Annotated in this window: 51 protein-coding genes (2 of these 51 only partly in view); 17 read left to right on the top strand and 34 right to left on the bottom strand. The window is 73.0% G+C overall.

Translation table 11 applies throughout. The annotated features are described in order from the left end of the window. On the bottom strand, window positions 1–562 hold the 5' portion of the coding sequence (locus LP52_RS07545) for a LacI family DNA-binding transcriptional regulator (protein WP_040271886.1). It extends 470 nt beyond the left edge of the window; the window shows 562 of its 1032 coding nt (coding positions 1–562); it begins with the start codon at window positions 560–562; its stop codon lies beyond the left edge, outside the window. 213 nt (window positions 563–775) lie between these two features. Between LP52_RS07545 and LP52_RS07540 the strand changes: the two genes are divergently transcribed. After that, window positions 776–1948: an endo-1,4-beta-xylanase gene (locus LP52_RS07540; RefSeq protein ID WP_052809568.1), complete on the top strand. Its 1173-nt coding sequence runs from the start codon at window positions 776–778 to the stop codon at window positions 1946–1948. A 262-nt stretch (window positions 1949–2210) separates the two neighbouring features. Here the strand turns inward: LP52_RS07540 and LP52_RS07535 are convergent, their stop codons facing one another. Both LP52_RS07535 and LP52_RS27190 read right to left on the bottom strand, forming a co-directional pair. Then, window positions 2211–2402 carry a DUF397 domain-containing protein gene (locus tag LP52_RS07535; RefSeq protein ID WP_338011624.1) on the bottom strand — a complete coding sequence of 64 codons (192 nt, stop codon included), beginning with the start codon at window positions 2400–2402 and terminating at the stop codon, window positions 2211–2213. Next, window positions 2399–3202 carry a DUF5753 domain-containing protein gene (locus tag LP52_RS27190; RefSeq protein ID WP_157036254.1) on the bottom strand — a complete coding sequence of 268 codons (804 nt, stop codon included), beginning with the start codon at window positions 3200–3202 and terminating at the stop codon, window positions 2399–2401. Before LP52_RS27190 ends, LP52_RS07535 begins: the two co-directional genes overlap by 4 nt. A gap of 332 nt (window positions 3203–3534) precedes the next feature. Between LP52_RS27190 and LP52_RS27185 the strand changes: the two genes are divergently transcribed. The 3 genes from LP52_RS27185 to LP52_RS07520 are packed head-to-tail and all read left to right on the top strand — an operon-like array spanning window position 3535 to window position 4435. Continuing rightward, window positions 3535–3684, top strand: coding sequence for a hypothetical protein (locus LP52_RS27185; protein WP_157036253.1), 150 nt, complete (start codon window positions 3535–3537; stop codon window positions 3682–3684). Next, a complete protein-coding gene (locus tag LP52_RS07525) occupies window positions 3681–4160 on the top strand; it encodes an ATP-binding protein (protein WP_084722993.1) in 480 nt (159 codons plus the stop codon). Before LP52_RS27185 ends, LP52_RS07525 begins: the two co-directional genes overlap by 4 nt. Next, the gene (locus LP52_RS07520; RefSeq protein WP_040271885.1) at window positions 4157–4435 is read left to right on the top strand and encodes a hypothetical protein; all 279 of its coding nucleotides are present in this window, start codon (window positions 4157–4159) and stop codon (window positions 4433–4435) included. The genes LP52_RS07525 and LP52_RS07520 overlap by 4 nt, the downstream gene beginning before the upstream one ends. A 54-nt stretch (window positions 4436–4489) precedes the next feature. Here the strand turns inward: LP52_RS07520 and LP52_RS07515 are convergent, their stop codons facing one another. Together LP52_RS07515 and LP52_RS07510 are read right to left on the bottom strand one after the other, a co-directional pair. Next, complete coding sequence (locus tag LP52_RS07515; protein WP_040271884.1) at window positions 4490–5326, bottom strand: SAM-dependent methyltransferase; 837 nt, start codon at window positions 5324–5326, stop codon at window positions 4490–4492. 270 nt (window positions 5327–5596) lie between these two features. Further along, a complete protein-coding gene (locus LP52_RS07510) occupies window positions 5597–6430 on the bottom strand; it encodes an SAM-dependent methyltransferase (protein WP_238580778.1) in 834 nt (277 codons plus the stop codon). Between the two features lie 201 nt (window positions 6431–6631). On the opposite strand from LP52_RS07510, the gene LP52_RS07505 reads away from it, so the two are divergent. After that, window positions 6632–7009: an Mth938-like domain-containing protein gene (locus LP52_RS07505; protein WP_040271881.1), complete on the top strand. Its 378-nt coding sequence runs from the start codon at window positions 6632–6634 to the stop codon at window positions 7007–7009. A 58-nt stretch (window positions 7010–7067) separates the two neighbouring features. Here LP52_RS07505 and LP52_RS07500 read toward each other — a convergent pair whose 3' ends face one another. The 4 genes from LP52_RS07500 to LP52_RS07485 all read right to left on the bottom strand — a co-directional run bounded on the left by LP52_RS07500 (window position 7068) and on the right by LP52_RS07485 (window position 10426). Next, window positions 7068–7823 (bottom strand): helical backbone metal receptor, encoded by a 756-nt coding sequence (locus tag LP52_RS07500; RefSeq protein WP_202966073.1) that lies wholly within the window; start codon window positions 7821–7823, stop codon window positions 7068–7070. A gap of 35 nt (window positions 7824–7858) precedes the next feature. Beyond that, window positions 7859–9130: an RNA polymerase sigma factor gene (locus LP52_RS07495; protein ID WP_052809565.1), complete on the bottom strand. Its 1272-nt coding sequence runs from the start codon at window positions 9128–9130 to the stop codon at window positions 7859–7861. Between the two features lie 47 nt (window positions 9131–9177). Further along, entirely contained in the window at window positions 9178–9537 is a 360-nt protein-coding gene (locus tag LP52_RS07490) for a YciI family protein (protein WP_040271878.1), read from the bottom strand. A gap of 379 nt (window positions 9538–9916) precedes the next feature. Beyond that, window positions 9917–10426, bottom strand: coding sequence for a hemerythrin domain-containing protein (locus LP52_RS07485; protein WP_052809564.1), 510 nt, complete (start codon window positions 10424–10426; stop codon window positions 9917–9919). Window positions 10427–10594: 168 nt separating this feature from the next. On the opposite strand from LP52_RS07485, the gene LP52_RS07480 reads away from it, so the two are divergent. After that, window positions 10595–11017: a winged helix-turn-helix transcriptional regulator gene (locus LP52_RS07480; protein ID WP_052809563.1), complete on the top strand. Its 423-nt coding sequence runs from the start codon at window positions 10595–10597 to the stop codon at window positions 11015–11017. A gap of 241 nt (window positions 11018–11258) precedes the next feature. Here LP52_RS07480 and LP52_RS07475 read toward each other — a convergent pair whose 3' ends face one another. Both LP52_RS07475 and LP52_RS07470 read right to left on the bottom strand, forming a co-directional pair. Continuing rightward, entirely contained in the window at window positions 11259–12404 is a 1146-nt protein-coding gene (locus LP52_RS07475) for an Ldh family oxidoreductase (protein WP_052809562.1), read from the bottom strand. Between the two features lie 174 nt (window positions 12405–12578). After that, the gene (locus LP52_RS07470) at window positions 12579–13277 is read right to left on the bottom strand and encodes a GntR family transcriptional regulator (RefSeq protein WP_084722992.1); all 699 of its coding nucleotides are present in this window, start codon (window positions 13275–13277) and stop codon (window positions 12579–12581) included. Window positions 13278–13407: 130 nt separating this feature from the next. Here LP52_RS07470 and LP52_RS07465 point away from each other — a divergent pair, with 130 nt between their 5' ends. The 3 genes from LP52_RS07465 (at window position 13408) to LP52_RS07455 (ending at window position 15909) form a co-directional block, all read left to right on the top strand. Continuing rightward, on the top strand, window positions 13408–14205 hold the full coding sequence (locus LP52_RS07465; RefSeq protein ID WP_040271874.1) for an SDR family oxidoreductase: 798 nt from the start codon (window positions 13408–13410) through the stop codon (window positions 14203–14205). 139 nt (window positions 14206–14344) lie between these two features. Next, window positions 14345–15193: a fumarylacetoacetate hydrolase family protein gene (locus LP52_RS07460; protein WP_040271873.1), complete on the top strand. Its 849-nt coding sequence runs from the start codon at window positions 14345–14347 to the stop codon at window positions 15191–15193. 245 nt (window positions 15194–15438) lie between these two features. Next, entirely contained in the window at window positions 15439–15909 is a 471-nt protein-coding gene (locus LP52_RS07455) for a hypothetical protein (protein ID WP_193789961.1), read from the top strand. A 142-nt stretch (window positions 15910–16051) separates the two neighbouring features. On the opposite strand, the gene LP52_RS07450 is transcribed toward LP52_RS07455, so the two are convergent. From LP52_RS07450 to LP52_RS07415, 8 genes are all read right to left on the bottom strand, one after another. After that, entirely contained in the window at window positions 16052–16555 is a 504-nt protein-coding gene (locus LP52_RS07450) for a DUF3592 domain-containing protein (protein ID WP_040271872.1), read from the bottom strand. Between the two features lie 101 nt (window positions 16556–16656). Next, window positions 16657–17172, bottom strand: coding sequence for a DUF3592 domain-containing protein (locus tag LP52_RS07445; RefSeq protein ID WP_052809561.1), 516 nt, complete (start codon window positions 17170–17172; stop codon window positions 16657–16659). A 398-nt stretch (window positions 17173–17570) separates the two neighbouring features. Continuing rightward, window positions 17571–18746: an amidase gene (locus LP52_RS07440; protein WP_040271931.1), complete on the bottom strand. Its 1176-nt coding sequence runs from the start codon at window positions 18744–18746 to the stop codon at window positions 17571–17573. A gap of 65 nt (window positions 18747–18811) precedes the next feature. Then, entirely contained in the window at window positions 18812–19672 is an 861-nt protein-coding gene (locus tag LP52_RS07435; protein WP_084722991.1) for an enoyl-CoA hydratase/isomerase family protein, read from the bottom strand. Window positions 19673–19855: 183 nt separating this feature from the next. Next, complete coding sequence (locus tag LP52_RS07430; protein ID WP_040271871.1) at window positions 19856–20263, bottom strand: hypothetical protein; 408 nt, start codon at window positions 20261–20263, stop codon at window positions 19856–19858. 331 nt (window positions 20264–20594) lie between these two features. After that, window positions 20595–21875: a cation:proton antiporter domain-containing protein gene (locus LP52_RS07425; protein WP_052809560.1), complete on the bottom strand. Its 1281-nt coding sequence runs from the start codon at window positions 21873–21875 to the stop codon at window positions 20595–20597. A 133-nt stretch (window positions 21876–22008) separates the two neighbouring features. Beyond that, window positions 22009–22488 carry a VOC family protein gene (locus tag LP52_RS07420; RefSeq protein WP_040271870.1) on the bottom strand — a complete coding sequence of 160 codons (480 nt, stop codon included), beginning with the start codon at window positions 22486–22488 and terminating at the stop codon, window positions 22009–22011. Window positions 22489–22737: 249 nt separating this feature from the next. Beyond that, window positions 22738–23238: a metallophosphoesterase family protein gene (locus LP52_RS07415; RefSeq protein WP_040271869.1), complete on the bottom strand. Its 501-nt coding sequence runs from the start codon at window positions 23236–23238 to the stop codon at window positions 22738–22740. Window positions 23239–23531: 293 nt separating this feature from the next. On the opposite strand from LP52_RS07415, the gene LP52_RS07410 reads away from it, so the two are divergent. Next, window positions 23532–25442: an ABC transporter ATP-binding protein gene (locus tag LP52_RS07410; protein WP_040271928.1), complete on the top strand. Its 1911-nt coding sequence runs from the start codon at window positions 23532–23534 to the stop codon at window positions 25440–25442. A 74-nt stretch (window positions 25443–25516) separates the two neighbouring features. Here the strand turns inward: LP52_RS07410 and LP52_RS07405 are convergent, their stop codons facing one another. Beyond that, window positions 25517–26164, bottom strand: coding sequence for an SRPBCC family protein (locus LP52_RS07405; RefSeq protein WP_040271868.1), 648 nt, complete (start codon window positions 26162–26164; stop codon window positions 25517–25519). 30 nt (window positions 26165–26194) lie between these two features. Further along, on the bottom strand, window positions 26195–26566 hold the full coding sequence (locus LP52_RS07400) for an ArsR/SmtB family transcription factor (protein WP_040271867.1): 372 nt from the start codon (window positions 26564–26566) through the stop codon (window positions 26195–26197). Window positions 26567–26702: 136 nt separating this feature from the next. Here LP52_RS07400 and LP52_RS07395 point away from each other — a divergent pair, with 136 nt between their 5' ends. Then, window positions 26703–27776, top strand: a complete 1074-nt coding sequence (locus LP52_RS07395) for a COX15/CtaA family protein (protein WP_040271865.1) — start codon at window positions 26703–26705, stop codon at window positions 27774–27776. On the opposite strand, the gene LP52_RS07390 is transcribed toward LP52_RS07395, so the two are convergent. Then, window positions 27715–29124, bottom strand: a complete 1410-nt coding sequence (locus tag LP52_RS07390; protein ID WP_040271864.1) for a PrsW family intramembrane metalloprotease — start codon at window positions 29122–29124, stop codon at window positions 27715–27717. The two genes, LP52_RS07395 and LP52_RS07390, sit on opposite strands and share 62 nt — an antisense overlap. A gap of 163 nt (window positions 29125–29287) precedes the next feature. Continuing rightward, window positions 29288–30274 carry a heme o synthase gene (locus LP52_RS07385; protein WP_040271862.1) on the bottom strand — a complete coding sequence of 329 codons (987 nt, stop codon included), beginning with the start codon at window positions 30272–30274 and terminating at the stop codon, window positions 29288–29290. A gap of 627 nt (window positions 30275–30901) precedes the next feature. Between LP52_RS07385 and tkt the strand changes: the two genes are divergently transcribed. The 5 genes from tkt (at window position 30902) to pgl (ending at window position 37896) form a co-directional block, all read left to right on the top strand. Continuing rightward, on the top strand, window positions 30902–33022 hold the full coding sequence (tkt, locus tag LP52_RS07380) for a transketolase (protein ID WP_040271860.1): 2121 nt from the start codon (window positions 30902–30904) through the stop codon (window positions 33020–33022). Window positions 33023–33212: 190 nt separating this feature from the next. Then, window positions 33213–34319: a transaldolase gene (tal, locus tag LP52_RS07375; RefSeq protein ID WP_040271859.1), complete on the top strand. Its 1107-nt coding sequence runs from the start codon at window positions 33213–33215 to the stop codon at window positions 34317–34319. 244 nt (window positions 34320–34563) lie between these two features. Beyond that, window positions 34564–36093: a glucose-6-phosphate dehydrogenase gene (zwf, locus tag LP52_RS07370; protein ID WP_040271858.1), complete on the top strand. Its 1530-nt coding sequence runs from the start codon at window positions 34564–34566 to the stop codon at window positions 36091–36093. A gap of 97 nt (window positions 36094–36190) precedes the next feature. Then, on the top strand, window positions 36191–37117 hold the full coding sequence (locus tag LP52_RS07365) for a glucose-6-phosphate dehydrogenase assembly protein OpcA (RefSeq protein WP_040271857.1): 927 nt from the start codon (window positions 36191–36193) through the stop codon (window positions 37115–37117). Continuing rightward, window positions 37114–37896, top strand: a complete 783-nt coding sequence (pgl, locus tag LP52_RS07360; RefSeq protein ID WP_040271856.1) for a 6-phosphogluconolactonase — start codon at window positions 37114–37116, stop codon at window positions 37894–37896. Before LP52_RS07365 ends, pgl begins: the two co-directional genes overlap by 4 nt. A gap of 114 nt (window positions 37897–38010) precedes the next feature. Here the strand turns inward: pgl and LP52_RS07355 are convergent, their stop codons facing one another. The 3 genes from LP52_RS07355 to LP52_RS07345 are packed head-to-tail and all read right to left on the bottom strand — an operon-like array spanning window position 38011 to window position 41147. Then, window positions 38011–39297 carry an ABC transporter substrate-binding protein gene (locus tag LP52_RS07355; RefSeq protein WP_040271855.1) on the bottom strand — a complete coding sequence of 429 codons (1287 nt, stop codon included), beginning with the start codon at window positions 39295–39297 and terminating at the stop codon, window positions 38011–38013. A 19-nt stretch (window positions 39298–39316) separates the two neighbouring features. Further along, a complete protein-coding gene (locus LP52_RS07350; protein WP_040271927.1) occupies window positions 39317–40192 on the bottom strand; it encodes a carbohydrate ABC transporter permease in 876 nt (291 codons plus the stop codon). Beyond that, the gene (locus LP52_RS07345; RefSeq protein ID WP_052809559.1) at window positions 40182–41147 is read right to left on the bottom strand and encodes a carbohydrate ABC transporter permease; all 966 of its coding nucleotides are present in this window, start codon (window positions 41145–41147) and stop codon (window positions 40182–40184) included. Before LP52_RS07345 ends, LP52_RS07350 begins: the two co-directional genes overlap by 11 nt. 561 nt (window positions 41148–41708) lie before the next feature. Here LP52_RS07345 and LP52_RS07340 point away from each other — a divergent pair. Then, window positions 41709–43049, top strand: coding sequence for a Gfo/Idh/MocA family oxidoreductase (locus tag LP52_RS07340; RefSeq protein ID WP_274518793.1), 1341 nt, complete (start codon window positions 41709–41711; stop codon window positions 43047–43049). Window positions 43050–43296: 247 nt separating this feature from the next. Here LP52_RS07340 and LP52_RS07335 read toward each other — a convergent pair whose 3' ends face one another. From LP52_RS07335 to LP52_RS07300, 8 genes are all read right to left on the bottom strand, one after another. Next, window positions 43297–45762: a TIGR03986 family type III CRISPR-associated RAMP protein gene (locus tag LP52_RS07335; protein ID WP_238580777.1), complete on the bottom strand. Its 2466-nt coding sequence runs from the start codon at window positions 45760–45762 to the stop codon at window positions 43297–43299. Window positions 45763–45771: 9 nt separating this feature from the next. Then, complete coding sequence (locus LP52_RS07330; protein ID WP_052809558.1) at window positions 45772–46530, bottom strand: hypothetical protein; 759 nt, start codon at window positions 46528–46530, stop codon at window positions 45772–45774. Between the two features lie 138 nt (window positions 46531–46668). After that, window positions 46669–48435 carry an RAMP superfamily CRISPR-associated protein gene (locus LP52_RS07325; protein ID WP_238580776.1) on the bottom strand — a complete coding sequence of 589 codons (1767 nt, stop codon included), beginning with the start codon at window positions 48433–48435 and terminating at the stop codon, window positions 46669–46671. Window positions 48436–48802: 367 nt separating this feature from the next. Next, window positions 48803–50671: a hypothetical protein gene (locus LP52_RS07320; RefSeq protein ID WP_052809557.1), complete on the bottom strand. Its 1869-nt coding sequence runs from the start codon at window positions 50669–50671 to the stop codon at window positions 48803–48805. Continuing rightward, window positions 50668–51453 (bottom strand): hypothetical protein, encoded by a 786-nt coding sequence (locus LP52_RS07315; protein WP_238580775.1) that lies wholly within the window; start codon window positions 51451–51453, stop codon window positions 50668–50670. Before LP52_RS07315 ends, LP52_RS07320 begins: the two co-directional genes overlap by 4 nt. Continuing rightward, window positions 51450–53228 carry a hypothetical protein gene (locus LP52_RS07310; protein ID WP_084722989.1) on the bottom strand — a complete coding sequence of 593 codons (1779 nt, stop codon included), beginning with the start codon at window positions 53226–53228 and terminating at the stop codon, window positions 51450–51452. Before LP52_RS07310 ends, LP52_RS07315 begins: the two co-directional genes overlap by 4 nt. Then, the gene (locus tag LP52_RS07305) at window positions 53225–55555 is read right to left on the bottom strand and encodes a hypothetical protein (RefSeq protein WP_052809556.1); all 2331 of its coding nucleotides are present in this window, start codon (window positions 55553–55555) and stop codon (window positions 53225–53227) included. The genes LP52_RS07310 and LP52_RS07305 overlap by 4 nt, the downstream gene beginning before the upstream one ends. A 1132-nt stretch (window positions 55556–56687) precedes the next feature. After that, window positions 56688–56701, bottom strand: partial view of a hypothetical protein gene (locus LP52_RS07300; protein ID WP_040271854.1) — the 3' end only. It continues 319 nt past the right edge of the window; the window shows 14 of its 333 coding nt (coding positions 320–333); its start codon lies beyond the right edge, outside the window — the gene reads right to left on this strand; its stop codon occupies window positions 56688–56690.

The raw sequence follows: 56701 nt of genomic DNA, 5'->3' as shown, positions 1-56701 counted from the left end.
CCACGAAGGCGATGCTGCGGTGGCCCAGGCTGATCAGGTAGTCGGTGGCGCTGAGCCCTCCGGCCCAGTTGGTGGCGCCGATCGTGGGCACCGCCAGGTCGGGCACACCGACCGGGTCGATCACCACGGAGGGCATGTGCAGCTCCTCCAGTTCGGCGCGCAGGGAGGAGTCCAGGTCGGTGGTGACGAGGATGGCGCCGTCGCTGGTGCGCGAGCGCACGTTCTGCAGCCACTGGCGGGTGGAGCTCTCCCGCCGGTGGATGGCAGAGACGACGATGCCGCTGCCCGCCGCGTGCGCGGCGTCCTCGACGCCGCGGATGATCTCCACGGCCCACGGGCTGTCCAGATCGTTGAAGACCAGGTCCAGCAGCCCCACCATCTCGCCGCCGCGGCTGCCGCGGCGGCGGTAGCCGCGTTCCCGCAGCAGGGATTCGATGCGCTCACGCGTGGCGGGAGCGACGTCGCCCCTGCCGTTGAGGACGCGCGAAACGGTCGGTGCGGAAACCCCCGCCTCCTCGGCGATGGCGGAGATGGTCACGGCTGGGGTCGGGATATCGGCCACTGCTCCTCCTTCGTACCTACCCAGAGTACGGACGCGGCGCGAGGAAACGACGCGCGGGAGCCGCAACCGCGGAGGGAGCGGGCGTGCGCCTGCGCGGGCTCCCGGTGAGGGGCGGGGGTATTGACGCCCTGGCCAGCAGCGTTTACTGTCCATCGACCGCCAATCGGAATTTTCCGGAAAGCACGAGCGGCAGACCGAATGGGAGTCCCCCCAATGAAACCCATCCGCTTCGCCACCACCGCCCTGGCCGCGGCCGCCCTGACCGCCCCGATGGCCGTATCCCCGGCCGCCGCAGAGGGCTTCGGCCACGGCCACTGGCCGCCCCACCACTCCAACGGCAAGGCCGAGCGGCTGCGCTGGGCGGCCCCTCACGATTTCCGTATCGGCACCGCGGTCGCCGGCGGCGGCCACCACGAGGACCAGGGCTACCCTCCCCCCTTCACCTCCGACCGGAAATACCGCAAGACACTGGCGCGCCAGTTCAACTCGGTCTCGGCCGAGAACCAGATGAAGTGGGAGTACATCCACCCCGAGCAGGACGAGTACAACTTCGAGGACGCCGACCGCATCGTCGCCTTCGCCGGACGCCACGGCCAGGCCGTGCGCGGTCACACCCTGCTCTGGCACAGCCAGAACCCCGACTGGTTGGAAGAGGGCGACTTCACCGACGACGAGCTGCGCGCGATCCTGCGCGACCACATCACCACCGTCGTCGGCCGCTACAAGGGCCGCATCCAGCAGTGGGACGTCGCCAATGAGATCTTCGACGACGACGGCGAACTGCGCACCGAGGAGAACATCTGGCTGCGCCGGCTGGGGCCCGGGATCATCGCCGACGCCTTCCACTGGGCCCACCAGGCCGACCCGTACGCCGAGCTGTACCTCAACGACTACAACGTCGAAGGCGTCAACGCCAAGAGCGACGCCTACTACGAGCTGTCCCAGGACCTTCTCGCCGAGGGAGCGCCGCTGCACGGCTTCTCCGCTCAGGGCCACCTCAGCCTGGACTACCCGTTCCCCGGCAGCATGGAGGAGAACCTGCGCCGCTTCGACGAGCTGGGGCTGGGCACGGCCGTCACCGAGGTCGACATCCGCATGACCCTGCCCGACAGCGGCGAACCGACCGAGGAGCAGCTGGACACGCAGGCCGACTACTACCGCCAGGCGCTGCAGGCGTGCCTGGACGTCGACAGCTGCGAATCGTTCACGATCTGGGGCTTCAACGACAAGTACTCCTGGGTGCCGGTGACCTTCGAAGGCGAGGGCTCGGCCACGGTCATGACCGAGGACTACACCCGCAAGCCGTCCTTCTTCGCGCTGCACGAGGCGCTGAAGGAGGAGAAGAAGTGGCCGGGCTGGCCCGGCCGCGGGCGCGGCGGCCGCTAGCGGTAGCGGACGCCGGCGGCCGCGCCCTCAGGGGCGGCCGCGGTCCGCCGCCTGCTTAGTCGGGCCGGGCGGCGGGCCGCGGCTCGCGCTCTCCGGAAGGGGATGCGCACCGACACACGACCGGCCCGGTGGAGACCACACCGGACACGCTCCGTGCGCCCGTACCGGCACCGCCCGGTGCGGGCGCGCCCGCGGGCCTCGGGCATGACAAGACCCCCTCAGTCGAAGCCGAAGGGGTCGCGGTTTCCAGAGGGGTGGGGGACTACAGTTCCGCCGATCTCACGGCCGCCACGAACGCCGTCCATTCGGCAGAGGGCATCTCAAGGTGTCCCGCGTCGCGGTGCTTGGTGTCCCGCACGGCCGCGCCGCGATCGGACGTAGCGGCGACCTCTACGCACTCTCCGCCCTTGGAGTTGCTGTAGCTGCTTGTACGCCAGGTCTCTTCCAGAATCACAGGTTCTCCCGCACCTTCCTTATGAGTTCCGCCGACGGTGTCGGGGCCAGCGCGAGCGCGCGCAAGTCATCGAAGTCTTGAACGTATTGACGCACGTCTTCCTCTTCGTGATCCGCGTCAGCCGAGACCCGCGTCTCCAGGATCAGGAGGGTTTCCCTGCTGGCAAGCCGCAGGAGCTGAAACGAGCCGTCAAGCCCCGGATGCGGAGCCACATCAAGAGGAAGTACCTGCACCGTGACATGGGGATTTTCCGCCATGGACAGTACATGATCCAGCTGTGCGCCCATGACGTCAGGTGTCCCAACAGTACGGAGCAAGACCGCCTCGTCTATGACGAACAGCCCGCGCGGAGGAACATCTCCCCAGACAGTCTCTTTTCGCCGCATTCGGGCACGAACCGATTCTTTGATCTGTGAATCGGTTGCCGTAGCGTCTCCGGCCCGCAGAGCGGCGTGCGCATAGGCTTCAGTCTGCAGAAGACCGGGAACCCAGCCGAGATGGAACTGGCGTATCTCTTCGGCCTGATACAAAAGCTGCTCGACGTGCACGAGCCATAGCGGGGTACCCGGACGATTGGCCTTGTCCACGAGACGCGCGATCTGGTCGCCCGAGTTCAGGACAGCATCCAACTCTCGCGCATACGTCGGTTTGCAATTGCGCACTCCCCGCTCAATCGCACTGAGCATCCCCGCAGACAGCGACACTTCGCGGGAAATCCGATCGAGCGACAGGTCAAGCGCCTCACGACGACGTCGGATCTCACGACCCACCCGCAGCCATTCCGGCTTCACCGTCTCCATACTTCAACATCTCACCACAGCGTCACTACTCCCGTCTACACGAAGGAAACGAATCCCGCCAAAGCAGTTTGACCTGTGGAAACCATGGCTTGGGGCGCGCAATTGTGGGTCGTGACAAGAACGGCCCTGCCGATGCTGACGGGCATCGACAGGGCCTTGATCCCCAACCTGAAAGCGCCAGGTGGAGACCCGTGATCAATCCTAGCGGTTCGAATCCGAACCACATGCCCTATTCGCCCCAATCCGCCACTCCCCCGTCATTCCCGCGCCGACGCGCTCGCCGACACCGCGTTCGGCCCTACGTGCTGCACCGGTCCGAGCCGGAAGCGCCCATGCCTGCTGCCGCCGGCGGCCGGTCGGAGCACCACTCCGCCACCCCGGCCGACGACATGGCCGAGCTGCGCGCAGTGACCCGGCGGCTCATCGCCGACCGCCCTCATCTCGCCCACCCGGTCCACGACGTTCCGGGGGTGCGCCGATGAGGCGGACTGCTCCCGGAATCCTCGTCGCCCGGTCCTTTCCCGGCGCGCCCGAGCAGGTGGGCGCCGCCCGCCGCTGGCTGCAGGACACGCTCACCCGCACTCCCGGACTGATCCCCGACGCGATCACCGCCGCGGCCGTGCTGCTGCTGTCCGAAGCCGCCACCGACGCGATCCGCCACACCGCCACCGGCGCCACCGGCGGGATCTTCACCGTGCACGTCCATGCCGACCGGGAACGGCTCGCCGTCGCCGTCCAGGACGGGGGCGGCGCCGTCTCCCGGCCCGAGCGCATGCCGAGCGGGATCGAGGACGGCGGCGGGCGCGGCCTGGCACTGGTGGCCGCCTTCGCCGAAACATGGGGACCGCTCCCCGCCGGAAGCGGACTGGCCTTCTCCCTCGCCCTCCGCGCCCCCGAGCCGGCCGATGCGGTCACCACCACCGCAGGCGCCCGCGGGACACGGGAGGACACCCGGTGACCCCGCCCTACCGGTACAAGGGCGGCGGCCACGGCGAGGTCCATCCGCCCGGCACGGTGGCCGAGGACTACGGCCAGGATTGGACGATCCGCTGCTACCGGTGGAGCGGACAGGAGTACTGGACCGCCGAGCGACACGAGAAGGCCCCCGACGACGCACCCGACGGAGTGCGCAACGAAGTGGCGCACTGGTCCAGTGAGGCCGCGATGCGGACGTGGCTGGAGGCCCAATCCCGGGCCTGGCGGCGATGGCGCAGCACCCGGGTCACCGGGTGAGGGACCGCCGGGACCGCCCCGAACCGTCTCGGGTGGCCCCGGCGGGCTGGAACCTCAGGGCTTGACGGCGACTCCGGCGTGCTCCCAGATGCGCTTGTCGGGGATGTCGACGGGCGGGGAGCCCGGCCTACGCCAGGTGTCGCAGTCGACCAGGCGGGCGGGCTCCGCGCTGTCCAGCGACGGCGAGACCAGCTCCATGCCGGCGACGGCGGCCTCGCACTCCTCGGAGTTGCGCACCCGGCCCCACGGCGTTCCCGAGCTGTGGACCCGCGCGGTGAAGGTACGGGCGTGCTCGGCGTCGTTCGAGCACAGGTGGGAGTAGACCACGGCCGAGCCGGACGGGAAGGGCTCCAGGTAGCGCCGCACCAGGTCGAAGGGGTTCTCCTCGTCGGGGATGCAGTGCAGCAGCGACACGAGCATCAGGCACACCGGCTCGTCGGTGTTCAGGAGCCGGCGCGTGTCCGGATCGTTCATGACCCGCTCGACGTCGCGCACATCGGCGGTGATCACCGTGGTCGTGTCGTTCTCGACCAGCAGGGCGCGGGCATGGGCCAGCACCATCGGATCGATGTCCACGTAGACGACGCGGTAGTCCGGGGAGTTTCGCTGGGCGACCTGGTGCGTGTTCTCTACCGTGGGCAGCCCGGAGCCGAGATCGAGGAACTGGCCGATGCCGAGGTCCTGGGCCGCGTACTCGACAGCGCGCGAAAGGAACTCGCGGTTCTCCTTCGCGAGGACGGTGATTCCGGGGTTGATCTCCTCTACCGCCGCGGCGAGCTCGCGGTCGGGTTCGAAGTTGTCCTTGCCGCCCAGCAGCGCGTCGTAGGCGCGGGCGACGGTCGGCTTCGACATGTCGAGCTCGGGCGGGGGAAACCTGAGGGAATCGCTCATCGGATCCAGCTCTCTCATTCCGGGGGGAGGGGGTAGCACAGCGGACCGCGGACCTTACGGTGTGCGCCTTTTCAGGGGCAACTGTACGGGGAGCCGAGCCGCCGTAGGACGGCTTCGGGCGATCGCTTCCCGGCAGGGCCGGCGTCGCCGGCGGCACGGGAAACCCCCTGGTCACACGGAACGCAGCCAGGCCCCAGGTGAGCATGGCGGGACAGCCCCGGCCTTCCGGGCGCCGACGGGTCGGGCCGCGGCGCCCGGCGGGTAAGGACCTCAGGGCTTGACGGCGATCCCGGAATGTTCCCAGGTAAGCTTGTCCGGGATTTCGACGGGATCGGTTCCCGGCTTGCGCCAGGTGTCGCAGTCGACCAGGCGGGCCGGCGCCGTGCCGTCCACCGACGGCGAGACCAGGTCCATGCCGGCGACGGCGGTCTCGCACTCCTCGGGGCTGCGGATCCGGCCCCACGGTGCCGCGGAGCGCACCCGCTCGGTGAGGATCCGTGCGTGCTCGGCGTCGTTCGAGGCGATGTGCGAGTAGACGAGCGCGGAGCCCGAGGGGAAGGCGCCCAGGTAGCGCTGGACCAGGTCGAAGGGGCGGTCCTCGTCGGGGATGCAGTGCAGCAGCGACACCATCATGAGGCACACCGGCTGGTCGGGGTCGATCAGGCGCCGCGTTCCGGGATCGTTCATCACGGTCTCGACGTCGCGCAGGTCGGCGGTGATCACCGTGGTGGTGTCGTTCTCGACCATCAGCGCGCGGGCGTGGGCGAGGACCATCGGATCGATGTCGACGTAGACGACGCGATTCTGCGGGGAACTGCGCTGGGCGACCTGGTGGGTGTTCTCCGCGGTCGGCAGCCCCGAGCCGAGATCGAGATACTGCTCGATGCCCAGCTCGTTCGCCACGTAGCTGACGGCCCGCGTGAGGAATGCGCGATTGTCCTGCGCGAGCACGGTCATGCCGGGGTTGAGCTCCTCGGCCGCAGCGGCGAGGTCGCGGTCGGGCTCGAAATTGTCTTTACCGCCCAGCAGCGCATCGTAGGCGCGGGCGATGGTCGGCTTCGACATGTCGAGGTCGGGCGGGGGAAACCTGAGGGCATCGCTCAAGGGATTCTGCCTCTCGAACCGGGGGCGGGAACGGCGGACCGTAGGGGGTGTTCGCCTCTTGTCACGGGTAACTGTACGGGCAGTATTCCCGCTGTAGGGGGGGCTTTCGGCGATCTCTGCTCCGCGGATCCGCAGTGGCCGAGGGGCACCGCAGGCCCTCTCGCCGAGTGGGAAACGCAGCAGAACCGAGGAGCGGTCGAAATGACTGGAGCGGAGACGACGTCGCCCCGTGTGCTGTCGCTGTCGTGGGGCCGCATGGAGGTCGCGGGCGTGGGGACCGCCAAGGACGTCAAGCTCTTTCCCGGCGGCGGGCGGTCCTGGGACTGGAACGAGACGGGAACCGCACACGATCCGGGCATCCTGCCCGCCGACGTCGAGGAGCTGCTCGACCGCGGCGCCGAGGCGGTGGTGCTCTCGCGCGGCATGCACGGCCGCCTCGGCGTGGATCCGCGCACCCGCGACCTGCTGGATGCGCGCTCGGTCGAGGTGCACACCGCCGAGACGGAGGAAGCGGTGCGGATCTACAACGGCCTCGCCCGGAACCGACCGGTCGGCGGACTGTTCCACTCGACCTGTTGATCCCGGCGCGACGGGCGCGGAGGCGCCCCGGGCCTGCGGCCCTTCGCGCCGCGGGCGCTCACCCTCCGGCGCCTCCGGCGCCGAGACGCGCGGCCAGTTCGGTGCGGGCCGTGACCAGCGAGGGTCCGTACCAGGTGAGGAGGCGCCCTTCGATCAGGGCGGTCGGGGTCCGCGTGAACGCCTCGGGGCCGTCGCCGGGTGCGAACGGGTAGGGCTCGTCCGGCAGGACGATCGTGTCGAGGCCGGCGCGGTCCAGCTCGGCGGGGTCGGCTCGCGGATAGCGGCCGGGGTCGCGGGCGAAGGCGTTCTCCATCCCCAAGCGGGCGAGGAGGTCGCCGGCGAACGTCGCCGAGCCCACCACCATCCACGGGTCCCGCCAGATCGGCACCGCGACGCGGGCGCGCGGACGCGGCGGCGGTCCGGTCCACAGCCGCTCGGCTGCGCGCAGCCAGTCGGGTACGGGTCGGTCCAGGGCCTGCGTGAACAGCCGCTCAAGGGAGGCCAGCGCCTCGGGGACCGTCTCGACGACCGTGACCCATACCGGGATGCCGGCCTCGCGCAGACGTCGGACGTCCAGCTCGCGGTTCTCCTCCTTGTTGGCCACCACCAGGTCGGGCCGGAGCGCGGCGACGGCCCGGCGGTCGGGATTCTTGGTCCCCCGCACCCGGGCGACCCGGAGTCCGGGCGGATGCGTGCACCACCGCGTCGCTCCCACCAGCACCCCGGGCGCGCCGGCGGCGAGCGCCTCGGTCAGCGACGGCACCAGCGACACCACGCGCCCCACAGGGCCCGCGAGTTCGACGGCGGTCCCCATGTCGTCGCGGAGTACGGTTCCGGCGAACCCGCCCATCACACCGGCCGCTCAAGGGGTTCGGCGGACGCGCCGCCTCCCGCGCCGGCGCCGGCCGCCCGCTCCAGCAGATGGTCGCGTTCGCGGGTGTTGCCGGTCAGGGACGCGGCGCGGTGGAACTCCGCAGCGGCCTCGTCCGCGCGGCCCAGCGCCTCAAGGAGGTCGGCGCGGACGCCCGCGAGCAGATGGTAGCCGCGCAGCGCGGGCGCATCGGCCAGCTCGTCCACCAAGACCAGGCCCGCCGCCGGGCCGCGGGCCTTGGACACGGCGACGGCCCGGTTCAGCGCCACCACCGGTGAGGGCAGCACCTCCAGCAGCCGGTCGTAGAGCGCCGCGATCATCGCCCAGTCGGTTTCGGCATAGCGCACGGCACCGGCATGGCAGGCGGCGATCGCGGCCTGGAGGGAGTACGGGCCCTTGCCGGCACGCCGCAGCGACGCGAAGCCGCGGTTGATCAGCAGCCGGTTCCACTTGGCGCGGTTCTGATCCGCCAGCAGCACGGGCGCGCCGTCAGGCCCGGTGCGGGCGGCGGTACGCGAAGCCTGGAACTCCAAGAGGGCCGCGAGTCCGTGCACTTCGGGTTCCTCGGGCATCAGGCCGGCCAGTACGCGGACCAGGCGCAGGGCGTCCTCGCACAGCCCCGGCCGCACGAGGTCGTCGCCCGAGGTCGCCGAGTAGCCCTCGTTGAACACCAGATAGAGGACCTCCAGCACCGAGTCCAGCCGTACCTTCCGGTCGGTGCCGCGGGGAGCCTCGAAGTCGATTCCGGCCCTGGCCAGCGTGCGCTTGGCGCGCACGATGCGCTGGGCGACGGTGGGCTCGGCGACCAGGAAGGCGCGGGCGATCTCGCGGGTGGTCAACCCGCCCAGCAGCCGCAGGGTCAGCGCGACCCGCGCCTCGGCGGACAGCACGGGGTGGCAGGCGGTGAAGATGAGCCGCAGCAGGTCGTCGTCGATGTCGTCGGCGTCGGGCGGCTCCGCCGGCGGCTGGTCCGCCGACGCGCGTCCCACCTCGGCGAGCTTGCGCGCGTAGGCTTCCCTGCGGCGGACGAGATCGATGGCGCGGTGCTTGGCGGTGGCCATGAGCCAGGCGCCCGGGTTCTCCGGTACGCCCGACTCCGGCCACCGCTCCAGGGCGGCGACCACGGCGTCCTGCGCGATCTCCTCGGCGATGCCGACGTCGCGCACGATACGCGCGACACCGGCGATGATCCGCGCGGACTCGATCCGAAAGACCGTCTCGACCGATTCCGCCGCGCTCGTTGCGCTCATGCCGCCATCTCAGCAGGGCACGCAGCCGCAGGGCAAGGGCGGTGTGCTCAGTCCTCGACGATCTCGCGGACCTCCACGGCGGTGGTGGGCGAGTAGCGGCCCTGAACCTCCAGGAACCGCCTGGTCCACTCCAGGGCCTCGGCCTTGTCCTTGGCCTGGATGACGGTGTATCCGCCGACGACCTCCTTGCTTTCGGTGAAGGGGCCGTCGGTGTACTCGATCCCGCCTTCGGACCACGTGGCCCGGGTGCCCTCGGAAGTCGGGGCCAGCTCGGCCATGTCCAGGACGACTCCGGCCTTGGTGATCTCCTCGTACAGCTCGGCCATGCGCTCCTGGAGCTCCGGGCTCGGCGCCTCGGTGGGACGGTTCTGTTCGTCGTGGCGGCTGATGGAAAGGAATCGCGGCATGGTTGCTCCTCGGTGCCGGTGGGCGAGGTCTTCTCCCCGCCTCTCACCCGGTGCGTCGAACGGCGAGCCGCCGATTCGACACCCGGCCGGAATTTTTTTCCGCCCGTCTTCGGAGGCCCCCGCCCGGCCCTCGACCGCCGTGGCGTGGTCCTCCCTCGCCTTTGCGGCTTCCGTTGTCAACGTCGTCGCGTCGGGCTTCTGGCAGCTGGTGATCCCCGGCAGCCTGCTGGGCCGCGCGCTTTCGTGTATCACGACGGTAGGCCAGGGCGCCGAACCGGACGCCGCCGCGGGGTGAAGGCACCGGCCACGCGTGCGCCGGGTCGGGGCGCAACCGCCCTGGTGCGGGGGTTCGGCAGCGTGCGGACCTCCGCGGGAGGTGTCAAGAACGGGGCCATTGGCTCCACGTCTGCAGCACCGGGCCGATGCTCTCCTCCTCGAAGTCCAGGTGCTCCAGCAGGTGGTCGGACAGCGTGGCCAGTGCCTTCGACAGGCGGCTGCGTACGGCGGCGTCGGCGCGGGCGTCGAGGCGGTCCGCCGCGGACTCGACCTCGTCCAGCAGGTCGGAAACGGTGCGGTGGTCGGCCTCCAACCGGTCGACGGCCTCGCCCAAGTGCGGCGCGGCGCGGCGGACGGCGGGCAGGAGCATCGCGTCCTCGATGCCGTGGTGGGCGTGGACGACGTGGCAGTACCGCAGGCAGGTGACCTTCAGCTGAAAGAGCGGGCCACGGTTGGCCAGACGGTCGAGTTCGGCGCGGATCTCGTCGGCGGGAGCGCCGGCGACTGCGGCCTCGGCCAGGTCCCGGCAGGTGCGCAGGTCGCGGCGGAGCATGCTGTGCACCAGCCGGAGTTCGTCGTAGAGCGTCTCGGGGGCGGCCGGGGTCTGCGTCATCGCTGCTGGGGTCCTTTCGCGGCGGGGCCGACCCGGGGGGGCCGGGCGCCGCCGGGGTCGCGAGTGCCGTGCCCGGGCGGCGCCGGGGCGCGGCAGGCCCTGCATAGGCCAGTCTGCAGGGCGGCCCGACCCTTGCCAAATCTCAGGTTAGCTACTTATTTTAAGTACGTGACTATCTCAACAGCTGCCGGAGACGGAGGCGCCGGAAGCCCGGCCGCCGCGCCTTTTCAGGTACCCCACGAACAGGACTGCGACGTCTTCCAGGAGGTGCTGGAGCTCGTCGGGCGGCGCTGGATGGGGGTGATCCTGCTCGCCGGCGCCCGCGGGGCGAAGCGCTTCAGCGAGTACCGCAGGTTCATCGGCGGCATCTCCGACCGGATGCTGTCGCAGCGGCTGAAGGAGCTGGAGTCGCTGGGCCTACTCGAACGCGAGGTCGTCCCCACGCACCCGGTACAGATCCTCTACCGACCGTCGGTGCGCGGGCGCGGCCTACTGGACGCGCTGGAGCCCCTGGTCACCTGGGGCCACACGCACCGCGACGAGGGAACCCCGCCGCAGGAGAGCGCCGGAGCGGCCGAGACCGGCCGCTGACCCCGGCCACACGCGGGCTCCCCCGGGCCCGCCCGCGACCGCGCCCCTCGGTCCGGGCGGGCACTCCGGGCCCCGCGCCGTGCCGCCGGCGGTGACGGCCTCACCGGAAAGCCGGCGTGCGCTCGGCGGCCGAGGAGGAACGAACACTGAGCGCTCCCTGTCGGTGAGCCGCGCGGGCGTTTCCCTTCGCGACGAGCGGCCGTGTGCGGCGCTCGGCCGCGGAGGCCGGGTCGGGCCGCGCTCAGCGCGGCGCCCGCTCCGCCGAGTCGGCCGCGCCCGCCGCTGCCGGCGGGGTCCCGGCGGCGCCGTCCAGGACCGCTGCCGCCGCGGCGTCCACGCCCAACTCCCCCGCCACGGCGCGCAGTTCCGCGCGTACCTCGGCGGAGAGCGGGACGCCGTGGGCGCGTCGGTGCGCGGCGCGTTCGGCCTCCGGCTCGCCGGGCAGGCAGACGCGCTCGTAGCCCTCGGCCGCAGGCAGCGCCGCCAGTTCCTCGGCCATGCGGTCCACGCGGGCCGCGAACTCCTCCTCGGGCACGAGCACGGCCGGGTTCATCGCGAGGAAGAAGTGGCCCAGCCCTTGAGGGTGCTCGTCGTTGTCGTACAGCGGAGGGATGTGCGGCCCGTGGTTGGCGCCCGACAGCAGCGCCGAGAGCACCTCCACCAGCAGCGCCAGCCCCGAGCCCTTGGCTCCGCCCAGCGGGAGCACGGTGCCCTCCAGCGCGGCGTCGGGGTCGGTGGTGGGCCGTCCCCGCGCGTCCAGCGCCCAGCCCACGGGGATCGACTGCCCGTTCTTGCGCGCCAGGATGATCTTTCCCTTGGCGACGTGGCTGGTGGCCATGTCGAAGACGATGTCGGGCCGGTCCCCCGGGGCGGGCACCGCATAGGAGACGGGGTTGGTGCCGAAGTAGGGGTCCTTGGCGCCCCAGGGGGCCATCGATGCGGGCGCGCTGGTGGTGGCCAGGGAAAGCAGCCCCCGGCTCGCGGCCATGCCGGTGTAGTGCGCGAGCATCCCGCAGTGGTTGGAGTTGCGCACGCTGACCATGCCCACGCCGGTTTCGGCCGCCTTGTCCGCGGCGGTGCGCATGGCGTGCTCGGCGGCCACGATCCCGGGGCCGTTGCCGGCGTCCAGCAACGCGCTCACGGGCGTCTCGGTGAGCACGCGGAACCGGGGCCGGGCCTCGACCAGGCCGCGGCGCAGGCGGTGGACGTAGACGGCGGTACGGCTGACGCCGTGGGAGTCCACGCCCCGCAGGTCGGCCTCGACCAGGTGGCCTGCGACCGCTCCGGCGTCGCGCCCGCTCAGCCCGGCGGCGATGAAGATCTCGGTCGCCAACTCCCGCAGTCCGTCGGCGTCGACGCCGGTCAGGGGCGCGTCGTCGGCTGTCATGGGCTGTCCCCGCTTTCAGCTGATGGTGGAGTGGCCGGTCGCCTGCTCACCGTCGGCCGGGACTCGGCCGGGGAGGCGGGTGAGGAGGCGATGCACCTCCTTGGCATATGGAATACCGCCGTTAGTCGTACGGACGGGGGTGCGTGCAGCGGAGCGGGGATGGCGGCCGGGCGCTCAGTCGCTCGCGGAGCCCTCCTGCTGCGCCAGGAACGTGATCATGGTGGCCTCGCCGGCGTCGAGATGGCCGATGAGCGCGGTGCGGGCCGCCTCCAGGTCCTTTCCGGCGATCGCTCCGCAGAGGTCCTCGTGCTCGCTGACGACCTCGCGCATCCGGCCCGCGTAGCCGGGGGCGAGGTAGTGCCTGATGCGGTTGATCTGCTTCTCGTTGACGGCGTAGAAGCGCTTCAGCCGCGAGTTTCCGGTCAGCGAGACGATGCGCTTGTGGAATGCGTGGTCGCGCGCGAGGTACTCCTCGTAGGGCCCCGGCGGCCCCGGCGGCCGGGCCTGATCGAAGAATCCGGCGAGCTCCTCCACCGTCTCGTCGTCCCAGGTCCGCGCGAGCGCCTCCAACCCTGCCGGCTCCAGAAGCCGCCGCACTCCGTAGAGCTCGCGGACGTCTTCGGCGTCGAAGCCCGCGACGGAGTAGCGCCCCCGCACGCGCACGGCGAGGCCGGCGGCCTCCAGGCTCTGCATGGCGTCGCGGATAGGTGTGCGACTGACGCCCAGGGCCTCCGAGAGCTGGCGGTCCACCAGCGGGGTGCCGGGTGGGAGTTCGCAGCGCACGATGGCGCCCTCGATCGCCTCATAGGCGTTCTCGCTCATCCGGGAGGCCTTCAACGGCCCGTGTGCACGCATGGGGGCTAGCGCATCCATGTGACGAACGGTACATTGCGGCCCGGGTCACAACAAGGGAATTTGGAATACCAAATACCGAATACCCCGCCGACGCCGACCGGGCCGAGCGCCCGTGCGCGCACGACACTTGCGAACCGGAAGGAGCACGATGGCACAGGAGAGCGACCCGCGTCGGACGGCGGTCGTCATGGCCGGAACCCGGGGCCTTGGCCAGGCCTGCGCGGCCGAGCTGCTGCGCGGCGGGCTGGAGGTGACCGTCTGCGGCCGCGACGGCGAGCGCCTCCAGCAGGCGGTGGCCGAACTCGGCGCCGTGGCCGGCGACGACGCGGTGACCGGCGAACGTGCCGACGTCTCCTCCACCGAGGACGTCGAGCGGCTGGTCGGCGGGGCGGTGGAACGTTACGGCCGGCTCGACGTGCTCGTCGTCAACGCCGGCGGACCGCCGCCCGGCGACTTCGCCGACGTGAGCATGGAGGACTGGGACACCGCCTACGCGCTGACGCTGCGCAGCGCCGTCACCGCGATCCGCGCCGCCGTTCCGGCGATGCGCGAACGCGGCTTCGGGCGCATCGCCGTCATCGGCTCCTCCAGTGTGCGCCGCCCCCTGGAGGGCCTGGTGCTGTCCAACGTCTTCCGTCCGGCCCTGACGGGACTGGTGAAGTCGCTGGCCGGCGATCTGGCGCCCGACGGAATCACCGTCAACATGGTCTCGCCCGGCCGCATCGACACCGAGCGGGTGCGCACGCTCGACGAGCGCAAGGCCCAGCGCCAGGGCACCACCGCCGAAGAGGTGCGGCGCGGTTCCGAAGCCGCGATCCCGGCCGGCCGCTACGGCCGACCGGAGGAGCTCGCCGCCCTGGTCGGCTTCCTGGCCGAGGAGCGCGCGGGCTACATCACCGGGCAGAGCCTGCTGGCCGACGGAGGCCTCACCCCGACGCTGCCCTGATCGGCGTCCCCGCGATCCCGCCCGCACGACACCCCGGCCGCGTCCGCCCGGCGGCACGCGGCCGGGATCCCCTCCGGCAGGCGCCCGCCTCCGGGACCCCCGGTCCGCACCGGCGGACCGGCCGACCTAGGGAGTTCGCATGTACCTGGCCACAGCACGCAGCGCCGAGGGCGACACCCCGGTCGTCGTCGACGAGGAGCGCGGTCTCGCTCCCGCGGCCGACGTCCTCCCCGGCGCACCGGCCACAGCGCTGGAGGTGGTGGAGCGCGTCGCCGAGCGCGACTTCGCCGCCGCCGTCCGCTCGGCCCCGGACTCGGCCTTCGCGCCGCTGGAGGGCACCGCCTTCGCCGCGCCCTACACCCGGCCGCGAAAGATCTGGGGCATCGGGCTGAACTACCTCGAGCACGCCTCGGACCTGACCGAGCAGGTCCCCGAGGAGCCCGCCTCCTTCATGAAGGGCGACCACACCATCATCGCGCCGGGCGAGCCGATCCCGCTTCCCCGGCAGAGCGAACGGGTCACCGCCGAGGCCGAACTGGGTTTGGTCATCGGCAGGGAGTGCCGCGACGCCGACGACGAGGACGCGCTCAGCCACGTGTGGGGCGTGTGCACGGTCCTGGACCAGACCGCCGAGGACATCCTGGCGCGCAATCCGCGCTTTCTGACCCGCAGCAAGAACTTCCCCGGGTTCTTCTCCTTCGGCCCGGCGATCGTGCCGCTGTCCGAGGTCGTGAAGTCGGCGGGCTCGCTGGGCGGGCTGAGTGTGGCGACGGTGCTCAACGGCGGCGGCGACCGGGTGAACACGGTCGACCACATGCGCTACTCCCCCGCGTTCCTCGTCGGGTTCCACAGCCGTGTCATGCCGCTGTTCCCCGGCGACATCATCTCCACGGGCACGCCCGGCGCCGTCCACATCCGCCCCGGCGACGTCGCCGGCTGCCGCATCCCCGGCGTCGGCGAGCTGTACAACCCTGTCGTGCAGGGCTGAGAACCGGGCCGCGCGTCCGCCGCACCGCCGGCTTGCATCCGACCGGCGACGCAGGCGCACCGGATCCCCTACACCGCGCGATGTATGCCGAGTGCGGCGCCGCGGCGGACGCCCCGCCGCCCGCCGCACCCCTAGCGTCGTCACAGCGGGCACGCCCCGCCCGGCCGCACCGGGCCGCGGGCGGGCGCACCGGCGGCACCGCCGGAAACGGCCTGTGAAGACCGGCAGACGAGAAATGGGGACGGATGCACGTCGACGACGGGGAAAGCACGGCACGCGGGCGGTGGCGACTGGGGCTGCCGTGGTGGGGCGTGCTCGGACTGGCCGCGCTGGGGCTGCCGCGCGCCGTCGCCCACGACCTCGGCCTGGTGGGCCCGGCGGTGAACGCGGTGCTCGTCTTCGGTCCGGTCCTGGTATGGATCGCCGTGGCCGTACTGGGCCGGCTTCAGCGCCCGTTCGCGGCGCTGCTGGCCGTGGGGCTCGTCTACGGTCTGCTGTTGGCGGTGGCGCACCAGGTGCTGTGGATGCAGGGGTTCGCGGGCGACCCGCCGACGCTGGGCGGTGAACTCGCCGGGGTGCTGCCACCGGCGGCGGAGAGCGGAGTACTGCGCGCGGCCGCGTTCGTCAGCAGTGTTGCGACCGGAGCCCTGGTCGGCGCGGTGAGCGGGGCCGCGGCCTGGCTGCTCTCCCGCCTCCTGCCGCAGCGCCCTCGGTAGGGAGCGCAGCCTCGGACGCCCGTCCTGCGGCGAGGCGCCCATGGGGAAGCGTTGGGAGGCGGGAACCGCAGGGGTCGCCCGCCCCGCCCCTCACGCGAGCGCCGGGCTCCTCGGGGGCCGGCCCACTCCAGCGGCTACGACACTAGCCCGCCGGGGCGGGCCGCTTCAGTCGCAGCCCGATCGCCTTCCCGAACAGGACGAGCATCCCGGTCCCGGCGATTCCTGCCGCGAACACCGCCGCGACACCCGGCCAGAACAACGTGTCGTGGACCTTTCCGTCGGTGCTCTCCACCGTCGTCACCTCGCCCCCGGGATCGGCGGGGTCGTAGGCCACGGTCAGCCGGTCGCCGCCGCTGAGCTCGGGGACGTTCATGCCGTACAGCGCGACGCGCGTGTACTCGCGGCCGTCGGCCCGGAAGTCGACGTAGGCGGTGGTGATACCGCTGCCCTCCTCGGATTCCACGGCGTTGACCACGGCTTCGGCCCGACCGGTGTAGTCGGCGTAGTCCTCGTGCCCGAACAGCAGGAGCACACCGCCGATGAACAGCATCACGAGGGCGAGGATTCCGCACAGCACGGCGAAGACGGCTGACACGACGCGCCGCCGCCGCGACGGGGGCGGCCGGTCCGTTCCGGGGGTGTCCATCGTGGCCTTTCCGTCGTGTCCGTGCCGATCCGCTGATGGGACGCGGTCCCGCACCGCCGCGTTCACGGGCCGGGGCCCGTTCGGCGAACGGTACTGCGGCCTCAGCGGCGGGCGGCGATCACCACCAGTGCGAGGGCGGTGAGCGCGCCGATCCCGCCCGCGGCCAGCATCCCCACGGCGAGCCAGAGGAAGAGGTCGAACGCGCCTTCCTCGGTGCTCTGCGCCGTAACCGGGTCGCCGGGATCGGCGGGGTCGTAGGCCACGGTCAGCTCGTCGCCTTCGTTGTACGAGCTCGGATTCAACCCGTTCAATTTGACGGAGGTGAACTCCCGCCCCTCGGCCTCGTAGTCGACGAAGACGTCGATGTCGGTTTGCGTGCGCTTGTTGTCGCCCGTACCCCGCGTCTCGGTGGTCTGCTCACGGGCGCTGACCAGCGCTTCGGCCCGACCGGTGTAGTCCGAGTAGTCCGCCTGCCCGACTGCCAGGAAGACCCCGCCGATGATCAGCAGGATGAGCGAAACCAGGCCGATCGGCGCCGCCAAGGAGAACGACAGCACGCGTCGCACCGTGCGGGGTGAGGAGGCGCTAGTGCCCGGCGGATCGAACGATCCCTTCATCGCAGTACCTTTCCGTGGTGTCCGTCCCGATCGCGGTTTGGACGCGGCCGGGCACCGCCGCGTTCCGGGTCCGGGAACGCCGCCGCAGAACAGCCGCCGGATGCGGAACACCCGGCTGTCGGGTTTCGTCCGAGCTGACCAGGGGTAGCCGCGTCATCAACCCGAAGGGTGCTACACATTCGCCCACGGGCCAGTGTGGGCGGCCGCGCACCGCGGGCGCACGCTCACACGTCTCTGCCCGGGCGGCCGTCCACGGTGATCTGCGACCAGGCGCCCGCCCGGAGTGGTCCGCTTTCGAGCGGGCTCGTCGGCGCCGGCGGCTCCTGGTCGCCGGCGCCGACGCCGACGCCGGCGCCCGCGCGACCGCCGCCCGACCGGGCGCCGCCGCTCCCGCGCCCTCAGTCCAGAACGCCTGCCTCGTAGTCGGCCGCGGCGCGCAGCAGTGCCTCGTCGTCGTGCGGATCGGCGACCAGCTGGAGGCCAACGGGGGCGCCGTCGTCCAGGAAGCCGGCCGGCACACTGACGGCGGGGTGCCCGGTGAGGTTGAACAGCCAGGTCAGTCCCACGCTCATCGCCTCTCCCGGCCCCTGCGGGCCATGGGGCGGGTTCGGTGTGGCCGGAGTGGCCAGCAGGTCGAACTCGGCGAACAATTCCGCGAGCCGAGCCGCGTTGCGGTCGCCGCCCCACATGCCGTCGCCGGCCGGGCGCAGGGCCGGCGACGCGCGCAGGGCCCGCCACCGAGCTCCCGGGTCGTCGAGGTCGAGACCGGCCTCGTGCACCGTGATCGCGCCGCTGCGCTCCCACTCCCCCAGCGCACCGGCGGCGGTCTCCGCCACTCCGGCGTGCACGCGGTTGAAGCCCAGCGTCGCCGACCACGCCACCCGCAGTGGACCCGCTTTGCGCCGGGGCTCCGCACGCCCGTGCCCGTCCGTCGTCGGCCGCTCCCCCAGCACGACGCGGCGGTAGAGATCGGCGTCGCCTACGCGGCGTGCGATGGGGCCGCCGACCGTCAGCCCTGCCGCGTCGCGGGCCGGCATCCGCCCCGAGGTGGGTTTGTAGCCCACCACCGAGCACCAGGCCGCGGGAATCCGGGTGGAGCCCGCACCGTCGCTGGCCGTGGCCAGCGGCACCAGGCCCGCCGCCACCGCCGCGCCGGAGCCCGCTGACGATCCGCCGGGGCTCAGGCCGGGCCGCCGCGGGTTGACGGTGGGCCCGCAGTCGGTGGAGCCCCAGGTCTTCCACTCCGTTCCCGGACCGGGCACGGCGGTCGCACCGACGGGCACCGCGCCCGCCGCGACGAGCCGCCGGGCCTGGAAGGAAGCGGTGCCCTCGGAGCGCTTCACCCCGATCGGCACCCCGGCCAGCGGAAGCTCGGCACCGCGGGCCACGGCGGCGTCGACCTCCGCGGCGCGGTCGCGCGCCCACTCCTCCCACACCGCGCAGAAGGCGTTGACCGCCCCGTCCCGCCGCCGGATGCCGACGAGGGCCTCCTCGACCATCTCGGAGGCGCTCGTCTGCCCGCATGCGACAGCGGCAACGATCGCGGAGACGCTTTGCCGACGTCCGTGCACCATGGCCACAGGACGATTCTGCCCATCGGGCGAAGGGGAACCGTGCGCAGGGGCGGGCTCGCGCGCCTTCAACGCCCCTGCCAGGTGGGGGTGGTCTTACCGGCGAAGGCGGCGACCGCGTTGCGGAAGTCCTCGCTGCCGTACGCCCGTTCGATGATGTCGCGGTCCTCGGGCAGGTTCGCGTTGCGCAGGCGGCGCACCGACTCCTTGGCGGCCCACATGCTCAGCGGCGCGTGCTCGGCGAGGCGGTCGGTCAGGGCCGCCGCTTCGGCGTCGAGGCCCTCCTCCGTCGCAAGGCGGGTGACGAAACCGACCCCGTGCGCCTCGTCGGCGGTGAGCATGCGCGCTGTCAGCAGCAGGTCCAGCGTGCGCGCGGGCCCGAGGTGGTCCACGAGCAGCGCGTAGGTGGGCATCGCCAGGCAGTTGCCGAGCGTGCGCGCGATGGGCACGCCGAACCGGGCCGAGGGCGCGGCGATACGCAGGTCGCATGCCGCGGCGATGATCAGCCCACCGCCCACGCAGTAGCCGCGCACTGCCGCGAGCGTGGGTACCCGCACCGCGGCGAGGCGGTCGATGACGGCGCCCATGCGCCGCTCGTAGTCGACGCCGTCGGCGCCGTCGGTGAATTCGGCGAACTGGCCGATGTCGGTACCGGCCACGAACGCGGCGTCCCCGGCTCCGGTGAGCAGCAGGGCGCGCACGTCCTCGTCGGCGTCGGCCCGTTCACAGGCGTGCGCCAGCCCTTCGTACATCGCCCAGGTCATGGCGTTGCGTCGAGCGGGGCGGTTGAAGGTCACGCTCAGCACGCCGCCGCGCTGGGACACCAGCAGCTCGGGGCCGCCGTCCGCACCGTCCGCACCGTCCCCGGCGGCCTCCCGCCGGTCCGCGTGTTCACCCGCTGCCGCGCTGCGGTCCACATCCTCGCTCATCCGCCGCCTCCGCTTCGGCTCGGCACCTGCTGCCGTCCCGGCGGCCGACCCTCCGGCGCGCCGCTCCGGGAGCATTCTCGCCCGCCCCGGTCCGCCGGCCGACGGGCGGGGTACGGAGCGCGCCGCCGTTGATCTTGTACCCACCGTCCCGGGAAATCGCTGTCACTCACCGTAGGTACAAGATCAACGGCGAAAGGGGCGTCGATCTGCGCGGAGGCGCTGCAGGCCGAGGGCGAGCGCGCCCGCCAGCGCACCCCACACCGCGTTGATCAGCAGCACGGGCACGATCGCGATCGGCCGCGCCAGCGGCCCCTGCAACTCGCCGACGAGCGTGACCGACAGGACGCCGCTGAGCACGATCGACAGCACGGCGGAGACCAGGCCCGCACAGACCAGGGTCAGCACCGGCTGGCCGACGCGGAACAGCCCCACCGCCGCGATCCACACCAGCGAAACCCCGATCGTCGCGAGAATCGGCGCGGCGACGTCCACCCCTTCCACCTGCTCGGTGACGATGTTCAGCAGCGGCCGGACCAGAGCCAGGGCACCCAGGCCCACCACGAGCGGCCACTGGAGTCGTTTGAAGTCCATGGCCTCGACGCTAGAGCGGTCCCGGGCGCCCGGGCATCCGCCGGTAAGAGCACATCCGTATACATCGCGAGTCGCAAGGGGTGGGGGGTGCGCCCGGGCAGCGAAGACGGCGGGTGGCTCGGTGGCTCGGGCATGCGTCCACTGGTTCCGGCGGGCAGACGGCCGGGCCCCCGACGAGGCGGCGACGGTAGGGACGGCCCGGGGGGCGTCGGGGCGCGGGGCGCGCCGCCGTTGATCTTGTACCCACCGTCCCGGGAAATCGCTGTCACTCACCGTAGGTACAAGATCAACGGCGAAAAGGGGGGCCGGTCTGTGTCCGTCTTGGGAGCTCTCAGCGGGAGTGCGGGCCCCCGGCTTGCGGGTCCTCGCCTGCGGACGTGTCCGGCGGTGGGCCCTCCGGGGTGGATGCGCCCTCCGGTTCGCTTGGCCCTCCGTCATCGGACGAGGGCTGCTCGCCGTCGCGGGGGAAGCGGCCGGCGACGAGGATGTCGGTGGAGGAGTGCGCCAGGATCGAGAGGACGATGGCCAGGGCCGCCAGGTGGAACAGCTCGTCGCTGCGGGCCAGGTCCGACTCCAGCACGAGCAGGCCGTAGACCACCGAGGCGAACCCCTTGGGGCCGAACCAGGCGATCGCGGTCCGCTCCCGCACGTCCAGTTGCGACCCGATCATCGCCGCCGCCAGCGCGGCGGGGCGGGCCACCAGCAGGACCAGGAACGCGAAGATCCATCCGCTCAGCGGGATCTCGGCGAGGAAGGAGGGCGACATCAGCGCGCCGAACGCCAGCAGGGCGGCGAGCTTGAGCAGTTCGGCGATCGATTCGCCGAACCTGTCGAAAGCCGTGCGCATCTCCGGGCTCGCCGTCGCGATGGTGACTCCGGCGGTGAAGGCCGCGAGGAACATGTTGGCGTGGGTGAGCTGGCACAGGGCCAGGATGGCCAGGCCGATGGCGAATGCGCCCAGCGGTTCGTAGCGGGTGGTCGCCGTCAGCCAGGGCAGCCGCTCCAGCAGGATCCCGCCCAAGGCGACGCCGACGCCCACCAGCACGCCCAGCCCGAGCTCGCCCGCCAGCAGCGCCGGGTGCGGCGGCTGGTCGGCGGCCAGCGCGAGCAGCACGACCACCACGGGAAGCGCGATCCCGTCGTTGAGCCCGGACTCCACGTTGAGCAGGTGGCGGAGCCGGTAGGGCACGCGCTTGCGGGCGACCAGAGCGGCGGCGAAGACCGGGTCGGTCGGCGAGAGCACCGCCGCGATCAGCAGCGCCTCCGGCCACTCCAGCCCGGCCAGGTAGCGGGCCAGCAGCGCGATCAGCGCGAAGGTGACGGGCATGCCCAGCCCGAGGGCGCGGGCGGGCAGCCGCCAGTGGGCCCGCAGGTCCTTGACGTCCAGGCGCATGCCGTCGGTGAACAGCACGGCGAACAGCGCGCCCTCGGCAAGCAGCCGCACGGAGTCGGTGCCGCCCGTCAGCGGCACCACCCCCAGCACGCCCTGCCCGAGCACGAACCCGGCGACGAGGAACAGCGCGGCGGTGGAGAGCACCGTCCGGTGCGCGATTCCCGAAACCAGCACGGCTGCGAACAGCACCACCGCAAAGGCCAGGACCAGCTCGATCAATGTTGGCACCCCTCAACCGCGCCGGATCGCGGTCGTCGTCCACGCGTCGCTCCGCGCGGGCGCCTACCCCGGTCGGGGCCCGTCCAACCGGCGCGTAGCGGCGCCGCGCCGGCGCAGCCGGGGCGTCGTGCGGTCAGGAGGCGCCGTCGGCGGCGGCGACCAGCTTCGCGACGTCGGGCTTGACCATGCCCATCATCGCCTCGAAGGCCCGCCCGGCCCGTTCGGGGTCGGGGTCGGCCATCAGCTCGGTGAACGTGCGCGGCACCACCTGCCAGGACAGCCCGTAGCGGTCCTTGAGCCACCCGCACTGGACCTCCTCGCCGCCGCCTTCCAGCAGCCGCGCCCAGTAGTAGTCGACCTCCTCCTGGTCGGCGCAGTCCACATAGAGCGAGACCGCCTCGGTGAAGGTGAAGGCGGGCCCGGCGTTGAGGGCGATGTAGCGCTGGCCCGCCAGCTCGAAGGTCACCGTCAGCACCGTCACGTCGGTGCCGGGCGCCTTGCGGCCGTAGTCGGTGACGTCCACGATCCGCGAGTCCGCGAAGATCGAGGTGTAGAACCGGGCGGCCTCTTCGGCCTGGTCGTCGAACCACAGATGGGTCATGATCTTCTGCACGTCGCGCTCCTTCCGCCGTGCGGTCCCGTGATCGGTTCCGCTTCCTGAGGCGCCGCCGAATCGAGCGGTGCTGCACGGTAGACGGCGGTCGGCCGCGGGACTCATCGCCGTCGCGGCGGGTTTTCACGCGCGATCCTCCGCCGCGCTCCGGCGGGCCACGGTGTGGTGGTACCCGCCGCGGCACCGCGCCGACCTCGGCAGGAGCGCGACCCTTCGCGCCCCTGGCAGGCGCTCCGCCGACACCGTGCTTCAGGCCGGGCCGATGCGGTGCAGGCGCACGTCGCTCAGCCGCGCGTCGGCCGCGGCCGCGGTCATGTAGGTGTGGTGGGGCTGACGGCGGCGGTCGGTGGGCGAGCCCGGGTTGAGCAGGCGCAGCCCGCCGGGTGCGGTCGTGTCCCACGGAATGTGCGAGTGGCCGAACACCAGCACGTCGGCGTCGCCGAAGCGCTCGGCGCAGCGCTTCTCGCGGCCCTTGGCCTGCCCGGTCTCGTGCACGACGGCCAGGCGCACGCCCTCAAGCGTCACCCGGGCGATCTCGGGCAGCCGCTCACGCAGCTCGGGGCCGTCGTTGTTGCCGTAGACGCCCACGAGCCGGTGCGACCGCGCCCGCAGGTCCTCCAGGGAGGCGAGGTCGACCCAGTCGCCGGCGTGCACGACCACGTCGGCCCGCTCGACTTCGTCGCGGACGGCGGCGGGCAGCTCCCGTGCCCGGCGCGGGATGTGCGTGTCCGAGATGATCAGCAGCCGCATCAGGCTCAGCGTAGCGATCCGGCGCCCGCGGCGGGAGCGACGCGGGCCCGGCGCACCCGCGGCGCGCCCCGCCGAATGCTCGGCCCCCCGCCCGTAGAGGCCGGTCGGCCCTCGGCACGGACGCGTGCCCGGCGGCCGCGTCCTGCCCGCCGCGGGGCGGCCTTCCCGGCTTCCCGGCGATTGACCTCAAGTTAACTTGAGGATCTAGGGTCGGCCGTGCCGTCGGAGCGGGAGTGGCAGCGGCCGCTCAGGCGGGGTCCGACGCCGCCGAGCACAGACAGGACGGGATCCGCATGAGTATGGAGGTCACCGCGTGGAACTCGATGTACCACGCCATGCACGCACCCGACGACCGCCGGCCGTTCTCCGCGGCCACGCTGCGGCGCATCGGCCGCTTCGCCCGGCCGCATAAGCGCGCGCTGATCGCGTTCGTCGTACTCAGCAGCGTCACCGCTGCGCTGGCGGTGGCCACGCCGCTGCTGGCAGGGCGCATCGTCGACGCGATCGTCGGCGCCCAACCCCTGGACCGGGTGCTGCGGCTCGCGGCGCTGATCGCGGCCATCGCCCTGGCCGAGGCAGGGCTGGGGCTGCTCACCCGCTGGTTCTCGTCCCGGATCGGCGAAGGACTGATCCTGGACCTGCGCTCTGCCGTCTACGACCACGTGCAGCGCATGCCGGTGGCCTTCTTCACCCGCACCCGCACCGGTGCGCTGGTCAGCCGGTTGAACAACGACGTCATCGGCGCCCAGCGCGCCTTCTCCGACACTCTTTCGGGCGTGGTGGGCAACCTGGTGACGCTGGTGCTGACCCTGGTGGCCATGTTCGCCCTGTCGTGGCAGGTCACACTGGCCTCGCTGCTCCTGCTCCCGCTGTTCGTCGTTCCGGCGCGGCGCATGGGGGGTCGGCTGGCCCGCCTGGAGCGCGAGGCCGCGGACCACAACGCGGCCATGGGCACCCGCATGACCGAGCGGTTCTCGGCGGGCGGAGCCGTGCTGATCAAGCTGTTCGGCCGCCCCGAGCAGGAATCGGTCGAGTTCCGCGCCCGGGCGCGCCGGGTGCGCGACATCGGGGTGCGCACCGCGATGGTGCAGACGACCTTCATGACCGCGCTGACACTGGTGTCGGCGCTGGCGCTGGCCGTCGTCTACGGGATCGGGGGATTCCTGGCGCTGAGCGGCACGCTGGAGGCCGGCGCCGTGGTGGCGCTGGCGATGCTGCTGACCCGGCTGTACGCCCCGCTGACCGAGCTGGCCGGGGCCCGGATGGAGGTGATGAGCGCGGTGGTCAGCTTCGAGCGGGTCTTCGAGGTGCTCGACCTGGAGCCGCTCATCGCCGAGCGCACCGACGCCGTCCCGGTTCCCGAGGGCCCGGTCTCCGTGGAGTTCGACAGGGTGGACTTCACCTACCCCAGCGCCGACAAGGTTTCGCTGGCCTCGCTGGAGGAGATCGCCGCCTTGGACACCGCTGCCGGTAAGCAGGTGCTGCACCAGGTGTCCTTCCGCGCCGAACCGGGCCAGACGGTGGCGCTGGTGGGCTCCTCGGGCGCGGGCAAGTCCACCATCGCCTCGTTGCTGCCGCGCCTGTACGACGTCGACGCCGGCGCGGTGCGGCTGAGCGGCACCGACGTGCGCGACCTGTCCGCGGAGTCGCTGCGCGCCTCCATGGGCATGGTCACCCAAGACGGCCACCTCTTCCACGACACCGTGCGCGCCAACCTGCTGCTGGCCCGCCCCGAGGCCGGCGAGGACGAGCTGTGGGACGCGCTGCGACGGGCCCGGTTGGACGGCCTGGTCGCCTCCCTTCCCGAAGGGCTGGACACCGTGGTGGGCGAACGGGGCTACCGGGTCTCCGGCGGCGAGCGCCAGCGGCTGACCGTGGCGCGGCTGCTGCTGGCACGGCCGCGCGTGGTGATCCTGGACGAGGCGACGGCCCACTTGGACTCCACCTCCGAGGCGGCGGTGCAGGAGGCGCTGGCCGAGGCGCTGGAGGGCCGCACCGCGGTGGTCATCGCCCACCGGCTCTCCACCGTGCGCGCCGCCGATGTGATCCTGGTCGTCGAGGAGGGACGGATCGTCGAGCGCGGCACGCACGAGGAGCTGCTGGCCGCCGGCGGGCGCTATGAGGTCCTGCACCGGACGCAGTTCGCCGCCGGAGACGGTGCGCCGGACCAGGTCTCTCCCGCCTCCGCCGCGGGGGCGCACTGAACCGCACGGGGCGCCGGACCGGAGGACTCGGCCCGGCGCCCCGGGGCTGAATCGGCCGCCGGGCCGGGGGCGCTTCAGCCTTGGCCCTCGGGCTCCTCCGCACCGGTGTAGAAGGCCGTGGTGCGCTCGGCTGCGGCGCGGGCCGCCTCCTCGTCGGTGCCGAACTCCACGCTGGCCCGGCGCCACCGCTCGCTGCTCAGCTCGACGAAACTCCGGCCCTCGTCGGAGGCCATCCAGCTCTCGACTTCGGCGGGGTCGGCGGCCGCGCCGCTGGCCAGGTGCTCGGCCAGGCCCATCAAGGCCATGTCCCAGCCGACGCCCACGGCGCCCGGGCCGAACCGATCCCACAGTTCGTCGTCGACGTGGGCGATGTGCACCAGCTCCAGACGGGTTCCGGTGGGCTCGGCTGCCAGGCTCACCTCGATCCAACTGACCTGACCGCCGAACTCCCAGGTCGCGGTGAAGGACGTGGGCGGGTCGCAACTGCTGATGGTGCCGCCCGCGTTGCCCTCCAGCTGGTAGCGGCCGCCTTCGCTCAGGTCGCCCGAGACCGGCAGGAACCAGCGCGGGATGCGCTCGGGGTTGGTGACGGCGTCCCAGACGTCCTCTACCGGCGAATCGTAGGTCTGGCCGATGGTCATCACGCGCGCCTCGCCGGCGTCGAGTGTGCGGGTGCCCAGACGCCGCCGTACGGCGCTGATCTGGTGGTTGACGTCGATCACGGTGGTCTCCTCGTTGAGCCTCGGTGGTGGTCACTCGCCCCGGTCGGGCCCGTCCGTTCCCCCGCCGCCTTCGTGTGCGCGGCGCTCGCGCCTGCCCCGGGCCAGCTCGGTGGCCAGGGCCTCCAGCCGGGGCTCCCAGAAGCGCCGGAACCGGTCGAGCCATACGTCGATGTCGCGCAGGGGTTCGGGGTTGACCGCGTACAGCCGCCGCGCCCCCTCGGGGCGCACGGTGGCGAAGCCGGTTTCGCGCAGCACCTTGAGGTGCTGGGAGACGGCGGGCTGGCTGATCCCGAACTCCTCGCTGACGACCGCGCTCACCGCTCCGGAAGTCGACTCCCCGTCCGCGAGCAGTTCGAGGATCCGGCGGCGAACCGGGTCGCCGAGCACGTCGAACGCGTTCATTCCACCAATATACAGCCGGTACTTATATAAGCAAATACTTAATCCCGCGTGTCGCGGGTCCACGGAAGGTCCGTGCGCGCCGCGCGCCGGCGGACCCCGTACGGGCCCCCGAGCATCAGGCACTACAGTCTGTCGTATGCGTGGTCTCCCAGCTCCGGCCCCTTACACGGCCGACGACATCCTCCTGCTGAACCTTCCCCTGTGGGCCTGGCAGATCGCGCTGGCCGTGCTCGGGGTGATCGCGCTGGCGCTGCTGGCGCGCAGCGTGTGGCACCCCACCACCGCCGCGCTCCGCTGGTGGGGGCTGGGCAACATCGTGGTCAACGCCGGGATCGCGGTCTCCGGCGCGACGGTGCGGGTGACCTCCTCGGGGCTGGGCTGTTCGGAGTGGCCCCGCTGCACCGAAGACAGCTTCGTTCCCGTCAACACCGGCCACACCGCGATCAACGCCGCCATCGAGTTCGGCAACCGCACGCTGACCTTCCTGGTGCTGGCCGTAGGCATCATCGTCTTCATCGCCACACTGCGCACGCTGCCCCGCCGCCGCGACCTGCTCGCCTACGCGACGGTCATCCCGCTGGGGGTGATGGGCCAGGCCGTGGTCGGGGGCATCACCGTCTGGAGCGACCTGCACCCGGCCTCGGTGGCCGCCCACTTCCTGCTGTCCATGCTGGTGGTCGTGCTGACCGTCGCCTTTTACGTGCGCTGCCGCGAACCGCAGGGGCGGCTGCGCCCCACGGTCGCCCGGCCGCTGCGCCTGCTGGCCGGGGCCATGCTCCCGCTGGGCTTCGCGCTGCTGGTCGCCGGCACCGTGGTCACCGGCACCGGCCCGCACGGCGGCGACGCCGAGGCGCCGCGCTGGGGCTTCGACATCGTCGCCGTCTCGCGCATCCACTCCACCCTGGCCTGGACGGTGCTGCTGACCTCGGTGGCTCTGGCGGTAGGGGCCACCGTGCGCCGGGCGCCCGCCCCGCTGCGCACGGCCGCCTACCTGCTGGTGGCGGCCGTGCTCGGCCAGGGGGTCGTCGGCTACCTCCAGTACCTGCTCGGCCTGCCCGAAGGGCTGGTCGTACTGCACGTGCTGGGCTCGACCCTGGTGTGGGTGGCCATCCTGCGCGCGTACTTCGCCACCGCCGAGCGGGTGGCGATCACCAACTCCGGCCCGGACCCGACTGGTGCGGCGGATACGGCGGCTGCTGCCCGGGATTAGGCGGCGGCGCCTGGGGTGGCGGCCCCTGAGGCGGCGGGCCCTGGGGCGGGCCTCCGGGCGGCGGACCGCCCGGCCCCGGCTGCTGGGGCTGAGCGGCGCGCTGCTGCTGCGCCCGAGCGATGACGTGCTCGAAGTCGGCACGCTGCAGGAACCCCGAATCGGTCGGGGCCGAGGCCCACGCCGGGGCGACAGGCTGCTGGACGTGGCCGAGAAAGGCCGTGCGCGCCGCATGCATCAGCGCGAGGAAGTTGTCGCGCCGCTCCTCCCAGTTGGGCCTGGCGACTCCGCGGGCCAGGCGCTGGTGCAGCAGCGCGAGCTCGGTCGCGGCGAGCTGGTAGTCCTTCATGGCGTTGCGCCCGCGCTGGCCGGCGTTGCGCTGGGCCCAGGAGCGCGCACCGCGGCGCCCCGGAATGGAGCTGAGCATCCGCACGTCGGCCGGGGTGACCAGGCCGGTGGAGACGTAGGGCGGCAGGAAGTGCGCGATGGCGGCCACGTGCTTGCGGCGGTCCTGCACGGCCAGCACGATGATCGACACCAGCACGAAGAACAGCACGATGTAGGCCACGCCGAAGCCGAGCCAGCCGAAGGCGGTGGAGGCGTTCCACAGTCCGTGCAGGACGACGGCGCCGAACCAGCCCAGCACGGGAGCCAGCATCCGCCCGCCGCCGCGGTTGATGGCCGCATACGCCACGCCGATGCCGATCATCGCGGTGTAAAGGGGGTGGCCGAAGGGCGCGATCAACCCGCGCAGCACGAAGGTGAAGCCCAGTCCGAACGCGCCCTCGCTCAGGTAGGAGCTGAGGAAGTAGAGGATGTTCTCGGTGAAGGCGAAGCCCGTGGCAACCATGGCGGCGTAGATGACGCCGTCGGTCAGCGAGTCCAGCTCGTGGCGGCGCCGCCACAGCAGGATAAGCAGCACGAGGCCCTTGGCGCTCTCCTCGACCACCGGCGCGCCCACCGCGGTGGAGATGAAGTCGCCCAGCGACTCGCCGAAGGCCGGGACCGTCACGAACGCCATGCCCGCGGTGTTGAGGATGAAGGAGACCACCACGGCCACGCCGGCGCCCCACAGGAACGCGAAGGTGAGCACCATCCCGGGCTCGGGTTCGAGCCTGTCGAGCGCCAGGATCAGGGGCACGAGGATCGCCACGGGGATGATCGCCGCCAACAGGCTGATCACGAATCCCACGACGCCCGCGACACCGCCGCTCGCCAGGCCCGACCACAGCAGGTAGCCGAACATGGCCAGCATGCAGAGCACGCTGACGACGATGCCGATGGTGAGTCCGACGGAGCGGCGGCCTGGCCTGCGCCCCTCGAGGATGGCTTTGGCGTCTAGTGCGGGCATGGCCTCAGATCGTAGTGCGTGAGGAGGGTGCGCCGGTATCGCGGAACGCCGTCGCGCAGCGGAATCGTCCCGCTGCGAGGCGGTTTCGGACCCGGCTCGGATGCGGCGGCCACTACCGGCCACCGCGGGAACCTTGACGAGCGCGTCGGCTGTGGTGGGGGGCTCAGTTCACCAGACCGGCCAGCAGCGGGTCGAGGGTGACCGCGGAGAACAGCAGCGCCAGATAGGCGTTGGACAGGTGGAAGAAGCCCATTGTCGACAGCCTCGGACCCGTCGCGCCCGCGCGCACCCGCCACAGCAACCGGTGGGCCTGGACCAGCAGGATCGCCCCCAGCACCAGCGCCACCAGCGGGTAGAAGGGTGTGGTGTCGGCGACCGGCCACAGCATCAGCGAGGTCGCCACCGTCGCCCAGCTGTAGAGCACGCACTCCAGCAGGACACGCTGATCGGTGGCCACCACCGGAAGCATGGGGACCTTGGCGGCCGCGTAGTCCTCGCGGTAGCGCATCGCCAGCGCCCAGGTGTGGGGCGGCGTCCAGAAGAACACCACGAGGAACAGCACGAACGGCGCCCAGTCCAGCCGGTCGGTGATCGCGCTCCAGCCGATCAGCACCGGCATGCAGCCGGCGATGCCGCCCCACACCACGTTCTGGGCGGTGCGCCGCTTGAGCAGCAGCGTGTAGACGAAGATGTAGAACAGGATCGCGAAGGCCGACAGCGCCGCCGAGAGCGGATTGACCAGCCACGCGAACCCGGCCGTGGAGCCCGCGGCCAGCACCAGACCGTAGATCAGCGCACCGCGGGGGGTGACCTTCGCCATGGCCACCGGGCGCCGCCGGGTTCGGCGCATCTCCTGGTCGATGTCGCGGTCGAAGAAGCAGTTGATCGCGTTGGCGCTGGCCGCCGACATCGTGCCGAAGACCAGCGTGGCCAGTGCTGTTCCCAGCGGCGGAACGCCCGAAGCGGCGACGAACATCACCGGGATGGTGGTGATCAGCAGAAGTTCGATGACCCGCGGCTTCGACAGGGCGACGTAGGCGCGCACGTGGGCCGCCAGCCCCGAGCCCGGCCGGCTGTCCGCACTCCGCCGGGCGTCCCGGACCGCGCCGCCGTCTCCGCCGGCCGCCTGGGATCCGTCCGTCAGCCCCATCAGTACCGCCGCGCGGCAGGCCCGGCCCCGGGCACCGTGGATTCGGGGGACATCCGCTCTCCGGACACTGACACGCTCAACCTCAAACGGAACTCAGGGGTCTGCTCGGCTCGCCACAGCGGGGCGGTCCGTACCGGCGGCGTCAGCGCGCCGGGGACGACCCCGTCAACGACATACTGTAGTACTCCGCTCGGACACACCTTCACCGGGTACCCGCGTCCGAGCCGCGCACCGCATCCCAGGATGCCGCACCGGCGAGGAAGGAGGCGCCGGGGCGCGGGTGCAGGTTCGCACACCCGCCGGCCCGGCGCACGGCCGCCACGCGACCGGGGACCGCACCGGCGCCCCGGGGCCCGCGGCGGTGAGACGTGTCGGACATAGGCCCCGGCACGGCAGGACGATAAGCTCGCACACGGTCGCACGTGTCATCTCCGGCGGGCATCCCCGGTCCCGGCCCGGGGCGGGCCCGCCGACCGGCGCTGGCGGCTCGGCGGCCCCTCCCTCGGCACCTGTGCGCCGGCGCCCGCGGGATACAGGCCACCGCGACCCCTGGACAACCCACATTCACCATCCCGGGCGGCGCGTGCCCGGGAACTGCTGGATGCGCGAAAGGAGCCCTGAGCCCGCGTGAACATCGACACCTCCACGTCCCTTGAGTGGTCGGAACCGGACCGGCGCGCGGTGGACACGGTCCGCGCCCTCGCGATGGACGCGGTCGAGGAGGCGGGCTCCGGCCACCCCGGTACCGCGATGAGCCTCGCCCCGGCGGCCTACCTCCTCTTCCAGAAGATCATGCGGCACGACCCCGGCGACCCCTCCTGGGTCGGCCGCGACCGCTTCGTCCTCTCCTGCGGCCACTCCAGCCTCACCCTCTACATCCAGCTCTACCTGGCCGGCTACGGGCTGACCCTGGACGAGCTGAAGCGGCTCCGCCAGTGGGACAGCCTCACCCCCGGCCACCCGGAAGTCGGCCACACGCCGGGCGTGGAGACCACCACCGGGCCGCTGGGCCAGGGCATCGGCAACGCCGTGGGCATGGCCATGGCCGCCCGCCGCGAGCGCGGCCTGTTCGACCCCGAGTCCGCCCCCGGCGAGAGCCCTTTCGACCACTTCGTCTACGCCGTGTGCTCCGACGGCGACGTCCAGGAGGGCGTCAGCCACGAGGCCAGCGCGCTCGCGGGCACGCAGAAGCTGGGCAACCTCGTCGTCCTCTACGACGACAACCACATCTCCATCGAGGACGACACCCAGATCGCCTTCTCCGAGGACGTCGCCGAGCGCTACCGCGCTTACGGCTGGCACGTCCAGGAGATCGACTGGACCGACGGCGACTCCTACGACGAGGACGTCGAGGGCCTCTACCGGGCGGTGCTCGCAGCCCGGGCCGAGACGGAGCGCCCCTCGTTCATCCGGCTGCGCACCATCATCGGCTGGCCCTCCCCCAACAAGCAGGACACCGGTGCCATCCACGGCGCCGCCATGGGCGCCGACGAGGTGGCCGCCACCAAGCGCGAGCTGGGCCTGGACCCGGCGCTGACCTTCCACGTGCCCGAGGACCTGCTCGCCCACACCCGCGCTGCCGTCGATCGCGGGCGCACCGCCCGCGCCGAGTGGGAGCGGACCTTCCAGGCCTGGCGCGGCGGCGCCGGCGAGCGCGCAGAGCTGTTCGACCGCCTGCAGGCGGGCAAGCTGCCCGAGGACTGGGAGAAGGCCCTGCCCGTCTTCGACGCCGACGAGAAGGGCGTGGCCACCCGCAAGGCCAGCGGCGAGGTCCTCAGCGCGCTGGCGCCGGTGCTGCCGGAGCTCTGGGGCGGCTCGGCCGACCTGGCGGGCTCCAACAACACCACGCCCAAGGGCGAGCCGTCGTTCATCCCGGAGGAGTACTCCACCAAGGCGTTCTCCGGGAACCGGTTCGGCCGCGTGCTGCACTTCGGCGTCCGCGAGCACGGCATGGGCTCCATCCTCAACGGCATCGCGCTGCACGGGCCCACCCGGCCCTACGGCGGCACGTTCCTGGTCTTCAGCGACTACATGCGCCCGGCCGTGCGGCTGGCGGCGCTGATGGGCCTGCCGGTGACCTACGTGTGGACTCACGACTCCATCGGCCTGGGCGAGGACGGCCCCACCCACCAGCCGATCGAGCACCTGTGGGCGCTGCGGGCCATCCCCGGCCTGGACGTCGTGCGCCCCGCCGACGCCAACGAGACCGCGGTGGCCTGGCGCACCATCCTGGCCAAGGGCGAGCGCCCCACCGCGCTGGCGCTGACCCGGCAGAACGTGCCGACCCTGGACCGCGAGCGGTTCGGCCCCGCCGAGAACGCCGCGAAGGGCGGCTACATCCTCGCCGAAGCCGGTACCGGCAGCCCGGAGGCGCTGATCATCGCCACCGGCAGCGAGGTCGCCATCGCCATGCAGGCCCGCGAGCGCCTGGAGGAGTCGGGCACGCCCACGCGCGTGGTCTCCATGCCCAGCGTCGAGTGGTTCCGCGCCCAGGACGCCTCCTACCGCAACAGCGTGCTGCCGCCCTCGATCCAGGCGCGGGTCTCGGTCGAGGCCGGCATCGGCCTGGGCTGGCACGAGTTCATCGGGCCGGCCGGCGAGACGGTGAGTCTTGAGCACTTCGGCGCCTCTGCGCCCTACACCACTCTCTACGAGCAGTTCGGTCTGACCCCTGAGCGGGTAGTGGCCGCTGTGCACGCCAGCGTCGCCAAGCTCGGCGGCGAGCAGGGCTCGACCACCGGGAATTGATCGGGCCGGGAGGGACTTCTCGGAATCGAGGGGCGACACACCCTTCGAGAACCCGTGAGGTCCCTCCCCTCGCCGTGAGGGGCAGGCGACGGACGCGGGTGACAAGGAAGACCCGTGACGCGCAGCGTCCCGTCTCGGGGCGGCGACGGGTGACGGGTAGGGAGCTACAGCTACGAGGAAGAGCCAAGCAATGACCAACCCGCTTCACACACTGTCCGCCGAGGGCGTGGCCGTCTGGTTGGACGACATCAGCCGGGACCGGCTGCGCTCGGGCAACCTGCAGGAACTCATCACCGACCGCAGCCTGGTGGGGGTGACCTCCAACCCCACCATCTTCGACAAGGCTCTCAAGGAGAGCGACGCCTACGACGACCAGCTGCGCGACCTCGCCGCGCGCAACGTGTCGGTCGACGAGGCCGTCCGCTTCATCACCGGCTACGACATCCGCTGGGCCGCCGACATCCTGCGTCCGACCTACGAGTCCACCGGCCGGATCGACGGCCGCGTATCGCTGGAGGTCGACCCGCGCCTGGCCCGCGACACCGAGCGGACCGCGGCCGAGGCCCGCGCGCTGTGGTGGATGGTGGACCGCCCCAACGTGTTCATCAAGATCCCGGCCACCGCTGAGGGCCTGCCCGCGATCACACGCGCGCTGGCCGAGGGGGTCAACGTCAACGTCACGCTGATCTTCTCGCTGGACAGCTACCGCGGCGTGATGGACGCGTTCATGGCCGGGCTGGAGCAGGCCCGCGAGAACGGCCACGACATCTCGCGCATCCAGTCGGTGGCCTCCTTCTTCGTCAGCCGGGTGGACGCCGAGGTCGACAAGCGGCTGGAGAAGATCGGCACCGACGAGGCGAACGCCCTCATGGGCCGGGCGGCGATCGCCAACGCGCGTCTGGCCTACGAGGCATACGAGCAGGCCTTCGCCACGGACCGGTGGAAGGCGCTCGCCGACGCCGGGGCGACGCCGCAGCGTCCGCTGTGGGCCTCCACGGGCGTCAAGGACCCCGCCTACGACGACACCCGCTACATCGATCAGCTGGTGGCGCCGGGCACCGTCAACACCATGCCCGAGGCCACGCTGGAGGCCGCGGCCGACCACGCCAAGATCACCGGCGACACCGTGCGCGGCGCCTACGAGCAGGCCCGCCAGGACCTGGAGGCCGTCGCCTCCCTGGGCATCGACTACGACGACGTCACCGCCACGCTGGAGAACGAGGGCGTCGACAAGTTCGCCAAGTCCTGGGAGGGACTGCTCGGGCGGGTTTCCGAGCAGCTCAAGGCCCACAGCTGAGTTCGGCGCAGGCTCGGCACGGGGCCGGGTGTCGCGAGAGGGCGCCGCACCCGGTGGCCCCGGCGGGCGGGCGGCCGCGCACGCCCGCGGGGGCGGCCGCCGCGGCGCCCCGGTCGGCACAGCGGCGACGAGGGGCCCGGAGCGCCGTGCCGGGCCCCGCCGCGGGTCGGCGGCTCGCCGACCGGGCGCCGCAGCGGCGCACAGTCACCACGACGATACGGGAGCGACGTTGAAAGAACCGGTGATGCCGGGAGCGATCCCGAACCCGCTGCGCAGTGAACTGGACCGCCGCCTGCCACGCATCGCCGGGCCGAGCGTGCTGGTGTTGTTCGGGGTCACGGGCGACCTCGCCCGCAAGAAGCTGCTGCCCGCGATCTACGACCTGGCCAACCGCGGCCTGCTGCCGCCCGGCTTCGGGCTGGTGGGCTTCGCCCGCCGCGAGTGGGAGAACCAGGACTTCGCGGCCGAGGCGCACGAGGCGGTACGTGAGAACGCGCGTACGCCCTTCCGCGAGGACGTATGGCGCCAGCTCAGCGAGGGCCTGCGGTTCGTGGCGGGCGAACTGCACGACGACGCCGCATTCGACGAGCTGGCCGAAACCGTGCGCGAGCTGGACAGGGAACGCGGTACCGGCGGCAACTACGCGTACTACCTCTCGCTGCCGCCCAAGCTGTTCCCGACGGTGGTCAAGCAGCTCAAGCGCTCCAACCTGGCCGAGTCCGAGGAGTCGGCCTGGCGGCGCGTGGTCATCGAGAAGCCCTTCGGCCACGATCTGCAGAGCGCCCAGGAACTCAACTCGGTCGTCGACGACGTGTTCCCTCCGCAGTCGGTCTTCCGCATCGACCACTACCTGGGCAAGGAGACCGTCCAGAACATCATGGCGCTGCGGTTCGCCAACACGCTCTTCGAGCCGCTGTGGAACCGCAACTACGTCGACCATGTGCAGATCACCATGGCCGAGGACATGGGTGTGGGCGGCCGCGCCGGCTACTACGACGGCATCGGTGCGGCCCGCGACGTCATCCAGAACCACCTGCTGCAGCTGCTGGCGCTGGTGGCGATGGAGGAGCCGGTGACTTTCAGCGCCGACGCGATCCGCGCCGAGAAGGAGAAGGTGCTCTCGGCGGTGGAACTGCCCGCCGACCTGGCCTCCGGGACCGCGCGCGGGCAGTACGCCGGAGGCTGGCAGGGCGGCGCGCACGTGTCGGGCTACCTCGACGAAGAGGGGATCCCCGACGACTCCACCACCGAGACCTACGCGGCGATGAAGCTGGGCGTCAGCAGCCGCCGCTGGGCGGGAGTGCCGTTCTACCTGCGCACCGGCAAGCGGCTGGGCCGGCGGGTGACCGAGGTCGCGCTGGTGTTCCAGCGGGCGCCGCACCAGGTGTTCAGCTCCGTCGACGTGGAGGACCTGGGCCAGAACGCGCTGGTGCTGCGCATCCAGCCCGACGAGGGCGTGACCCTGCGGTTCGGCTCCAAGGTCCCCGGCCCGGCGATGGAGGTCCGCGACGTCACCATGGACTTCGCCTACGGCCAGTCCTTCACCGAGGCCAGTCCCGAGGCCTATGAGCGCCTCATCCTCGACGTGCTCATCGGCGACCCGCCGCTGTTCCCGCGCCAGGAGGAGGTGGAGCTCTCCTGGGAGATCCTCGACCCGGTCGAGGAGTTCTGGGCCAAGCAGGGCCCGCCCGAGCAGTACGAGGCCGGCACGTGGGGGCCGCACTCGGGCCACGAGCTGCTGGCACGCGACGGCCGCCAGTGGAGGCGGCCGTGACCGGCGCCGACGCCGCCGCGCGCCGTCGGGCACCCGACGGACGGGCCGCGTCCGAGCCCCGGCCGATCTTCCGCACGCCCCTGGGGAGGCGACACCGATGACGCTGTACCTGCCGCGCACGACCACCTCCGAGATCGCCGAGGCGCTGACGGCCGAGCGGCACAGCATCGGCGGCGGCGCGCTGAACATGGTGCTGACGCTGATCGTGGTGACCGACGAGGCCGACCACTACGACGCCGTGCGCGCCGCCACCGAGGCCGGCCGCGAGCACCCCTCGCGCGTCCTGGCGCTGATCCGCCGCGACCCGGACGCCGAGCCCTCCATCGACGCCGAGATCCGCCGACCCGGAACCTCGGGGCCGGGCGAGGCGATCCTGCTGCGCCTCTACGGTGCGCTGGGCGACCATCCCGGATCGGTGGTGACACCGCTGCTGGTGCCCGACGCACCCGTCGTCGCCTGGTGGCCGGGGGTGGGCCCGCAGAACCCGTCCACCGACCTGGTGGGGCGGCTGGCCCACCGCCGCATCACCGATGCGCTGCGCGCCGCCGACCCCCTCGCCGACCTGCTCGGCCGGATCCGCAACTACCAGCCCGGCGATACCGACCTGACGTGGACCCGGCTGACCCCGTGGCGGTCGCTGCTGGCCAGCACCATGGACCAGCCGTGCGGCTGGGTGGAGTCGGCCGAAGTCACCGGCGAACCGCACTACCCCAGCGCCGACCTGCTGGCAGCGTGGCTGTCGGACCGGCTGGAGGTGCGTGCGACGCGCAGCCACTCCGACGGGCCGGGTATCACCGGGTCGCGGCTGATCACCGAGCAAGGCGACATCTCGCTGCAGCGCAAGGACGGCCGGGTGGCCACGCTCACCCGGTTCGGCCAGCCCGAGCAGTCGGTGGCCCTGGCCCGGCGACGGCTGTCGGAATCGCTGGCCGAGGAACTGCGCCGACTGGACGCCGACGACATCTACGAACGCACCGCCAAGCACATGGCCGCCCTCATGCAGCGAACGGAGGAGCCCGCGTGACCACCCCCACAGCGGTCGTCCACCGCGATTCCTCGGCGCTGGCCAAGGCGACGGCCGCGCGCATCGTCACCCGGCTCGTCGACGCGCAGTCGGCGCAGGGCAGCGCCTCGATCGTGCTCACCGGCGGGGGCATCGGCATCGCCGTGCTGACCGAGCTGGCCCGGGCGCCCGCCCGCGACGCCCTGGACTGGCGCCACCTCGACGTGTGGTGGGGCGACGAGCGGTTCCTGCCCGCGGGCGATTCCGAGCGCAACGAGACCCAGGCGCGCGCGGCCCTGCTGGACCACGTCGGCGTCGCCCCCGAGCGGGTGCATCCGATGCCCGCCTCCGACGGACGCGACGGCGCCGACCCGGTCTATGCGGCCGAGCGCTACGCCGCCGAGTTGGCCCGCGCCGCCCAGCCGGAGAGCCACGCCCCGGTGCCCGCCTTCGACGTGTGCCTGCTGGGCATCGGCCCCGACGCCCATGTCGCCTCGCTGTTTCCCGAGCAGCCGGCGCTGTATGAGGACGGGCGCTCGGTGGTGGGGGTGCGCGGCGCTCCGAAGCCGCCGCCGACCCGGCTCTCGCTGACCTTCCCGGCCATCCGCGCGGCCCGCGAGGTGTGGCTGCTCGCCTCGGGCGAGAGCAAGGCCGACGCGGTCCGGCTGGCGCTGAGCGGCGCCGGACCGACTCAGGTGCCGGCGGCGGGCGCCTACGGCAGGTCGCGCACGCTGTTCCTGCTCGACGCCGACGCCGCGGCCAGGCTGCCCCCGGGCTTCACCGCACCGGGCCAGATGTAGGCGCGGCTGTCGCACCGGACCTGCCGGTGCCGCCCGCCGCGCACACGCCGGCGCCCGCCCCTCCGGCTGAGAGGCGGGCGCCGGCGTACACGGATCACGGTCCGGCAGGAGGGGTCACTCGCCGCCGCCCGTCGCGTCCTGGACTTCGGAGGTCCAGCGCTTGGACGCCTGCTCGGGGGTGATGTCGCCGAACATCAGGTCCTCGTTGATGCGCATGGTGATGTCGACGACGTCGCCCGCGCCGATGGGCGGGGGCGGGACGGCGCCGGCGACGTCGCCTTCGATCTCGTCGAGGAACTCGGCGCTTTCCTGGTCGGCCGCGGGCAGCTCGCTCATCAGCTCGTCACGCAGGTCGGTGTTGGCCGGCAGTCCGCGGTCGGCCAGGATGAGCTCGCCCGCCTGCTTGTCGTTGACCAGGAAGTCCACGAACTTCGCGGCCTCCTCCGGGTGCTCGGTCTCGGAGGAGATCGAGTAGTGCATCGCGGGCTTGAAGAAGGTGCCGGCCTGGGCGCTCTCGCTTTCACCGGGGAAGCGCAGCAGCTCCAGGTCGCGTCCGGACGTCTCCTCCATGGTGCCGAGCTGGTTGGTCCAGAAGGAGGCCATGGCGCCGGAGTTGTTCGCCAGCACCGACTGGTCGGGGCCGCCGGCCTCGACCTCCACGCTCTTGGAGGCACCCGGGGCGCCGCCCTCCTCGTGGACCTGCTGCATGTACTCCCAGTACTCGGTCATGGTGCTCTGGTCGAAGTTCAGCGCGCCGCTCTTGTCGTAGAGGGACTGCTCTCGCTGGCGGGCGAAGATCTGGAAGCTCTGCTCGTTGAAGGCCATGTCCTGGGTGCCGATGATGTCGCCGCCGGACTTCTCGCTGATCTCGGCCGCGGTGTCGACCCAGTCCTGCCAGGTCCAGGTCTCGTCGTCGGGCATCTCCACGCCGGCCTCTTCGAAGGCCTGGGGATCGGCCATCACGGTGAAGGCGTTGACGCCGGTGGGCACGGCGTACAGTCCGCCGTCCAGCTCGCCGCCGCCCATGACCAGCTGGTCCAGCTTGGAGGTGTCGAGCTGGTCGCCGACCTCGTTGAGATCCAGCAGGGCGCCGCGGTCGGCGTACTCGCGCAGGTAGCGCTCCTCCTGGGTGATGATGTCGGGGGCGTCGTTGGCCGCGGTGTTGGTGGCCAGGCGGTCCCAGTAGCTGGACCAGTCGGTGTACTCACCGGTGACCTTGATGTCGGGGTTCGCCTCCTCGAACCGCTTGATCACCTCTTGGGTGGTCTCGTGGCGGTCGTCGGCACCCCACCAGGAGAAGCGCAGTTCGACCGTCTCGTCGCCGGAGCCGCCTCCCCCGCAGGCGGTCGCGGCCATTACCAGAGCGGCGACGCCCGCCGCCGGTTTGAGCCCTAGTCGCATAGTCGGGGTTCCTTTCGAATCACTTGATTCCTGTGGTGGCGATACCGCGCACCAGGTAGCGCTGCCCGGCGAGGAAGAATCCGAAGATCGGGCCGAGCGCGATCGCCGACATCGCGAAGAGGGGGCCCCAGGAGGTCTGGCTCTGGGAGTCCACGAACGTCCGCAACGCGATGGGGACGGTGTACATCTCGGGATCGGTCAGGAAGATCAGCTGGCTGAAGAAGTCGTTCCAGGTCCAGATGAAAGTGAAGATCGCGGTGGTGGCCAGCGCCGGCATGGACAGCGGCAGCACGATGCGCAGGAAGATGCGCACGTGCCCGCACCCGTCGATGCGGGCGGCCTCGTCCAGGTCGCGGGGAAGCCCGCGGATGAACTGCACCATCAGGAAGATGAAGAACGCGTCGGTGGCCAGCAGCTTCGGCACGATCAGCGGGTAATACGTGTTGATCCAGTCCAGGTTGGCGAACAGGATGTACTGCGGCACGATCACCACGTGGATGGGCAGCATGATCGTCATCAGCATGATCGAGAAGAACAGCCGCTTGCCCTTGAACTCCAGCCGCGCGAAGGCGTAGGCCGCCATCGAGCAGGCCAGCAGATTGCCGGCGATCGAGCCCGCCACCACGATCAGCGAGTTCCAGATGTAGTGGTGGAACGGGTACTGCAGCGCCGTCCAGCCCTCGGTGTAGTTGCCCGGGACGAAGGTCTCGGGGATCAGGCCGGGGTCGCTGAAGATCTCCGCGGTCGGTTTGACGGAGCTGGAGACCATCCACAGCAGCGGGTAGAGCATGACCAGCCCGAAGCCGATCAGCCCGACGTGGATGAGGAGGCGCCGGCGGCGTTCCCGCCGCTGGTCGATTCCGGATGCGCCGGCGGCGGGCGTCTTAGTCACCATAGAAGACCCAGTACTTGGAGGCGAGGAAGTTCACGGCGGTGAACCCGGCGATGATCACCAGCAGCAGCCAGGCCATGGCCGAGGCGTAGCCCATGTCGAACGAGCCGAAGCCGGTCTGGTAGAGGTACAGCGTGTAGAACAGGGTGGAGTCGGAGGGACCGCCCGTTCCGCTGCTGACGACGAAGGCCTGGGTGAAGGTCTGGAACGCCTGGATCATCTGCAGCACGAGGTTGAAGAAGATGATCGGCGTAAGCAGGGGCACGGTCACCGAGAAGAACCGGCGCATCCGAGTGGCGCCGTCCACCGCGGCGGCCTCGTAGTACATCCGCGGGATCTGGCGCAGCCCGGCCAGGAAGATCACCATGGGCGCGCCGAAGGTCCACACGTTCAGCACGATGAGGGTGCTCAGCGCGTAGTCGGGATGGGACACCCAGCCCACGCCCTCGACGCCGAAGAAGGCGAGCACCTGGTTGATCAGGCCGTCCGCGCCGAAGACCCGGCGCCACAGGATCGCGATGGCGACGCTGCTGCCCAGCAGCGAGGGCAGGTAGTAGACCGAGCGGTAGATCGCCAGGCCGCGCACGCCGCGGTCCAGGACCATCGCCAGGGCCAGCGCCATGGCCAGCTGCAGCGGCACCGAGACGAACACGTACACGAAGGTCACGCCGAGTGCGGAGTGCAGCCGGTCGTCGGTGAGCATCCTCGTGTAGTTCTCCAGGCCGACCCACTCCGCACCACCGATGAGGGAGTAGTCGGTGAACGAGAAGTACAGCGAGGCCAGGATCGGACCGACGGTGATGAACACCAGGCCGGCGAACCACGGGGCCAGGAAGAGGTAGGCGGCCAGGCTGTCGTTGCCGCTCCCGGACAAACTCCGGGAGCGGCGCTTGGGCGCCTCGGCTGCCGGGGGCGGTGCCTCGTCCTCCGGGTCGGCCAGCTCGCGGGTCGCCCCCATCACGCGGTCTCATCCCCACGGATGCCGGCGCGGCACCGCCCGCGGCGGTGCGGTTGGGCCGTTCGTCGAGTGTGCATGGGCTCCACCGTCCTCATTCAGCCCGGGAAGCAGGTGTGCGGAACCAGCGGGTCCGGGACGCCGCGTGCGACGCTCAACCCGGTCGTTCCGGCGGCGATTTGTTGGTAAGCGCTATCCAGAGTATGGATGAACGGTTTTTAACACCCCTGTACTACGCCGTCAATGCTCCCCCGGGTACGCGGAAGCACCGAAGGCCGCCGAAGGAAGTCGGCGAAACCGGGGCCACCTGGGGCGATGCCGAGCGCCACGCACTCGGCATCGAATGTGGCCCGCTTCACCGAGACCACCGAACCGGTACCGCACCGTATCCCGATCGTTGCCCAATCGCACTGGCAATCGCTTGCCTGGTCGCCGGCGGCCCCACCGGAGGACCCGATGCGACGAGTAGCGTCGCGACCGGCGATTTCGCGGTACGGGCACCCGGGTCGCGCGTTTCGCGGGGCGGGCCTGGACCGGATTTGGGAAAGCGTTTACCGTAGTGCTGTGATCGACTCCGCGACTAGCCCAGATCTGCCCGACTCCGCCTCCGAGCGGCGCCGATTCGCCGTGGTCGGCACCGGCTCGCGCGCGCGGATGTACACCCGGGCCCTCGTCTCGACCCACGCCGGCGTCGCCCGCCTCGTCGCGCTGTGCGACACCAACAGCACCCGCATGGCCGCGCACAACGCCATCGTGCAGGCGCACGGCCTGGAGCCCGTACCGGCCTACCCCGCCGAGGACTTCGGCGCCATGCTGCGCAAAGAGCGGGTACAGGACGTCGTGGTCTGCTCGGTGGACCGCACCCACGCCGACTACATCTGCGCGGCCCTGGAGGCCGGCTGCGACGTCGTGACCGAGAAGCCGATGACCGCCGACGCCGAGGGCTGCCGCCGCATCCTGCAGACCCAGCGCCGCACCGGCGGTCGGGTCAACGTCGCCTTCAACTACCGGTTCAACCCGGTGCACGCCCGGCTGCGCGAACTGCTGGCCGAGGGCGCCATCGGCGAGATCGGATCGGTCCACTTCGAGTGGCTGCTGGACCTGCGCCACGGCGCCGACTACTTCCGCCGCTGGCACCGCGAGAAGCAGAACTCCGGCGGCCTGCTCGTACACAAGGCCAGTCACCACTTCGATCTGGTCAACTGGTGGATCGACAGTGCGCCGACGGACGTCTTCGCCTGGGGCGACCTGTTCTTCTACGGCGACGCCAACGGCCGCAGGCGCGGGATGGCCGCCGACTACGAGCGTGCGCACGGTTCCGCGGGCGCCCGGCAGGACCCGTTCGCGCTGCACATGGACGACAGCGAGGACATGCGCCGGCTGTATCTGGAGGCCGAGCACGAGGACGGCTACCGGCGCGACCGCAACGTCTTCGGGTCGGGCATCACCATCGAGGACGACATGTCGGTGCTGGTGCGCTACGCCTCGGGCGCCAAGCTCAGCTACCACCTGGCCGCGTACTCCCCCTGGGAGGGCTACCGCGTCGCGATCACCGGCAGCGGAGGGCGTCTGGAACTGGACGTCACCGAAAGCCCTTACACCGCGCCCGGGCGCACCGACGACGCGCCGGTGCGGGGGATGCCGGCGCCCAAGGAGGACACCGCATCCCGGCTGCTCCTGCGCCGGCACTGGCGCGAGCCCGAGGAGATCGATGTGGAGGTCGGCGAGGGCACGCACGGCGGCGGCGACGTGCGCATGCTCGATACGCTCTTCGGCGCCTCGGGCGTGCTGCCGCGGCCCACGCACACCGACGGCGCCAACGCCCTGCTGACCGGCCTGGCGGCGAACGAGTCGATCCGCACCGGCAGGCCGGTGGACGTCGCGGCGCTGCTCGACGGGGATTGAGCGCGCCACGACCTGACGGTCCCGGCACCCGGGGCGGCCTCCCTCTCGGGGCCGGGTGCCGGGCCGCCTCCTCCGGAGGCCCAGACGGCCTCCATGCCCTCGGCGGGCGGTTCCTCCGTCGGCGACACGGGCTCTGCTCGTCACAGGCGCTGCCGACCGGTCGCGGTGCTATGCCCTCGGCGGGCGGCCACCTCTTCGACCGAGAGGGGCGCGGCGGCGCGGGGTCAGGGCGCCGCCGGCCGGAACGTCACCCGGCACCGGTCTCGGCCGCTCGGGCGTGAGCCGCGAAGCGGCTCTGCAAGTCGGGCAGAACGGGGTAGACGGCGAACTCGTCGAGGCCCATCACGCGGGTCCAGCTTTCGGGTAAGCGGTGGCGCCACTGGGCGGCCAGCATCAGCGCCTCGACGCGGCGGACCTCCCTCCAGTCGCCGGGAACGGGCTCGCCCGCCCGCGTGCTCTGCTCGCGCTCCCAGGTCAGCAGCGCCTCGCCGAACGCGTCGAGCAGCTTCTGCATGCCCTCGTCGCCGACGCAGGCGACCCCGGCCCCGGGGTCGAGTGAGGCGGCGCGCTCGGCGGGGTCGAGCAGGTAGAGGGCGGGGGCGATGTGCACGCTGCCGAACCCCAGCGCCTTGCCCAGGCCGAGCTTGTGGGCGTAAAGGGGGTCGTGGCGGTCGCCGCCGCCGGCGGGGTTGCCCAGGTGCAGCGCCTGCAGCAGCGCCCCCACCTCGGCGTCGGTGAGGTTGGCGAAGGTGATCCGTCCGTGGAAGGCCGCCCCGGCGCGCACGGGCACCACGTCGCGGGTGGTGGGGCCCTCGGTGACACGGTCGGGGTGCAGGTGGGCGTAACGCTGCGCGGAGGCGGGCAGGGTGTCGTGGCGGTGCAGGTAGACCTTGTAGCCGCCCAGCCGGACGTCGCCCTCGTGCGACCAGGTCGCCAGGTCCGGCGCCTGGCCCCAGGTGGCCTCCGAGACCGGCTGGAGCAGGTAGTTGGCGAAGCAGCTGCGCTGGGGCGAGAGCAGTTCGACGCGCAACGGGTGCTCCATCCAGGCGTCGCCGGTCTCGTCGCAGACGGCCGAGCCCACCGACACCCGGCCGCGCGCGGCCGAGCCGGATCCGCTTCCGGGGGGAAGCAGGTCGACGTCGCCGAACAGGGCCCGCGGAACGTCCGGCGGGCGGCCGCTGCCCTCGGCGCGTGCGCGGGCGCGGGTGTGCACCTCCTCGGGAACGGCGCGACTGATCGGGTCGAACTCCCCGACGGCGACGCGGTAGCCGCCGGAGCGGCCGAAGGAGACGACGCGTCCCTCGGACTGCTGGTACCAGACGGGTTCGCCGCCGGCACGGGCCAAGCCGCCCTCGCGCGGCCGGATCGCGGCGGGCCGGTCGGGCTCCTCGGCGCCGGCGACCGCGGCGCCGGGCAGGTCGCTCCTGAAATTCCTGGCCTGGAACCGGGTGATCTGGTCGGCCGACTCCACGAGGTGGACCAGATGGGCAGGCACCGGCAGGCTGCGCCGGGGATCGGTGGCGGTGGGGAACAGGTAGGCGTTCTTGCGCTCGCCGGCGGCGCCGGTCAGCACCAGGACGCATTCGTGGGCCTCGAAGGCGACGTCCTCGATGCCCTCCAGGGCCCGGCCGTAGTCGTTGCGCCTGCCGCGCGCCGCCGAGCGGGCGCGCTCCCCCGAGGCACGCCGCATCGCCTGCTCGGCACCGGCCCGCTTGCGGATCCACCGCTCGCGCAGCCGGTCGCGCGCGGCCTCGCGGTGCCCGAACGCGGGCTCCTCGCCCGGCGGCAGCACCGCCATCGCCCAGAACCGGGTCTCGGCGACGGTGCGCCCGTGGACCCGGGGGCACAGCGCCACGACCGGCAGGTACTGGAACGCCCCGTGGAACTCGGCGGGAACGTAGCCGCCCGCGCCGTCGCCCGACTCGTGGGGCGGCAGCTCGAACTCGGGCAGCCCGGGAAAGCGGTGCAGGTCTTCGCGCAGGTCGGCCAGGCGGACCTGCACCGGGCGCTCCACGGGCAGCGGCCGGATCTCCCAGGAGCCGGCAGCGGGGTCGCGCCGCAGGAACCCCGCCTGCACGGAGGTGCCGGGCGGGGTCGAGGGGGCGCCGCCGCGGTCCCGGTACTGCCGGTGCAGGCGGCGCATGACGTGGCGGGCGCGCCGGTCGCTGTGGGAGGCGGCGGGCGCGCGGAAGAACAGCTGCGGGGTGTTGACGGGGCCGGTCTCACCGCCGGTGAGCACCCGCATCGTGTTGCGGATCAGCCCGCGCAGGGACGCACCGGGCAGCGCCGGACGGCCGTCGATGGTCAGCGACCGCTCGGGCGCACCGTCGCGGGTGGCGCCGACGAAGGTGGGCGTAAGGGTGCGCACGGTGATGTCGATCCACCCGGTGTTGGTGCCGGGGATGCGCTGGTCGTGCGCCGCCAGCAGGCGGTGCTGGGAGGTGCCCTCGCGCAGCACCGGCTCTTGCAGGCGCTCGGCGGGCATGGGGCGCTCGGGCAGCGGCACCAGCCCGTAGGGGGCGACCGCCTGGTGATCGCGCAGCGGGTCGGGCGGCGCCTCGGACGTGGGAGAAGCGCCGCCGCGCTCGTCGCGGCGCCTGGCGCGACCGCCGGGGGGCAGCGGTGCGGGCCGGCGCGCGGCGGCGGAGGCGCGGCGGCGCGGCATGGAGGCCGGCGAGGGGCGGGGGACGCCGGAGTGGGGCTGGTCGCTCACGGTGCCCTCCTAGCGGTGCGCATCGTCGGCGGCGTCGAGTCCGATCGGCGGCGTCGGTTTCGGCCCCGCGCGGTATTCGGTCAGCCGGTGGAAGGCCACCCCGACGGCCCCTGTTTCGGGATCCTCTGCCCAGTACTCTCGGACACTCACCCACGTGCCGACCGTCGCGGCCGCCGAGGCGCCCTCCGGGGGCGCGGCGATGTCGAAGTCGTGCCAGTTCACGGGGTGGCAGGCGGTGGCGCCGGAGAGCTCGCGGCCGATGCTGAAGGGGATGTCGCCGCCCAGGTCGCGGCTGGAGCGCGGCCCGGCGTGCCAGCCCGCGAGCAGGAACGAGCGGTCGCGCGGCCGCAGCCACGGCGGCAGTTCCCCGATGTCGGCGCTGTCCCGGGTGGCCCAGGCCTCCTCGGCTCCCTCGCCGATGTGGATCTGGGCCGAGGGGGAGAACACGGCCGCTCCGAGCAGCCGCCAGGCGTCGGCGCCACCGGGGTCCAGGGGCGGCGCCGAGAGGCGGGCGGTCTGCGGATCGTCGCAGGAGAGCCGCCAGGCGCCGCGGGGGCAGGCGCCGGTGATGCGGCCGTCGCCGAGCTCGGCCAGCAGCCACTGGGGTTCGCCGGGGGCCTGTGCCTCCAGCGCCGAGCTGCGCCGACCGTGCCCGAACAGGTCGCCGAGGAGGGCGGCCACCGTCTCGGGACCGAGCGGGCGGGTGTGGGCCCCGCGCGGTTCCGGCGCCTCCCAGATCCCGCCGTCGGGCGTGGGCGATGTGATCATCCGATGCCTTCCGTGGATTCTCCGCCTGCGCTTTCCCGCATCGCCGATCGCACTGCCGCAGGGCGGCCGTGGCGGCGGACGCCCTGCTGCCGGGACGGCGGCCGCGTACGGGGGCGCCCGCGCCGCGGACCGAGGTGCTCACGGATCGGCGCTCCGTCGCCGTCCGGCATCGGGCGCCAGGGCGGTGCGTAGTGCTGCCAGCCAGGACTCGGCCGCAGCGCGGTCGGCGCTTGCAGGGTCGTCGACAGCGGCGACCAGGTCGACCGGCTCCGCGTCCGCGCCGGGGCCGCGGCTGGTGAGTACGGCGCGGGAGACGGTGATGCGGCCGTGGCCGGCGCCGGTACCGCCGCCGACGGCGTCCATGGCAACCGTGTGCAGTTCGCGGACGATCAGGGCGAGCAGGCCGCGCACGGCGTCGTCGGGATCGGGCACGTCGAGAACGACTTCGGCGCTGCCTCCGGCGTGGACGTCGTCGGTGAGCAGGCTGGCGTCCACGCTGTCGCCGAAGAGCGCGTCGATGGTGACCCGGGTGGTGCGCTGGGGCGTGCCGCCGGTGAGCTCGGCCGCCCTGCGCAGCCGGACGGCCGAGGCCCGGGGCGCGCTCTGGACGTCGGCGTCGCCGCCCCACCAGCGGGCGTGGAGCCGCCGTGCCGCGCTGTCGTCGGACCACTCCCCCGCCGCGGCACCGGACTCGCCGGAGATGTCGCGCACCAGGCGCCGGCTCATCCGCTTGAACAGGGCGAAGAGCGCGGTGTCGCCCAGGGTGGGGCGCCACTGGACCGCGCCGTCGCCGCCGACCGCGGGCCGGCGCAGGTGGGCCCGATCGACCTCGCCCAGCGTGTCGAGGCCGGGCGCTTCGCCGACCAGGAGCAGGCCGGGGCGGTGCGCGTGCGCATCGGGGCCGGCGTCGGCGGGTCCGAGCAGCGCATCGGTGGGGCGTTCGGCCAGGTGCAGCGTCAGGGCCAGCTCGTCGCGGCGGCGGTCGTCGGTGCCGTAGTCGGCGAGGGTGCGGGAGTAGTCCGCGCCGACCGCGGCGGCCAGCGCCGGTTCGGTCTCCAGGCGCTCGGAGAAGAGCGCCGAAAGGCCGGTCTCGCGGGCGCCGGGCCGCGATCGGCACCGCTCGGCGACCGCCCGGTGGGCGCGGTCGCGGCGCTGCCGCCAGGTCAGGGCGTAGTAGTCGGCCCATCCCCGCGGTGTGCCCAGGTCGTGGCGGAGGGTGTGCCAGCCCTCGCAGGCGGCGGCGCCGTAGCCCCGCGCGGTGCGCGCGCCGATGGACACGCCGGGCCCGGTCCCGGCGAGCCCGTCGGCCGCCAGCGCGGCCAGCGCGAGCAGCCGGCCCTCACTCTGCCCCTCGCCGACGTGCAGTCGCAGGGTGAGGGTGAACGCCGTACCGGCGGGCAGGGTCTCCATCCGCCACACGGCGCCGGGAGCCGCGGCGCCGCTGCCGGGGTCGACGCGGTTGCCTGCGCGCACGGTGACGCCGGCTTCGGGCGGAAGCTCGGCTACGGCGTCGTCGATGTCGAGGGCGCTGGGCACCGAAGCGCCGGGGCCGGGTTCGGCGCTGCGCGGCGCGGCTTCGCCGAACAGCTCGGCCACGGCCGATGCGCGCTCGTCGCCGAGGCGTTCGGCCAGGTGGCGGCGGAGCAGCCCGGCCAGCGTCGTGGCCCGGAAGCGGGGGCGGCCGGTGGCCGGATCGCGGTCGAGCGGGGCGATGTCGGCGGTGGCGCGTGAGGTGTCGTCCGCGGAGCCGATGTGGGTGTCGCTGTGCAGCCGGATCCGCGCGGTCATCTCCCAGAGCACGCGCGGCCCGCCGGCAGCGCCCGCGGCGAAGTCGAGGGCGTCGTCGGTCCCGGTGTCGTCGCAGGGCCGCGGGGCCGCCGCCGGGTCCTCCTCGGGCCCGTTCACCGGGGCCCGCCTCGGAGGGCGCACAGCGCGGGCGGCTGCTCCCCGCAGCGGCGGGGCCGCGGGCCGATCCGGGCCGTGGCGGCACCGGCCGATGCCCGCGCCGGGCCCGGCCGCGGCCGAGCGGTCGCACACCGTCTCGGCAGGCGTTCGGGGAGCGTTCCCCGCGATCCCGATCGACCGCCGGTACCCGTGGTGTGACGTTCCCGCTGCGAGGTGGGACCGCGAGGTTCGCCGGCGCGACGAGCGCAGCAGCCGGGGGCGTCGATTCGCCCTGGAGGCGAATCGGCGTCTCCCGACCCGCTACGCGGGACAGCGAAGTCATCCCCGGCCTTCATGCCGGGGCGTCCTTCGGGAGTGTCGGTGAACGTCATCGGGCCTCCTCCCGATGAGCCGTGTCGCGTCCCGTCCATGCCGCCGCCAGCCAGGCGCCGACGAGCTGCAGCGACAGGCGCGCGACGACCTCGGGCCGCGCGGCCCAGGCCTCGACCGCCGCGCCGACGCCTTCGCCCGGCCGCCAGGCGAGGTCGACCGGCGCCAGGGCCCGGGCGAGCGTTTCGGTATCGGGGGCCGCGTGCCCCCACCAGGCGTGCGGGGTGCGCGCGGCGGCGTCGATCCACTGGGGCAGGGGCAGCTCCGCGGAACCGTGGGGCACCGTGGCGGCCTCCAGCTCGGTGCGGGCGGCTTCGGGCACGGGGGTGTGGGGGGCGGCGCGCTCGGCCTCGCCGGTGACCACGCCGGCCAGCCGGTGCAGCGCGGCGGCGGGCTCGGGCGCGGGCGCCGCGGCGACCTCGCGCAGCCGCCCGAGCAGGGTCGCGGCCGGCAGCCGGCTCGATCGCCGGACGAGGTCGCGAGCGCGGGCGCGGACCGGTTCGGCGGCGGCCCGGCTCAGCAGAGTGTCCTGCAGGCTCGCGACCGGCGAGCGGTCGGGGTCGGATGCGGCCTCGGCGGCGACCCACGCCGCATCGACCCGGGCGGGCGATCCGTCGGCGAGGGTCACCGTCCGGGCGCCGGGCCACCCGCCCGGCTCCCCTTCCGGCTCGGGGCGGGCGGCCGTGAAGCGGCGCCCGGCTTCGGGACGGGCGGTGCGCGTGTGCGCGAGCGGCGGCTGCTCGGCGGGGGCGGAACCGGGTGCGGGGACCGGGATCAGGGCGGCGGCGCCGTGGCCGTCGGCGGCGCGCCGACCCAGCGGGCGGGCCTCCAGCGCCCGGATCTCCTCCAGGCCGATGTCGCGCAGGGCGCGCAGCCGCACCACCGAGCCCGGCGCCGCGGTCCACTGCTCGGCCATGGGCCCCCGGTACATGCGGTGGTAGGCCCCGAAGGCCTCCTGGTGGACGTGGGCGCCCACGGTCGCGGCGGCCGCGGGGCCCAGGACCTCCGCCGCGGCCCGCTCGGCCGCACGCGGCAGCGCGGCGGGGCTGGGCCGGCCCAGGTCGTCGTCGATGCAGGCGGGGGCCAGAAGCAGCAGGTCGCGTTCCTCTCCGCGCCGCCAGGTGGAGCGGCCGGCGTCGACGCGGTCCTCCAGCAGCGCCGCGCCACCGGCTGCGGAGGGGGTCGCGCGGATGCCGCCGCCGTGCGCGCGGGTGCCGCCCGATCCCAGGGAGAGGAGTCCGTCGGCTGCGCCGAGGACGGCTTCGACCTGCTCGGCGAGGTCCTCGGCCGCGGCGCGGGTGGGGGCGCTGATCTGCCAGCGGGCCTCGAACACCTGCCCGGGGTCGAGGCTGGTGGTGAAGTAGGGGACACCGTGGCGGCCGGCGTCGCGCCGGGCCACGCCCAGGTACTGCTCGGTGCGGGTCAGGGGGGCGGCGCGGCGGGCGAGGTCGGGGGTGACGTGGCCGGTGAGCGTGCGGTAGGCGCCCGTGGCCGAGGCGGGGGCGGCCAGCAGGTCGGCGAGGCCCCCCGCGGGGGTGTGCACATGCCAGCAGCGCGGCGCGGGCACGGTCTGCGCGCTGCCGGAGTCGTCCTCCAGCAGCGGGAAAGCGGGGGCGAAGCGGAGCGCGGTACCGCGCGCGATCCAGGGCTCGACCAAGTCCCCGCGGCCGGCGTGGTGCAGGGCGGCGGCGAGCATTCCGCGCTGGGCCCGGCCCGTGACGGCGTGGGCGGTGGTGATGCGCAGCGGATCGTAGTCCGAGCGTACGACGAGCGACTCGGTGAGCACGTAGCGCAGTCCGAGATAGGCGCGCACGGATTCGCCCGCGCCGCCGGTGCGGTCGTCGGGATGGGGCTCGGCGATCGTCACATCCTTCTTTCTCGGACACTCCCTCCGCTCTCGATCCCCGTGTCGACGTCCGCCCAGGCCAGAGTGCGGGCATGCGCCGCGTCGGCCTCGGCGTCGGAGGTCTCGGCCAGGCGGGCGTCGAGCCGGCCGCGGCCGCGCCCGGCCTTGAGCCCTGCCTGGGTGAAGGCCAGTGCGGCCCGGGCCAGGCAGCGCACCTCCTCGGGCCCGGGAGTGCGGGTCCACCGCAGCGGGGCGGTGAGCCGCAATCCGGCGTCGACGACGCGGACGGTGCGCAACCGCGCGTCTGCGGACGCCCCGGCGCCGTCGATCGCCACGCCGCTCTCCACGGAGGTGAAGGCGTCGGTGACGGCGCGCACGAGGGTGCTCGCGGCGTCTCCGGATCCCTCGCCGGCGCGCTGCTCCAGAGCCCAGGCGACCGCGGCGCGCACCGGTTCGGACGGGGCGGCGTGGCCGATGCGCAGGATGCGGCCGGGGCCGTGCTTGCGGGAGGCTCCGAAGAGCGACCGGGCGGCCGGCAGCAGCGCGGGGTCGGCGCGCACCGCGCTGACGGCGGCGTCGCGCAGCCGGGCGGCGATGCGCTGGCGGGGCAGGTAGGGCAGCCCGTGTGCGTCGGTGACCACGTCGGAGTCGGCGGCGGTACCTGCGGCGCTGGTGCCGGCGAAGACCGCCGGCGAGGCGAGGTCCAGCAGCAGGAACGCGGGCGCGTCCCGCTCGCCGGTCCGGCCGCCGGGCGCTGCGCCGGAGGGGGAGGCTGCGGCCGGGTCGGTGTCGGCGGCGGTCACGGGCGCATCGCCTCCGTTCCCTCGTCCGGGGGCGGGTGATGGGTCAGACCGACGTCCAAGTGCAGGTCGAGCAGTGCGAGGGCGTCCAGGAGCAGAGCGCGGGAGAAGGGGTCGGGCAGGCGCACGGGCATGCCGAGGTCGCTGCGGCGCTCCAGTTCGGGGGCGGGGTCGCGGCCGTCCTGCAGCAGTGGAGCCAGGCGTGACAGCAGCCAGGACCGCTGCTCGCTGAGGTCCGCGCCGCGCAGGCTTCCGCGGGCGCGGGGGTCGAGGTAGTCGCGCAGGAACGCGTGGAACTCGGCGCCGGTCATGGGCAGGGCCGTGCGTCCGGATCCCCCGGGCGCGGACGGACCGCGGTGCTCGCGCAGCCGGGCGACCACCCTGGCAGGGTCGTCGAACTCGTGCGACCAGGCCACGGTGTGGTCGTCGAGGCGTTGGGCGGCCTGCTTGCGGTGGTCCTTGGCCTCCTCGCACAACGCGGCGCAGATGTCATAGCCCACCGAGAGCGGTGCGCCCACGGGCTGCACCGCGATCCCGACACCGGCCGAGGGCACGCCCGTGGTCCGGCCCGTAGCGCCCAGGCGGCGGGTCCAGGGCGGGGTCCGGTCGCGGCGCGCCATGGGGGCGCGCGGGTCGCCGGGGCTCAGCGACGCGGGGTCGGCGTCCAGCCAGTCGAGCGCGAACCGGGTGGCGCTCCAGGCCAGCCGGGCGTCGCAGATGACGGTGAGGTCGTCGCCGGCCACCACGACAGGGCGCACCGGGACGTAGACGGTGCCGCGCACGGTGTGGGGGCGAAGCCGCCCGCCGGCGCCGTGCCCCTCGATGACGGGCTCGCCGGTGCCGGCGTCGGTGCCGACGGCGGCGGCGACCGAGCGGATGAGTGCGCGGGCCAGCCCCTCGGTGAGCCGGGCGATGTCGGCGGAGACGGCGCGCATGCCCGCCGACACGTCGGCTCCGGACTCCTGAAGGCGGCTGTGGTGGTCCTTCAGCAGGTCGCCGAGGCCGTTGAAGTCCAGGTGCACCACCGCCAGCCGGCTGACGTCGCCGATCTCGCGGCCGAGGTGGTCGACGTCGGTGGGCAGTTCCAGCCGCCGGATCCCGGGGGGCGGTGCGAGTCCGCTCAGCCAGGCGCGGCTGTTGTCATCGTGCCACCTCCGGGCCCGGGTCCGAGCGGTGACGACGTCGCGGGCGGTGCGTTCGCGCACGGGTCCGCGGTCGCGGGTGCGGTCCAGCAGCTCGGCGGGGCGGCCGGTGATGTCGCAGGCGGCGGTGACGCCGAGTCCCGGTGCCGGCAGGTGTCCGGGAACCGGGCGGGCGCGGGCGCCCTGCAAAGCGGCGGGCAGCAGGCGCAGCGCCTCGGCCTGGTCGGCGGGACGACCGGCTCCGCCGTAGGCGACGTGCGCGGTGACGGGGGTCAGCCGGTCGGAGATGTCGCGCATCCGGCGCGTATAGCGGCCGGTGAAGGCGCGGGCGTCTTCGGCGGCCCGGTCGGGGTGGGTGAAGGCGACGTAGAGCGCGCCGCCGGCGTCGCGCAGCACGGTGCGGTGCTCGGGGGCCACTTCGGCGAGCAGCGGGGCGATGTGCGGACCGGCGGTGTCGGTGAGGTCGGCGACGAGGGTGGCGCGGCCGATGGCGTCGAGCAGTCGGCGTCCCTCGTAGATGAACCGCTGGATGCCGGCGAGGTCGACGCCGACGAGCACCCCGTGCGGCGGCTCGTCCGCCCCGCCGTGCGGTGCGGACGCGGCCCCCGGCGCGGCGGCGGGCTCGGCGGCGCTCATGGGTCTGCCTCCTGATGGGGTGTGAGCCTGAGGGCGGACAGGTGGGCCTGCAGCGCGGTGCGGAACGCGGCGGTTCCCGGCTCGGCTGACACCACTCTCGGACGCCGAGTGTCCTCATGGCCGGTGACCTGCTCGGCGGGGGGTCTCCGATCACCGGAGTCGGGGGCGCCCCCGTCGGCCCGCCACCACGAGAACCAGTCGATGAGCTCCAGCGCGCGGGCCGGGTCGCCCTCGCCGGGCCGGTGCAGGGCGAGGGTGAGTCCGGCGGTACCGCAGCGGACGTTGAGCAGCGCGGCGGCCGCGAAGACGTCGTGGGCCCAGCCTCCGGCACCGGTGTCCTGCTCGACGTGCACGTCTTTGGATGTGAAGTAGCGCAGCCGCGTCCGGCGGGGGGCGCTGAGGCCGAGGGCGCGGTCGGCGGCGGTGAGGACCAGGGTGGGGCGCTGCGGCGCGGAGTACTGCGGCAGCGGCGGCGCACCGGCGACGGCGGTCTCGTCGACCCAGGCCGCGACCTCGGCGGGGGCGGCCAGCTCGCGCACCTGCTCGGCTGCGGCGTCGATCAGGGGGGCGTCGATCTGGCGTGCGGCGACGCCAGGGTCGATTGCCTCGCTGAGCGTGCCGCCGAGGAAGCGGTAGCCCCGCAGCAGGTGGCGCCATTCGACGGCGGCGGGCGGGTGGTGGCCTACGGGCCCGTGCGTGCGGCAGGAGACGCGCCGGGTGAGCGGTGAGACGTAGATCAGGCAGCCGTCGCGCTCGTGGGCGGCCAGCGCCAGGCCCGTGCTCATCGCCTTGGTGCCGGTGGTGATGTCGGCGACCACGGGGGTGCCGGGTGTCCGATACAGGTCGATCTTGGCGCGGGCGCGGGCGGCGGTGTCGGCGACGTCTGCCGCGTCCACGGCGGCCTCGGCGAACTTGACGCGATCGGGATAGCCGTCGCGGCGCAGGCGCTGGGCCAGGCGGCGGCGGTTGAGGCGCTGGAACTCCTCCGGCTCCTCGCCGGCCAGCAGGGCGCGGCGCACGCTGGAGTCGAGGGCGGACAGCTCCTTCTCGCTCTGGCGGGTGAACAGCATGACGGCCCGGCCGGGCAGGCAGGCGCGGGCGGCGGCCAGGACGGGCAGGCGGTTGCCGCCCAGGCCCGTCAGCAGCAGCGGCGCAGGACCGCCTGAGCCGTTCGGGTCGGCGGGGCAGTGCCCGCCCTCGGCGCCGCCGGGGGCGGGCACCCGAGGGGCGGCCCGGTGCGCGGAGGAGGGCTCGCCGCTTCGGCTTGCGGCCGCGGCGCGCGCGGTGGCGGACGCGCCTCTCGGGGGCGGGGCGGCGGGGAAGAAGCTCTCGATCAGCCGGCGGGCGCTGCCGAAGTCGCGGGAGGAGAGCTCGCCGAGGCTGCGCACGTGCAGCGGTGCACCGCTGAGTTCGGGGTCGTAGGCGGCGATGCGTTCGATGGAGCAGTCGCCCTTGGCGCCCTCGTGCACGAACAGCACCCGGGCCGCGCCGCCGAAGGCGCGCTGGGCCTTGGTCAGGGTCCATCCGGCGGCGTCGGGGATGTGGGAGGGGTCGCGCTTGACCTCCACGCACAGCACGCGGTGGCGGTAGCGCACGATGAGGTCGAAGTCGCCGATGGAGTCGCGCTCGCTGCGCGGGTCGGGCATGACGCGGTTGCCCAGCACCTCGGCGCCGGACACAGGGGCCAGCCTGCGGCGGAACAGTGCGAGCACCCGCGCCTCGGCCATGTCGCCGCTGGTCAGCGTGGCGCGGACGTCCCCTCCGCGCAGCCAGGCCTCCTGGGCGCCGGTCCGGTCTCCCGGGCGCAGTTCGACGCCGTGCAGTCCGGCCAGCTCGCCGGCGCTGAGTGCGCTGCTGTCGATGCCGGCGTCGTGGCGGGAGCCGTCGGTGAAGCGCAGCGTCTCGGAGGTGGCGTCGAGGTAGCTGCGCCAGCGGTGGCGCTCGGGGAAGCGCTCGACGTGCGCCAGCACGGCGTGGGCGCTCATCACCTTGCTGCCACCGGTGTAGCACAACCGCCAGTCGTCCTGCAGATCGGCGGAGAGCGCTGCGAAGCGTGCTGCCACGGCGTGGAAGTCGAAGACGTCGCCGCCCACGTCGAAGCGCCGGACGACGCCGATGTCCGGGCACAGCCGGCGCGCGGCGTCGGCGATCCGGGCGGCCCGCCGGGCGGTGTCGCTGCTGTGCACGAGCACCAGCCGGCGCGGAGCGAAGGTCAGGGCGGCCAGCAGCGCCGGGGTGGGGCTGGTCCCTGCCAGCACCACCAGGGTCGCGGGGGTGTCGTCGCCGGCGCCGCCGGGATCACCGGAAAGATCCGCTCTGGGTCCCATAGGTCCATTTCACACTGTCGCGCGCCGGTCCGGGGAGCATGCGGCGCCGCCGTCCGCGGTTTCCTCGATCCACCAGAAGCCACTCGTTTAACGCCTGTGTCCGAGAGAGGTGCTGTGTCGGAGGTGATCGCCCATAGGAACCGTAACGGGTCCTCCCGCCTGATGGCGGGGGCTTTCAGTCCAGGCGGCCGAGACCCGCCGTTACCAGCACAAGCCGACGCCCGAAGGGAGGTGACCCGGTTGGCGACGTTCCACACAGGACCACAGCCCCACCGGGCCGTGCCTCCTCAGCTGCCTGCTCCGGCCCCGGCCCCCGTCCGCCTCCGCTCCCGCGGCGGATCCGCGCCTGACGAAGCGGTCCGGATGCCACACCACCGGAAAGGAGGGAGCGGCTTCCTCCCGGCCCGAGGGCCTGGGGATCCGCCGCAGAACCCCGATGACCTAACCCCTCGACCCCCTCGGACCCGCACGCCAGGCCCGCACCGGACTCCGATGCGGGCGACGAGACCGCAGGCGCCGCCTTCGCCGCCGCTGCGGCCGGAAGGAGGAGCGGTGAGACATCGACTTCAGGCAGGGAACCACGCGCCGACCGCACCCGGTTCTTCCCGCCCCGCCCCGATCGACCAGGGCCCGGGGTCCGGTGGTCGCGCCGGGTTCCGCCTGCGGACCCGGCAGACGGGATAGCACCAACCGCCGCACGTCTCTCGCGTCGATCAGGGAAGGCTCGTAGCCCCGGCGGACGGGACAGCGACCGCGCAGAGAACGGCCCTGACTGCTTCTTCGTCGTCCGACCCCGGTTGACGGGATAACAACGCCAGTTGTTGACGGACGCTTCCAGGGCCGACTCCTCCCCGGCAGACGGAATGGGACCGGCACCGGCACCGGTCGGGGCTCCACCCGGCCAGGCCCTTGCCCCCGGCCCTGACAACCAACACCTGGCTCGCCTGCGGATACCAGCGCCGGCCCGATCCCGGCAGACGGAATTGGCCGGCCCGGGCGCCGGGCACGCCCGCGCGCCGCACGGCATGGGCGGTTCCGGTCCCAGGACGCATACCGCCCTGGGACCGGAACCGCCTGATGCGCTTGTGCCTGCTCCTTCGCTCCGGTCGGCGCGGGCGCCGTGGGATCCCGCTCAGCCGTTCCTGC

The organism is Streptomonospora alba (assembly GCF_000826685.1).
Lineage (GTDB): Bacteria > Actinomycetota > Actinomycetes > Streptosporangiales > Streptosporangiaceae > Streptomonospora > Streptomonospora alba.
The sequence above is the reverse complement of the archived record's forward strand: the minus strand, read 5'-3'. Positions and strand labels throughout refer to the sequence as shown.

Bases quoted from the DNA above. Each gene is read 5' to 3' on its own strand.
- LP52_RS07540 (WP_052809568.1), top strand. From the start codon at position 776: ATGAAACCCATCCGCTTCGCCACCACCGCCCTGGCCGCGGCCGCCCTG.
- LP52_RS27190 (WP_157036254.1), bottom strand. From the start codon at position 3,202: ATGGAGACGGTGAAGCCGGAATGGCTGCGGGTGGGTCGTGAGATCCGA.
- LP52_RS27185 (WP_157036253.1), top strand. From the start codon at position 3,535: ATGCCTGCTGCCGCCGGCGGCCGGTCGGAGCACCACTCCGCCACCCCG.
- LP52_RS07525 (WP_084722993.1), top strand. From the start codon at position 3,681: ATGAGGCGGACTGCTCCCGGAATCCTCGTCGCCCGGTCCTTTCCCGGC.
- LP52_RS07515 (WP_040271884.1), bottom strand. From the start codon at position 5,326: ATGAGCGATTCCCTCAGGTTTCCCCCGCCCGAGCTCGACATGTCGAAG.
- LP52_RS07505 (WP_040271881.1), top strand. From the start codon at position 6,632: ATGACTGGAGCGGAGACGACGTCGCCCCGTGTGCTGTCGCTGTCGTGG.
- LP52_RS07500 (WP_202966073.1), bottom strand. From the start codon at position 7,823: ATGGGGACCGCCGTCGAACTCGCGGGCCCTGTGGGGCGCGTGGTGTCG.
- LP52_RS07495 (WP_052809565.1), bottom strand. From the start codon at position 9,130: ATGAGCGCAACGAGCGCGGCGGAATCGGTCGAGACGGTCTTTCGGATC.
- LP52_RS07490 (WP_040271878.1), bottom strand. From the start codon at position 9,537: ATGCCGCGATTCCTTTCCATCAGCCGCCACGACGAACAGAACCGTCCC.
- LP52_RS07485 (WP_052809564.1), bottom strand. From the start codon at position 10,426: ATGACGCAGACCCCGGCCGCCCCCGAGACGCTCTACGACGAACTCCGG.
- LP52_RS07475 (WP_052809562.1), bottom strand. From the start codon at position 12,404: ATGACAGCCGACGACGCGCCCCTGACCGGCGTCGACGCCGACGGACTG.
- LP52_RS07470 (WP_084722992.1), bottom strand. From the start codon at position 13,277: ATGGATGCGCTAGCCCCCATGCGTGCACACGGGCCGTTGAAGGCCTCC.
- LP52_RS07465 (WP_040271874.1), top strand. From the start codon at position 13,408: ATGGCACAGGAGAGCGACCCGCGTCGGACGGCGGTCGTCATGGCCGGA.
- LP52_RS07460 (WP_040271873.1), top strand. From the start codon at position 14,345: ATGTACCTGGCCACAGCACGCAGCGCCGAGGGCGACACCCCGGTCGTC.
- LP52_RS07455 (WP_193789961.1), top strand. From the start codon at position 15,439: ATGCACGTCGACGACGGGGAAAGCACGGCACGCGGGCGGTGGCGACTG.
- LP52_RS07450 (WP_040271872.1), bottom strand. From the start codon at position 16,555: ATGGACACCCCCGGAACGGACCGGCCGCCCCCGTCGCGGCGGCGGCGC.
- LP52_RS07445 (WP_052809561.1), bottom strand. From the start codon at position 17,172: ATGAAGGGATCGTTCGATCCGCCGGGCACTAGCGCCTCCTCACCCCGC.
- LP52_RS07440 (WP_040271931.1), bottom strand. From the start codon at position 18,746: ATGGTGCACGGACGTCGGCAAAGCGTCTCCGCGATCGTTGCCGCTGTC.
- LP52_RS07435 (WP_084722991.1), bottom strand. From the start codon at position 19,672: ATGAGCGAGGATGTGGACCGCAGCGCGGCAGCGGGTGAACACGCGGAC.
- LP52_RS07430 (WP_040271871.1), bottom strand. From the start codon at position 20,263: ATGGACTTCAAACGACTCCAGTGGCCGCTCGTGGTGGGCCTGGGTGCC.
- LP52_RS07415 (WP_040271869.1), bottom strand. From the start codon at position 23,238: ATGCGGCTGCTGATCATCTCGGACACGCACATCCCGCGCCGGGCACGG.
- LP52_RS07410 (WP_040271928.1), top strand. From the start codon at position 23,532: ATGAGTATGGAGGTCACCGCGTGGAACTCGATGTACCACGCCATGCAC.
- LP52_RS07400 (WP_040271867.1), bottom strand. From the start codon at position 26,566: ATGAACGCGTTCGACGTGCTCGGCGACCCGGTTCGCCGCCGGATCCTC.
- LP52_RS07395 (WP_040271865.1), top strand. From the start codon at position 26,703: ATGCGTGGTCTCCCAGCTCCGGCCCCTTACACGGCCGACGACATCCTC.
- LP52_RS07390 (WP_040271864.1), bottom strand. From the start codon at position 29,124: ATGCCCGCACTAGACGCCAAAGCCATCCTCGAGGGGCGCAGGCCAGGC.
- LP52_RS07385 (WP_040271862.1), bottom strand. From the start codon at position 30,274: ATGGGGCTGACGGACGGATCCCAGGCGGCCGGCGGAGACGGCGGCGCG.
- tal (WP_040271859.1), top strand. From the start codon at position 33,213: ATGACCAACCCGCTTCACACACTGTCCGCCGAGGGCGTGGCCGTCTGG.
- zwf (WP_040271858.1), top strand. From the start codon at position 34,564: ATGCCGGGAGCGATCCCGAACCCGCTGCGCAGTGAACTGGACCGCCGC.
- LP52_RS07365 (WP_040271857.1), top strand. From the start codon at position 36,191: ATGACGCTGTACCTGCCGCGCACGACCACCTCCGAGATCGCCGAGGCG.
- LP52_RS07355 (WP_040271855.1), bottom strand. From the start codon at position 39,297: ATGCGACTAGGGCTCAAACCGGCGGCGGGCGTCGCCGCTCTGGTAATG.
- LP52_RS07350 (WP_040271927.1), bottom strand. From the start codon at position 40,192: ATGGTGACTAAGACGCCCGCCGCCGGCGCATCCGGAATCGACCAGCGG.
- LP52_RS07345 (WP_052809559.1), bottom strand. From the start codon at position 41,147: ATGGGGGCGACCCGCGAGCTGGCCGACCCGGAGGACGAGGCACCGCCC.
- LP52_RS07330 (WP_052809558.1), bottom strand. From the start codon at position 46,530: ATGATCACATCGCCCACGCCCGACGGCGGGATCTGGGAGGCGCCGGAA.
- LP52_RS07310 (WP_084722989.1), bottom strand. From the start codon at position 53,228: ATGAGCGCCGCCGAGCCCGCCGCCGCGCCGGGGGCCGCGTCCGCACCG.
- LP52_RS07305 (WP_052809556.1), bottom strand. From the start codon at position 55,555: ATGGGACCCAGAGCGGATCTTTCCGGTGATCCCGGCGGCGCCGGCGAC.